The sequence below is a fragment of the Acinetobacter nosocomialis NIPH 2119 genome, assembly GCF_000368085.1.
In the GTDB taxonomy this organism is placed as follows: Bacteria; Pseudomonadota; Gammaproteobacteria; order Pseudomonadales; family Moraxellaceae; genus Acinetobacter; species Acinetobacter nosocomialis.
Genome location: NZ_KB849239.1, coordinates 1,366,296 through 1,423,966, shown reverse-complemented (window position 1 = coordinate 1,423,966; position 57,671 = coordinate 1,366,296). Strand labels below are relative to the sequence as shown.

Annotated in this window: 57 protein-coding genes and 1 tRNA gene (2 of these 58 cut by a window edge); 21 read left to right on the top strand and 37 right to left on the bottom strand. The window is 36.4% G+C overall.

Features of this window, described 5'->3' with window-relative positions; genetic code table 11:
- The 6 genes in view from F984_RS10700 to F984_RS10675 are tightly spaced (at most 14 nt apart) and all read right to left on the bottom strand, a layout consistent with a single transcriptional unit that may run on beyond the window.
- Positions 1–444, bottom strand: the 5' end (the start) of a protein-coding gene (locus tag F984_RS10700) for a methionine ABC transporter ATP-binding protein (RefSeq protein WP_080631552.1). 633 nt of this gene lie to the left of the window's left edge; only the first 444 of its 1,077 coding nucleotides appear in the window; the start codon lies at positions 442–444; the stop codon falls past the left edge of the window.
- A 5-nt stretch (positions 445–449) separates the two neighbouring features.
- Positions 450–1,283: a MetQ/NlpA family ABC transporter substrate-binding protein gene (locus tag F984_RS10695; RefSeq protein WP_004709220.1), complete on the bottom strand. Its 834-nt coding sequence runs from the start codon at positions 1,281–1,283 to the stop codon at positions 450–452.
- Positions 1,284–1,296: 13 nt separating this feature from the next.
- The gene (locus tag F984_RS10690) at positions 1,297–2,127 is read right to left on the bottom strand and encodes a MetQ/NlpA family ABC transporter substrate-binding protein (RefSeq protein ID WP_004709218.1); all 831 of its coding nucleotides are present in this window, start codon (positions 2,125–2,127) and stop codon (positions 1,297–1,299) included.
- A 14-nt stretch (positions 2,128–2,141) separates the two neighbouring features.
- Complete coding sequence (locus F984_RS10685; RefSeq protein ID WP_004709216.1) at positions 2,142–3,554, bottom strand: LLM class flavin-dependent oxidoreductase; 1,413 nt, start codon at positions 3,552–3,554, stop codon at positions 2,142–2,144.
- Positions 3,554–4,777: an SfnB family sulfur acquisition oxidoreductase gene (locus tag F984_RS10680; protein ID WP_004709214.1), complete on the bottom strand. Its 1,224-nt coding sequence runs from the start codon at positions 4,775–4,777 to the stop codon at positions 3,554–3,556. The genes F984_RS10685 and F984_RS10680 overlap by 1 nt, the downstream gene beginning before the upstream one ends.
- A gap of 12 nt (positions 4,778–4,789) precedes the next feature.
- Positions 4,790–6,025, bottom strand: a complete 1,236-nt coding sequence (locus F984_RS10675) for an SfnB family sulfur acquisition oxidoreductase (protein WP_080631551.1) — start codon at positions 6,023–6,025, stop codon at positions 4,790–4,792.
- A gap of 345 nt (positions 6,026–6,370) precedes the next feature.
- On the opposite strand from F984_RS10675, the gene F984_RS10670 reads away from it, so the two are divergent.
- The 5 genes from F984_RS10670 to F984_RS10650 all read left to right on the top strand — a co-directional run bounded on the left by F984_RS10670 (position 6,371) and on the right by F984_RS10650 (position 10,943).
- Positions 6,371–7,135 carry a glutathione S-transferase family protein gene (locus tag F984_RS10670; protein WP_004709210.1) on the top strand — a complete coding sequence of 255 codons (765 nt, stop codon included), beginning with the start codon at positions 6,371–6,373 and terminating at the stop codon, positions 7,133–7,135.
- 541 nt (positions 7,136–7,676) lie between these two features.
- Positions 7,677–8,570, top strand: a complete 894-nt coding sequence (locus F984_RS10665; protein ID WP_004709208.1) for an amino acid ABC transporter substrate-binding protein — start codon at positions 7,677–7,679, stop codon at positions 8,568–8,570.
- A 93-nt stretch (positions 8,571–8,663) separates the two neighbouring features.
- Complete coding sequence (locus F984_RS10660; protein ID WP_004709206.1) at positions 8,664–9,506, top strand: amino acid ABC transporter permease; 843 nt, start codon at positions 8,664–8,666, stop codon at positions 9,504–9,506.
- A 2-nt stretch (positions 9,507–9,508) separates the two neighbouring features.
- Positions 9,509–10,186: an amino acid ABC transporter permease gene (locus F984_RS10655; RefSeq protein ID WP_002049960.1), complete on the top strand. Its 678-nt coding sequence runs from the start codon at positions 9,509–9,511 to the stop codon at positions 10,184–10,186.
- A gap of 13 nt (positions 10,187–10,199) precedes the next feature.
- Positions 10,200–10,943 (top strand): amino acid ABC transporter ATP-binding protein, encoded by a 744-nt coding sequence (locus F984_RS10650; RefSeq protein WP_002049786.1) that lies wholly within the window; start codon positions 10,200–10,202, stop codon positions 10,941–10,943.
- A gap of 50 nt (positions 10,944–10,993) precedes the next feature.
- Here F984_RS10650 and F984_RS10645 read toward each other — a convergent pair whose 3' ends face one another.
- Positions 10,994–12,310 (bottom strand): DcaP family trimeric outer membrane transporter, encoded by a 1,317-nt coding sequence (locus tag F984_RS10645; protein ID WP_212749793.1) that lies wholly within the window; start codon positions 12,308–12,310, stop codon positions 10,994–10,996.
- 344 nt (positions 12,311–12,654) lie between these two features.
- Here F984_RS10645 and F984_RS10640 point away from each other — a divergent pair, with 344 nt between their 5' ends.
- Positions 12,655–13,125 carry an Lrp/AsnC family transcriptional regulator gene (locus F984_RS10640; RefSeq protein ID WP_002050132.1) on the top strand — a complete coding sequence of 157 codons (471 nt, stop codon included), beginning with the start codon at positions 12,655–12,657 and terminating at the stop codon, positions 13,123–13,125.
- A 42-nt stretch (positions 13,126–13,167) separates the two neighbouring features.
- Here the strand turns inward: F984_RS10640 and F984_RS10635 are convergent, their stop codons facing one another.
- The 3 genes from F984_RS10635 to F984_RS10625 all read right to left on the bottom strand — a co-directional run bounded on the left by F984_RS10635 (position 13,168) and on the right by F984_RS10625 (position 15,394).
- The gene (locus F984_RS10635) at positions 13,168–13,917 is read right to left on the bottom strand and encodes a YebC/PmpR family DNA-binding transcriptional regulator (protein ID WP_002050219.1); all 750 of its coding nucleotides are present in this window, start codon (positions 13,915–13,917) and stop codon (positions 13,168–13,170) included.
- 162 nt (positions 13,918–14,079) lie between these two features.
- Positions 14,080–14,625, bottom strand: a complete 546-nt coding sequence (locus F984_RS10630) for a 1-acyl-sn-glycerol-3-phosphate acyltransferase (protein ID WP_004709202.1) — start codon at positions 14,623–14,625, stop codon at positions 14,080–14,082.
- Between the two features lie 208 nt (positions 14,626–14,833).
- Positions 14,834–15,394 carry a TetR/AcrR family transcriptional regulator gene (locus F984_RS10625; RefSeq protein WP_004709201.1) on the bottom strand — a complete coding sequence of 187 codons (561 nt, stop codon included), beginning with the start codon at positions 15,392–15,394 and terminating at the stop codon, positions 14,834–14,836.
- Between the two features lie 277 nt (positions 15,395–15,671).
- Between F984_RS10625 and F984_RS10620 the strand changes: the two genes are divergently transcribed.
- Positions 15,672–16,535, top strand: a complete 864-nt coding sequence (locus tag F984_RS10620) for a heme oxygenase-like domain-containing protein (protein ID WP_004709200.1) — start codon at positions 15,672–15,674, stop codon at positions 16,533–16,535.
- 188 nt (positions 16,536–16,723) lie between these two features.
- On the opposite strand, the gene F984_RS10615 is transcribed toward F984_RS10620, so the two are convergent.
- Positions 16,724–16,800, bottom strand: a tRNA-Ile gene (locus F984_RS10615).
- Positions 16,801–16,960: 160 nt separating this feature from the next.
- Here F984_RS10615 and F984_RS10610 point away from each other — a divergent pair.
- On the top strand, positions 16,961–18,193 hold the full coding sequence (locus tag F984_RS10610) for an integrase family protein (RefSeq protein ID WP_004709199.1): 1,233 nt from the start codon (positions 16,961–16,963) through the stop codon (positions 18,191–18,193).
- 590 nt (positions 18,194–18,783) lie between these two features.
- Here F984_RS10610 and F984_RS10605 read toward each other — a convergent pair.
- Positions 18,784–19,683: a LysR family transcriptional regulator gene (locus F984_RS10605; RefSeq protein WP_004709197.1), complete on the bottom strand. Its 900-nt coding sequence runs from the start codon at positions 19,681–19,683 to the stop codon at positions 18,784–18,786.
- Positions 19,684–19,772: 89 nt separating this feature from the next.
- Between F984_RS10605 and F984_RS10600 the strand changes: the two genes are divergently transcribed.
- On the top strand, positions 19,773–20,210 hold the full coding sequence (locus F984_RS10600; protein ID WP_002050023.1) for a PACE efflux transporter: 438 nt from the start codon (positions 19,773–19,775) through the stop codon (positions 20,208–20,210).
- A gap of 60 nt (positions 20,211–20,270) precedes the next feature.
- Here the strand turns inward: F984_RS10600 and F984_RS10595 are convergent, their stop codons facing one another.
- The 3 genes from F984_RS10595 to F984_RS10585 all read right to left on the bottom strand — a co-directional run bounded on the left by F984_RS10595 (position 20,271) and on the right by F984_RS10585 (position 23,448).
- On the bottom strand, positions 20,271–21,686 hold the full coding sequence (locus F984_RS10595; protein ID WP_004709196.1) for a purine-cytosine permease family protein: 1,416 nt from the start codon (positions 21,684–21,686) through the stop codon (positions 20,271–20,273).
- 250 nt (positions 21,687–21,936) lie between these two features.
- Positions 21,937–22,401: a hypothetical protein gene (locus F984_RS10590; RefSeq protein ID WP_002049801.1), complete on the bottom strand. Its 465-nt coding sequence runs from the start codon at positions 22,399–22,401 to the stop codon at positions 21,937–21,939.
- A 114-nt stretch (positions 22,402–22,515) separates the two neighbouring features.
- On the bottom strand, positions 22,516–23,448 hold the full coding sequence (locus F984_RS10585) for a DMT family transporter (protein ID WP_004709195.1): 933 nt from the start codon (positions 23,446–23,448) through the stop codon (positions 22,516–22,518).
- Positions 23,449–23,542: 94 nt separating this feature from the next.
- Here F984_RS10585 and F984_RS10580 point away from each other — a divergent pair, with 94 nt between their 5' ends.
- Complete coding sequence (locus F984_RS10580) at positions 23,543–24,394, top strand: LysR family transcriptional regulator (RefSeq protein ID WP_004709194.1); 852 nt, start codon at positions 23,543–23,545, stop codon at positions 24,392–24,394.
- 58 nt (positions 24,395–24,452) lie between these two features.
- On the opposite strand, the gene F984_RS10575 is transcribed toward F984_RS10580, so the two are convergent.
- The 5 genes from F984_RS10575 to F984_RS10555 all read right to left on the bottom strand — a co-directional run bounded on the left by F984_RS10575 (position 24,453) and on the right by F984_RS10555 (position 30,195).
- Entirely contained in the window at positions 24,453–24,632 is a 180-nt protein-coding gene (locus F984_RS10575) for a hypothetical protein (RefSeq protein ID WP_002049890.1), read from the bottom strand.
- Positions 24,633–25,238: 606 nt separating this feature from the next.
- Positions 25,239–26,258 (bottom strand): fimbrial protein, encoded by a 1,020-nt coding sequence (locus tag F984_RS10570; protein WP_004709192.1) that lies wholly within the window; start codon positions 26,256–26,258, stop codon positions 25,239–25,241.
- Positions 26,255–28,792, bottom strand: a complete 2,538-nt coding sequence (locus tag F984_RS10565; protein WP_004709190.1) for a fimbria/pilus outer membrane usher protein — start codon at positions 28,790–28,792, stop codon at positions 26,255–26,257. The genes F984_RS10570 and F984_RS10565 overlap by 4 nt, the downstream gene beginning before the upstream one ends.
- 55 nt (positions 28,793–28,847) lie before the next feature.
- Positions 28,848–29,588, bottom strand: a complete 741-nt coding sequence (locus F984_RS10560) for a fimbrial biogenesis chaperone (RefSeq protein ID WP_004709188.1) — start codon at positions 29,586–29,588, stop codon at positions 28,848–28,850.
- A gap of 70 nt (positions 29,589–29,658) precedes the next feature.
- Positions 29,659–30,195: a fimbrial protein gene (locus F984_RS10555; protein ID WP_004709186.1), complete on the bottom strand. Its 537-nt coding sequence runs from the start codon at positions 30,193–30,195 to the stop codon at positions 29,659–29,661.
- A 434-nt stretch (positions 30,196–30,629) separates the two neighbouring features.
- On the opposite strand from F984_RS10555, the gene F984_RS10550 reads away from it, so the two are divergent.
- Together F984_RS10550 and F984_RS10545 are read left to right on the top strand one after the other, a co-directional pair.
- On the top strand, positions 30,630–30,980 hold the full coding sequence (locus F984_RS10550) for a hypothetical protein (protein ID WP_002049957.1): 351 nt from the start codon (positions 30,630–30,632) through the stop codon (positions 30,978–30,980).
- A 66-nt stretch (positions 30,981–31,046) separates the two neighbouring features.
- A complete protein-coding gene (locus tag F984_RS10545; protein ID WP_002050123.1) occupies positions 31,047–31,259 on the top strand; it encodes a hypothetical protein in 213 nt (70 codons plus the stop codon).
- A gap of 46 nt (positions 31,260–31,305) precedes the next feature.
- Here F984_RS10545 and bioB read toward each other — a convergent pair whose 3' ends face one another.
- Positions 31,306–32,295: a biotin synthase BioB gene (bioB, locus tag F984_RS10540; protein ID WP_002049782.1), complete on the bottom strand. Its 990-nt coding sequence runs from the start codon at positions 32,293–32,295 to the stop codon at positions 31,306–31,308.
- Between the two features lie 87 nt (positions 32,296–32,382).
- On the bottom strand, positions 32,383–33,483 hold the full coding sequence (queG, locus tag F984_RS10535; RefSeq protein WP_004709184.1) for a tRNA epoxyqueuosine(34) reductase QueG: 1,101 nt from the start codon (positions 33,481–33,483) through the stop codon (positions 32,383–32,385).
- Between the two features lie 29 nt (positions 33,484–33,512).
- Here queG and F984_RS10530 point away from each other — a divergent pair, with 29 nt between their 5' ends.
- Positions 33,513–34,976 carry a bifunctional ADP-dependent NAD(P)H-hydrate dehydratase/NAD(P)H-hydrate epimerase gene (locus F984_RS10530; protein WP_004709182.1) on the top strand — a complete coding sequence of 488 codons (1,464 nt, stop codon included), beginning with the start codon at positions 33,513–33,515 and terminating at the stop codon, positions 34,974–34,976.
- 4 nt (positions 34,977–34,980) lie between these two features.
- On the opposite strand, the gene ruvC is transcribed toward F984_RS10530, so the two are convergent.
- On the bottom strand, positions 34,981–35,526 hold the full coding sequence (ruvC, locus tag F984_RS10525; RefSeq protein ID WP_002050094.1) for a crossover junction endodeoxyribonuclease RuvC: 546 nt from the start codon (positions 35,524–35,526) through the stop codon (positions 34,981–34,983).
- Positions 35,527–35,755: 229 nt separating this feature from the next.
- Between ruvC and F984_RS10520 the strand changes: the two genes are divergently transcribed.
- From F984_RS10520 to F984_RS10510, 3 genes are all read left to right on the top strand, one after another.
- Positions 35,756–36,349: a helix-turn-helix domain-containing protein gene (locus F984_RS10520; RefSeq protein WP_004709180.1), complete on the top strand. Its 594-nt coding sequence runs from the start codon at positions 35,756–35,758 to the stop codon at positions 36,347–36,349.
- Positions 36,346–36,891, top strand: a complete 546-nt coding sequence (locus F984_RS10515) for a GNAT family N-acetyltransferase (protein WP_004709178.1) — start codon at positions 36,346–36,348, stop codon at positions 36,889–36,891. Before F984_RS10520 ends, F984_RS10515 begins: the two co-directional genes overlap by 4 nt.
- Positions 36,892–37,303: 412 nt before the next feature.
- On the top strand, positions 37,304–37,864 hold the full coding sequence (locus tag F984_RS10510) for an FxsA family protein (RefSeq protein ID WP_002049974.1): 561 nt from the start codon (positions 37,304–37,306) through the stop codon (positions 37,862–37,864).
- Positions 37,865–37,935: 71 nt separating this feature from the next.
- Here the strand turns inward: F984_RS10510 and F984_RS10505 are convergent, their stop codons facing one another.
- The gene (locus F984_RS10505; RefSeq protein ID WP_002050045.1) at positions 37,936–38,124 is read right to left on the bottom strand and encodes a hypothetical protein; all 189 of its coding nucleotides are present in this window, start codon (positions 38,122–38,124) and stop codon (positions 37,936–37,938) included.
- A gap of 258 nt (positions 38,125–38,382) precedes the next feature.
- Here F984_RS10505 and F984_RS22935 point away from each other — a divergent pair, with 258 nt between their 5' ends.
- On the top strand, positions 38,383–38,631 hold the full coding sequence (locus F984_RS22935) for a hypothetical protein (RefSeq protein ID WP_004702072.1): 249 nt from the start codon (positions 38,383–38,385) through the stop codon (positions 38,629–38,631).
- A 122-nt stretch (positions 38,632–38,753) separates the two neighbouring features.
- Here F984_RS22935 and metK read toward each other — a convergent pair whose 3' ends face one another.
- A complete protein-coding gene (gene metK / locus F984_RS10495; protein WP_002049844.1) occupies positions 38,754–39,920 on the bottom strand; it encodes a methionine adenosyltransferase in 1,167 nt (388 codons plus the stop codon).
- Between the two features lie 524 nt (positions 39,921–40,444).
- Here metK and tkt point away from each other — a divergent pair.
- Complete coding sequence (tkt, locus tag F984_RS10490) at positions 40,445–42,433, top strand: transketolase (protein ID WP_002050084.1); 1,989 nt, start codon at positions 40,445–40,447, stop codon at positions 42,431–42,433.
- A 57-nt stretch (positions 42,434–42,490) separates the two neighbouring features.
- Here tkt and F984_RS10485 read toward each other — a convergent pair whose 3' ends face one another.
- Positions 42,491–42,898, bottom strand: coding sequence for an OsmC family protein (locus tag F984_RS10485; RefSeq protein WP_004709172.1), 408 nt, complete (start codon positions 42,896–42,898; stop codon positions 42,491–42,493).
- A gap of 214 nt (positions 42,899–43,112) precedes the next feature.
- On the opposite strand from F984_RS10485, the gene F984_RS10480 reads away from it, so the two are divergent.
- A complete protein-coding gene (locus F984_RS10480; protein ID WP_004709169.1) occupies positions 43,113–43,703 on the top strand; it encodes a YceI family protein in 591 nt (196 codons plus the stop codon).
- Positions 43,704–43,751: 48 nt separating this feature from the next.
- Here the strand turns inward: F984_RS10480 and F984_RS10475 are convergent, their stop codons facing one another.
- On the bottom strand, positions 43,752–44,342 hold the full coding sequence (locus tag F984_RS10475) for a lecithin retinol acyltransferase family protein (protein ID WP_002050195.1): 591 nt from the start codon (positions 44,340–44,342) through the stop codon (positions 43,752–43,754).
- Between the two features lie 187 nt (positions 44,343–44,529).
- Between F984_RS10475 and F984_RS10470 the strand changes: the two genes are divergently transcribed.
- Positions 44,530–45,276 (top strand): phosphodiester glycosidase family protein, encoded by a 747-nt coding sequence (locus tag F984_RS10470; RefSeq protein WP_004709166.1) that lies wholly within the window; start codon positions 44,530–44,532, stop codon positions 45,274–45,276.
- Positions 45,277–45,311: 35 nt separating this feature from the next.
- Here F984_RS10470 and F984_RS10465 read toward each other — a convergent pair whose 3' ends face one another.
- The 4 genes from F984_RS10465 to putA form a co-directional block, all read right to left on the bottom strand.
- Positions 45,312–45,542, bottom strand: coding sequence for a hypothetical protein (locus F984_RS10465; RefSeq protein WP_002050077.1), 231 nt, complete (start codon positions 45,540–45,542; stop codon positions 45,312–45,314).
- A gap of 248 nt (positions 45,543–45,790) precedes the next feature.
- Positions 45,791–46,876, bottom strand: a complete 1,086-nt coding sequence (gene trmA, locus F984_RS10460) for a tRNA (uridine(54)-C5)-methyltransferase TrmA (protein ID WP_004709164.1) — start codon at positions 46,874–46,876, stop codon at positions 45,791–45,793.
- 106 nt (positions 46,877–46,982) lie between these two features.
- Positions 46,983–47,456: a GrpB family protein gene (locus F984_RS10455; protein WP_004709162.1), complete on the bottom strand. Its 474-nt coding sequence runs from the start codon at positions 47,454–47,456 to the stop codon at positions 46,983–46,985.
- Positions 47,457–47,562: 106 nt separating this feature from the next.
- Complete coding sequence (putA, locus tag F984_RS10450; protein ID WP_004709159.1) at positions 47,563–51,315, bottom strand: trifunctional transcriptional regulator/proline dehydrogenase/L-glutamate gamma-semialdehyde dehydrogenase; 3,753 nt, start codon at positions 51,313–51,315, stop codon at positions 47,563–47,565.
- A 124-nt stretch (positions 51,316–51,439) separates the two neighbouring features.
- Between putA and F984_RS10445 the strand changes: the two genes are divergently transcribed.
- Positions 51,440–51,928 carry an Lrp/AsnC ligand binding domain-containing protein gene (locus tag F984_RS10445; RefSeq protein ID WP_001014235.1) on the top strand — a complete coding sequence of 163 codons (489 nt, stop codon included), beginning with the start codon at positions 51,440–51,442 and terminating at the stop codon, positions 51,926–51,928.
- A 35-nt stretch (positions 51,929–51,963) separates the two neighbouring features.
- Here the strand turns inward: F984_RS10445 and putP are convergent, their stop codons facing one another.
- The 6 genes from putP to F984_RS10415 form a co-directional block, all read right to left on the bottom strand.
- Complete coding sequence (putP, locus tag F984_RS10440) at positions 51,964–53,454, bottom strand: sodium/proline symporter PutP (protein WP_004709158.1); 1,491 nt, start codon at positions 53,452–53,454, stop codon at positions 51,964–51,966.
- 409 nt (positions 53,455–53,863) lie between these two features.
- Positions 53,864–54,571, bottom strand: coding sequence for an SIR2 family NAD-dependent protein deacylase (locus F984_RS10435; protein ID WP_080631628.1), 708 nt, complete (start codon positions 54,569–54,571; stop codon positions 53,864–53,866).
- Positions 54,572–54,668: 97 nt separating this feature from the next.
- On the bottom strand, positions 54,669–55,043 hold the full coding sequence (gene gcvH / locus F984_RS10430; protein ID WP_004709154.1) for a glycine cleavage system protein GcvH: 375 nt from the start codon (positions 55,041–55,043) through the stop codon (positions 54,669–54,671).
- A gap of 38 nt (positions 55,044–55,081) precedes the next feature.
- Positions 55,082–56,107: an AraC family transcriptional regulator gene (locus tag F984_RS10425; protein ID WP_000705529.1), complete on the bottom strand. Its 1,026-nt coding sequence runs from the start codon at positions 56,105–56,107 to the stop codon at positions 55,082–55,084.
- Positions 56,108–56,215: 108 nt separating this feature from the next.
- Positions 56,216–56,656 (bottom strand): MaoC family dehydratase, encoded by a 441-nt coding sequence (locus tag F984_RS10420; RefSeq protein WP_002050041.1) that lies wholly within the window; start codon positions 56,654–56,656, stop codon positions 56,216–56,218.
- Positions 56,656–57,671 carry the 3' portion of an ABC transporter ATP-binding protein gene (locus tag F984_RS10415; RefSeq protein ID WP_004709151.1) on the bottom strand. 832 nt of this gene lie beyond the right edge of the window, so 1,016 of the gene's 1,848 nt are visible here — the last part of the coding sequence; its start codon lies beyond the right edge, outside the window; it ends in the stop codon at positions 56,656–56,658. Before F984_RS10415 ends, F984_RS10420 begins: the two co-directional genes overlap by 1 nt.

Here is a 57,671-nt window from a genome sequence, read left to right as displayed (position 1 = left end):
TTTATCAGCAAGACCTACGAGTGCTAGAACTTCATTTACACGTTGGTCGATATCTGCTTTGTTATAATTGGAAACTTTCAAGGGCAATGCCACATTTTCCCAAACTGTTTTTGCAGACATTAAATTGAAATGTTGGAAAATCATTCCAATTCGTTGGCGAGTTTGAATAAGCTCGGCATGACTCAATTCAGCAATGTTTTGTTGATGAATATGAATGCTGCCAGTATTTACTTGTTCTAAGCCATTTAATGTGCGAAGTAAGGAAGATTTTCCCGCACCACTTTTACCAATAATGCCTAAAATCTTACCTTGTGGGATATCAAGGTTAATCTCTTTTAACGCATGCAGTTTTTGACCTTGAGATTGGTAAAACTTATTTAAACCACGAATTTTGATATGAGGTAGAGAAAAATCAACTTGTGATCCAAAACTCACCATTACCATTCTCCTTATTTCCAGCCTTGAAACCACAAACCTTTACCAAAGTCTTTATCCAGAATGTCTTGTGCTTGTTTTGAGTTCTGGAATGCTTTAACAAAGGTTGCAAGTTTTTGGTTTTTGTCTTGGTAATCGCGACGGGTCACAAACAAAATTGCATATTTTTTATCGATTGGATCTAAAAATAATGCGCTATGTGGGTCGGTTACCTTTGCCATTTTTAAGTAGTGAGGGAAGCCGAAAATTAAATCGACATCATTATATGCATGTGCGGTTTGAGGACCATCAACTTCAACAAAGCTCAGCTGTTTAGGATTAGTAATAATGTCTTGGGTTGTTGAGAGCTCATTATTTATATCTTTAAGCTGAATTAAACCTGCACGGTGCAATAAAATTAAAGCACGAGCTAAATTGACGGGATCATTTGGAATAGCCACACGTGCTTTTGAAGGTAATTCTTCAAGTGATTTATATTTTTTTGAATATAAACCGACATGACTTCCTGAGCCTACACCAAATGCATGTAAGTCATAGCCCGTTTCTTTAACAGCATTACGTAGAAATACGCTTTGCTGGAAAAAATTTGCATCAATATCACCGTTTTGTACGGCAACGTTTGGTGCCCGCCAATCAGAAAATTCAACAAGCTTGACATGAACGCCTTGCTTTTCTACTTCATTGACAACGCTTTGTAATAGCTCAGCATAAGGCGGGCTAATGCCAATCGTTAAAACATCGTCGACTTGTTTATTTTTAATATAACGGTAACCGACGAGGCCCAGAACTACGATTAAAATCGTAATTCCGAGTAACCAAGGCTTATGCTGTTTGAACTGAATCGCCATAATCTTTCCGTTATTACTTCCAGCCAGGGAACCAAAGTTTTGGCCCAATCTCAGCGTCTAAAACAGCTTTAACTTTTGGCGAGTTTTGATAGATCTCAACAAATTTCTTTAATTTGTCGCCCTTATCTTGATAGTCATCACGCACTACAAACAAAATGGCATAACGCTTATTGGTATTGTCATCAAGTAAAAGTGCACTATTAGGATCAGCTGTTTTTGCTAAGCGTAAGTAATGTGGATAGCCAAAAGCCAAGTCAACATCATCAATCGCACGGGCAGTCTGTGGCCCTTCAACCTCAATGAATTGCAAGTTTTTAGGGTTTGAAACAACATCTTTGAGTGCAGATAAATGATTGTTTGAATCTTTAAGCGTAATTAATTTAGCTTGCTGTAAAAGTAGTAGAGCACGACCTTGATTCACTGGATCATTTGGAATGACTACACGTGCGTTTTGTGGCAATTCATCAAGGCTTTTATATTTCTTTGAATAAAGTCCCACATGTGACGCTGCACCCACTGCAAATGCCTTTAATTTAAAGCCAGTTTCTTTAATTGCATTGTCTAAGAAAGGTTGATGCTGGAAAAAGTTCGCATCAATATCCCCATGATTTAAGGTAATGTTTGGGGTATTCCAGTCAGAAAATTCGACCAGTTTTACATTTAAACCCTGTTTCTTTGCTTCATTGGCAGCAGCTTGTAAAGGTTTTGCAAATGGTGGACTAATACCAATCACAAGTTCATTTGAGCCACTTTGACGATGTTTATTCCATAAGAATAAAGCAACAAAAAGGACTACAACGACTAGGCCTACGCCTAGCCATTTTTTAGAGGCTGTTTGAGCCATGTCTATCTCCAAATTTAAGCAGTTATTTCTTCAATTGTTGTTAAGTTTTTGCTGTTGTTATAGGGACTACATCGGAACGCTTGAACAGGGTGGTGTTCTGGTAATTGATCACCCCGATTAAAAATTTTGTTCCGTAGTGAACCCGCTTTATATGCAGTTTTATAGCGACCACGTTGTTGTAGCTCTGGAATGACCAAGCGAATAAAGTCATGGTGAGACTCAGGCGCAACTGTACGTGTCAAATTAAAGCCATCAATATCAGTCTCATCTAAAAGATGAATTAAGTATTCAGCAACCTCTTCGCCACTACCTACGATAAGGGGATAACGACCACCTAAAACATGCTGAGCTTTTAAGTCATTTTTTGTGATTTGCTGTTCTTTAAACTTTTCGGTAATCGAAACAATGCTGTTACTTTTTTGGTAAGGGATCGCTTCATCGTCAGCAAATTTACTTAAGTCAATGCCTGTTGAACTCGCATAATGCGCTAAGCCTGCCTCAGGGCTGGCATACTGACGATATTCATTAAGTTTTTGTACAGCCAGATCATGTGTGTCGGCAACAACAACGGTTATACCGACAAAGACTTTAATGTCATCTGCTGCACGTCCTTGCTGTTCGGCAAGAGCACGAATCTTTTTCACTTGTTCGCGTATTTTTTCGGGTTTGTCGCCGCCAATAAATACACACTCAGCATGACGAGTCGCAAACTGCATACCTTTAGGTGAAGCACCTGCTTGAAATAGGGTTGGAGTGCGTTGCACAGAAGGAGACACCTGAAACACACCTTCACTCTGGTAATACTTTCCATGGTGGTGAATGGTATGCACCTTAGATGGGTCTGTAAAAACACGCCGTGCTTTATCTTTTTTAACTGCGTCGTTTTCCCATGACCCTTCCCAATATTTATAACAGAGCTCTAAAAATTCTTCGGCTTGTTCATAGCGAGCATCATGGTCTTTTAAACCTTTTTGACCAATTAAGCGTTCAGCACTATCTAAATAACCTGTCACGATATTCCAGCCAATACGACCTTGAGTTAAATGGTCGAGACTCGCAAAGCGGCGGGCAAATTGATATGGATGCTCATAGCTTAAGTTCACAGTGACCCCAAAACTTAAGTTTTGAGTGACTGCCGCCATAGCAGAAATGAGTGTAGATGGGTCATGGCTCGGAAGCTGAATGGACTCTTTTAAAGTCAAATCAATACCATTTTGATAGACGTCATAGACACCTGTAATGTCCGCAATAAATAAACCATCAAATAAACCACTTTCTAGAGTTTTGGCTTGTTCTGTCCAGTAGCTCAATTCGTTAAAACGATGTGATTCATCACGTGGATGTGTCCATAAGCCATGATTGATATGACCAACACAGTTCATGTCAAAGGCATTTAGTAGAATTTCTTTTGCTTTAAAGTCTGCCATTACAATGTCCCCCGACGAGGTGGTAGAACACCGTTAAGAACATAGTTCCCAATAAAGTAATATTTCCATCGTGCAGCATCATGTAAGGTATGTACACGTGCATTTCGCCAAAAGCGATCTAGACCATCTTGCGACTGACTACCACGGCTTCCTGCAAGTTCAATCAGCTTAGACGATGCTTTGAGTGCGATATCGGTACTATGAGCACGTACTTTGGCAACATCGATGGATGCTTTAGCAATGCTTTCTGGTGTGGTTTCAATTTTTGCGGCATCAATTGATTGAGCTGCCTGTTTTAATAACACTTCACTTGCTCGTACATCGACAGCAATGCGTCCTAGCTCATAAATTGTCAAAGGATCTTGATTTGCAGTTTCTACATTTGAATCAATCCATGGGCGCGCTTGATGCACTCTTTGCAAACTTTCTTCAAAGGCTGCACGTGCAATGCCTACCTCAATTGATGCATGCATAATTTGCGCAAAAGGGCCCACTAAGGTTGGTTGTAAAAATGCAGTATCAAAAGGAATAACATCATCTGCATCGACGAAAACCTGATCAAATTTAACCGTGCCGCTACCTGTGGTTTTCTGACCAAAGCCAGACCAGTCATCTACAAGTTTTAATCCCTGTGAACCACTTTTTACAAACGCTAGATATTCTCGACCTGCATCATCTAAAACTAAGGTTGGAATACGGTGAGCAAATAAACTTCCTGTGCAGTAAAACTTTTCTCCTTGAATCAGGTAGCCATTTTCATGGGGACGGATATTGGTTTGTTTATGGGTTGAAGTTTTGGTTTTAAACTCAGCAAGTGCATTACCAAAGCGAGTGCCATTTAGCACTTCGCCATATAAACGTTGTTTCTGAGCTTCTGTGCCCGTATTACGTAATACTTCTAATGCATAGAAATGGTTTTGTGGAATTTGTCCGATTGAACCATCGGCACCACTTAAAAGCGCAATTACTTTGGCAACGGTATGACTTGAAACTTCCGCACCTCCATATTGCTTGGGTACTGTAATTGCCCAAAGTCCAGACTGGCTCAATGCATCAATTTCGGTATACGGTAAAATTCGTTTAGCGTCTCGCTCAACTGCGGTTTTTTTAAATTGTTCGGCAAACTGTTTTGCAATTTCTAATGCTTCCGCATCAGTTTGAATAATATGTGCTTGACCAGATGCCGATGTTTGTTTGGTTTGAACCGATTGATATGAAGTCATGACAATTACTCCTTAAATCCAGGCATGGCGGGCAGGGAAATGACCATTAAGGTAATAATTGCCAATGGCATGTAATTTCCAGCGAACAGGGTCGTGTAAGGTATGTACACGGGCATTTCGCCAATGTTGATCTAAATTGTGTTGGCTTAAGCTTGAACGGCTACCACCTAGCTCTAGTAGTTTTTCAGAGATTTGTAGAGCCGCATCATTGGCGTAGACTTTTGCTTCCGCAACCAAAATTGAAGCTTTAGCTACTTGTTCATCAGTCACAGTTTGAAGTTGGTCAAGTTCATCTAAATATTCAGCAGCTTCATCAAGCAGTAAAATTGCAGCATCGAGTAGAATATTTAACTTACCCACTTCTTGCAGTGTGTAATGTTCAAAGCTGGCTTTTTCAACATTTGCATCAATAATTGGGCGTGCTTTGTGTATAGTCGATAAAGTATCTTCAAAAGCAGCTTCCGCAATACCGACATCAATAGCTACTTGTAATAGCTGTGAATAAGCACCTCGATAGGTAGGAACTTGTGTTAATAAACGTTCATCAAAAATAAGATCAGGATTAACTTCAACTTGATTTAATTTAACTGTACCACTCGCTGTAGTACGCTGACCAAACCCATTCCAGTCATTAATGACTTCAATGCCTTGAGCATCTCGGTTAACAATCACTAAAACAACATGACCTTCAGGATGAACCGCTTTAATTGCGAGCCAATGCGCAAAGCTTGTTCCTGTCGAATAAAACTTTTCGCCGTTTAAAATATATTTTCCATTTTCAATGGTAAGGGTAGTTTTTAGTGTTTTTGAGTCATGTGTATTACGCTCTGGACCACCGTTGGCAAGACGTTTGCCAGCTAATATTTCTGAAAAGATAAATTGTTTTTGTTGTTCTGTACCCATGATTTCAATCAGGTTCAACAGGCTAATCTGATTTTGTGGAATTTGACCAACATTTGCATCGCCTTTACTTAAAATACGGAAAACTTGTGCCAGTGTTTTATTGGAAACAAATGCACCGCCATATTTTTTTGCAATGCGAATTCCACCTAAACCTTTTTGGCTAAAACTTTCAATTTGCTCATAAGGAAGTTGGCGTTGTTGATCACGTGTATTACGACCCTCTAAAGCAAAATCAGCCACTTGATAAGCAGCATTAATCGCTTGTTGATCATTTTGAATGACTTGGACGTATGCCGTCGTTTTAGATAGAGAATTAGACATAATGACACCTTGTATTGCTGTCATTACCTTACAAAAGAAATATTTTTCCACTAAACGAAGACTTATGCTCAGCTTATGAATAAAAATGCAAAGCACTTTTTTTGATTTTTAATAGATAAATAGAGATATAGAAACATATTAAAAATCAAAGAATTATAATTTTTATTTGCAAAATGAATTACTAAAGCCTTTTTAATATGAAAAAGAGCTATAAGTACGGTAAAAAAAGATATAAAAAATATAGACCTAACTGTCAGTGAAAAATGAGCACAATATCCATTGTTTTCATTAAAAATAGCTTCTAAAGTATCTATTTACCGAAGACGATTTTTGTACGAATAGTCAAATAAAAATAAACGTGGAGATTTTATGCGGGTTTTGTATCAGTTTCCTTTATCTCATTATTGTGAAAAAGCTCGCTGGTTGTTAGACCATAAAGAACTTGATTACGTTGCACATAATTTGATTCCTGGCTTTCATCGTGCTTTTGCACAACTCAAAACAGGGCAAAACTTATTGCCGATTTTGAAAGATGACCATCGCTGGATTGCTGAATCAACTAAAATTGCGCTTTATCTGGATGATACTTATCCAGAACATGCACTTTTACGCCGTGATGAGCAACTTAGGCAGCAAACACTTAAGATTGATAGTTTGGCAGATGAACTGGGTGTGCATGTACGTCGTTGGGCACTAGCGCATACTTTAGCCCATGGCGACCATGCTCTCGAGATTATGATGGGCGAACAAGGTTACTTGCGTCAGTTTGAAAAAATATCAAAACCTTTCCTCAAAACTTTAGTAAAAAAGAACTATAAGCTTGAAGAAGAGGTTGTGAGTCAGTCAAAAGAGCGTATGGATGAACTCATCAGTGAGCTGAATCAGTACCTTATTGAAAACCAAGGACGTTATATGGTGGGAGACCGCTTAAGCCTCGCTGATATTTCAGTATGTTCTATGCTTGCACCTTTATTAGAAATAAAAGGTACGCCATGGGAACCCGAAGAGGATGAAGAGGTGTCTCCAGAGTGGAGCAATTATCAAAAAAGTTTACTTGATTTGCCACTTGGACAATATGTTTTAAGAATCTATCAAACTGAAAGAAATGCCCGCGTTGATTGGCGAGGCATTTAATTTATAGGTTTTATAAAAAGGCTCGAAATAAATCGGGCTTTTTTTCATATTTCTAAAAGCATTTTAATTGTAAAAAATATTACTATCAATTTTATAAATGGATTTTATTAAAACATTTATAAATATTATTTTGATGTTTTATCTTCTTTTTGAGAAAATTAATCCACATTGTTCTAACTATTTAATAAGTTTGCTTTTTCTTTTTATTAAAAATTAATCTTTTTCTAAAAACAGTTTTTAGAAAAATTTAAGCGACTTTATTGTGCATATGTTTACATTGTAATCAATATTTGCCACATTTAAGTGTAAATAGATGAGCTTAATAATAGACAGAAGATTAAAACATAGATTAAAGTAGAAACATGTGAGCAGTTTTAAAGGTATTAATTCTGCGAAACAGATGAATAATAAGTGAAGCAAATGGATGGAGTCCTGCTTGGAAAAGTTGGCTCGATAATTGCAATTTAATAATAAATCGCTCTATTTCTCTATAAGAATGATTCTGTAGACAAATAGAGAGAATGATCATCAAGGAGTTCTTATGAAACGTTCTGCAACCTCTCTCATTGTTTCAACAATTATGCTTTGTACGGTTGGTGCTACTTCTCAAATTCAGGCAGCAGATACATTAGCTAAAATTAAAAGTACTGGAAAAATCGTTATTGGTCACCGAGAATCATCCGACCCGATTTCATACGTTGTTGGAGGTAAACCGGTAGGTTATGCAGTCGACATTTGTAACCAGTTCGCAAATGATATTAAAAAAGAATTGAAAATGCCTGGTTTAAAAGTTGAATACAAGGCAGTAACTTCATCAACACGTATTCCTGAGCTTTTAGCCGGCAATATTGATATGGAATGTGGTACCACCACAAACTCTAAACAACGTCAGCAGCAAGTTGGTTTTTCAACAAACTACTATGCAACAGAAGTGCGTATGGCTGTTAAAGCCAATTCTGGTATTAAGAGTCTAGCTGATTTAAATGGTAAAGCGGTCGTTACGACTCAAGGTACAACATCAGACAAGTACATTAAAATGAATGAAAAAGGTCAGTCACTTAATGTACAAAACATTTATGGTAAAGACCATTCTGACTCGTTTGCCATGATGGCATCTGGTCGTGCCGCAGCATTTGTTATGGATGACAATATCTTAGCTGGACTAATTGCTAAGTCATCTACACCAAAAGCGTTCGCAATTGTAGGGCCAGTACTTTCATCAGAACCTTATGGCATCATGATTGCAAAAGATGATCCAAAATTTAAAGCAATTGCCGACCGTACCGTAAATAATTTATGGAAAACTGGTCAAATGGACGCTTTATATAAGAAATGGTTCTTATCGCCAATCCCACCAAAAAATACTAATTTGAACATGCAACCAAGTTCATCTTACAAAAAACTTAAAGCTCACCCAACAGATGCAGGAATCTAACCAGATCCTTTTGTCCTAAATTTACTTGTGCAAGTGTAAAACTTCATTTGCACAAGTGGTCTATTTTCTAAGATATTCATTTAAGGGGCAAACATGTCAGTCGGCTCGCTAAACTGGACTATATTCTGTGCGGAGTCTAATGAATATGGTGTCGATAAAGCCGCATGGGCAGAATCAGTTTGTAAAGTCATTGGTAGCTCTAGCTACAATGCCTATTCTGAGGCGCCCACATGGTTACAAATGTTAGGTTCTGGTGTCTTTACTATGGTATGGACTGCCGTTGTAGCCTTTCTTATCGCATTTTTATTAGGTTCTCTCCTCGGGGTGATTCGTACTTTACCCAATAAACCGCTTGCTTTTATCGGCAACTGTTATGTCGAAATATTCCGTAATATTCCTTTAATTGTACAGTTATTCTTCTGGGCTTTTGTATTCCCAGAGTTCTTACCAGATAGTTTAAGTGCCGGAAGTGGGGACGTCGTAGCAGGTGGCTGGTGGAAAAATATTTTAAATCATCATCCTGCTGTTATTGGTGTTTTTGCTTTGGGTCTATATACCGCAGCACGTGTTTCTGAGCATGTAAGAGCGGGAATTAACACGGTTTCTCGTGGACAAAAATTTGCAGCTTCGGCAATGGGTTTTACAACAGCGCAAAGTTATCGTTATGTGATTTTACCAGTTGCATACCGTACGGTATGGCCAACCATTACTTCAGAAGCAATGAACGTCTTCAAGAACTCGGCAGTTCTATATGCATTAAGTGTTTTGAACTTCTTCGCTTATACCAAAACCATGCGAGAAGAAACTTCTCAGGACATTATCATTCTTATTCTGTCTACGCCGGTTTATTTAATCATTACCTACACAATTAAATTTGTGATGGCATGGATTGAAAAACGTATGGCTGTACCAGGTTTAGGTTCGGGAGGAAAATAATTATGGATTTTTCTCTATTACATAATCCTGATGTTATTGCTGCATTAAAAGAAGGTTTTATCTTCACGCTTACGGTAACGGTACTTGCGATGATGGGGGGGATTTTGATTGGAACTCCATTAGCAATGATGCGTTTATCTAACAGCACCATTGCAAGTAACTTTGCCAAGTTCTATGTAGATCTATTTCGTGGTATTCCATTAATTCAGGTCATCTTTATTTTCTATTTTTTGTTACCAAAAATATTTGAGTTTCAATCAGATACTTATTGGGGGCCGTTATTTTCGAGTGTTGTAACCTTTGCTATTTTTGAAGCTGCATTTTTCTCGGAAATTGTACGTTCCGGTATTCAGTCTATTTCAAAAGGTCAGGTCAATGCAGGCTACGCTTTAGGGTTTACCTATGGGCAATCTATGCGTTATGTAGTGTTACCGCAGGCCTTCCGTAATATGCTCCCAGTATTACTCACTCAAACTATTATTCTGTTTCAGGACGTGTCATTAGTTTATGTCATTAGTGCACCAGACTTCTTAGGTCGTGCAGATACATTAGCTAATACATATGGCCCTGAAACGAAAGCAACATTCTACTTAATCGTCGCTGTGGTGTATTTCTGTAGCTCGTTTGTGCTATCGCAATTAGTCAAACGTTTACAGAAAAAAATTGCCATCATTCGCTAATTGGAGATTTTAAATGCCAATGATAGACATCCAACATATCTCTAAATGGTATGGTGATTTTCAGGTTTTAACAGATTGCACGACGAGTATTGAAAAAGGTGATGTCGTTGTTGTTTGTGGGCCATCTGGTTCAGGAAAATCAACGCTCATTAAAACTGTAAATGCTTTAGAACCATTTCAGCAAGGTGACATTATTGTTGATGGGGTTTCCTTAAAAGATCCAAAAACTGATCTGGCGAAATTCCGTTCTCGTGTAGGAATGGTGTTCCAGCATTTTGAACTTTTTCCGCACATGACTGTTTTGGAAAATTTAACCATTGCTCAAGTGAAGGTATTAAAACGTTCAGTTGCCGAAGCGCGTGAAAAGGGGCTTAAGTATTTAGAACGAGTTGGGTTACTTGCTCATAAAGATAAATTTCCAGGACAACTCTCTGGTGGCCAGCAGCAACGTGTTGCAATTGCTCGCGGTTTATCGATGGACCCAGTCTGTATGTTGTTTGATGAGCCTACTTCCGCACTAGACCCGGAAATGGTAGGTGAAGTGCTTGAAGTTATGGTGCAACTTGCTCATGAAGGTATGACCATGATGTGTGTTACCCATGAAATGGGCTTTGCTAAACGCGTATCTAACCGTTTAATTTTCATGGATGAAGGTAAAATTCTTGAAGATTGTCCAACCAATGAATTTTTTGATAATTTAGAAGCTCGTCATGAGCGTGCTAAACTTTTCTTGCAGAAAATTCAGGCAATGCATTAAATACAACAATAAAAAAGAGCCTATAAAGACTCTTTTTTATTTCTAAGTTTTTAGAAATTATATTTTGCTAATAAATTTATGCGTGAGTAATCGCCTTTATCATCTGCAAATGTTTTGCGCTGGCCATAAGTATATTCTGCACCTAAGTCAATATTCTTAACAGGGTTCCAGATTAGGTTTACCAGTGCATTATAAATTTCCTTGTTATAACTGGTATTATTCAAATTACTATTTGCGTATGTGTTGTCATCTTTATATTGGACTCCGCCAATTGCGAAAGTAGAGCGTAATATTGGATTCCATTTACGTTGATAGCCGATCACTGCGCTATCAAATTCACCTAATTGGATGTCTTGAGCCGCCGTGTCATATGCATAGGCAGAGTTGCTATAAGACAAATAGCGTCCATCACCTTTAACATGATAATAGTTGGCAACTACGCTATCTTGAGGGGTAATATCATATTTTCCGCCTATGCCGACACCCCAACCAAATTTTTCTTCAGATAAACTATCTTTAGGTGCTACTCGGTTTTCATGAACAAGTCCATGAAGTTGTAATAAGCCTTTATTATCGGCAGTTTTAAAATCATATCGAGTGGTTAGAGCGGGGAAGCGGCTTCCACCCGCCACATTTCCTACTTTTTCAACATCACCACCTTCTAAAGCAAATAATATTTTTTGTTGTGCATCAATAGGCTGTGTATAACGAACTTGTACTGTACGTGTTGTTCCTGTACCGACTGCGCCAGTAAAGTCTAATGTTTCTGGGGATGTGTCCGTATTTACAAAGGGTGAAGTGGTTTGACCTGCTAACCATTTACCTAAAGACATATAGGCATGGCGTACCCGGAAAGTTCCACTACCATTGTCGCCATTACCGCCCATAAAGTCGGCTTCAATTTTTCCGGTTAAATCGCCATATTGCGTAGGTCGGGTGATATCTAAACCAATACGTGTAGTTGCAGCAGATACATTTAGCGAGTCCTGTCTTGGATCATCTTTGTTTAAAGGATAGTTGGCAGCATTTGAAATACTTCCATTTGAACCTTTAAAGTCATAAGTGGCATCTACTCGTACATTTCCATAAAGCTTAACTTGAGTTTGTCCATCAGGCATTTGCATCCAACCTAGTTTGCTCTGAGGAGCTGGTGAGCTAGCTACGGTTGTCGTTTGTGAAACTGTTGGAGTATTTACTGCTGATGCTGTTTTTTGCTGATTTGATAATTGCTGCACAAGTTGTTTTAACTCACCAACCTCTTTGCGTAAAGCATCTACTTCTGAGTCAGTAGCTGCATGGGCTGGCATAACTACACCTGTTAGGCTAATAGTAGTCATTGCTAGAACTAAAGTTTTGATATTTTTCACAAGCATTCCCCACATCGGATAAAGTTTTCCCGTATGTGCATAACAAAAACAGTGCCAACTTTTTAAAAAATTTTAAAACTATTGATTTTATTAAATAAAGCTTGAGATTTTTGAAATAAGATATACTTTTGCTGATGTGCTAAGTGAAACATTGAAAAAATATAACGCTATAGCGATTTCAAATGCGCTATAAATGCCATGCTACTGCACAGTTAACAGGCACAGACTTGATTCAAGATATTAAAGTAAAGCTTATTCCTACTTTTAATCGGGTTTGATTTTTAAAGTGGGCTTGGCTTTAGGATATACTGTTAAGTTATATAAAATGCTATTTGGAGAAAAGGATGGAGCTTGACCGTTTTGATAAACAAATTCTGGAAATTTTGTCTCATGAAGACCTGAATTTGAATGAGCTCTCAGAACGGATTAATCTTTCAGTTAGCTCTGTCCATCGCCGTATTAAGCATTTGATTGAAGCTAATATCATGGGGCAGCTTAAAAGAGAAATTAACTTTAGCAAACTAGGGTTTACTTTGCATATTTTGCTACAAGTCTCTTTAAGTAAACATGATAGTGAAACCTTCGATAAATTTCTTTCTGAAATTGAAGCCATTCCTGAAGTTACAAATGCATTTTTAGTTACGGGTCAAAGTGCTGACTTCATTCTTGAATTAGTGGCGCGCAATATGGATGACTATAGCGAAATTTTATTAAGACGTATTGGTAAAATTGACAATGTAGTCGCTCTACATTCGAGCTTTGTCATCAAAGAGTACAATGTATTTAACTGTTATAACTTATTAAATAAATTATAAAAAAACGCACCAATTGGTGCGTTTTTAATTTCAATGTTTGGTTTAAGCATCTAATTGAGCTAAAACTTCTTCCGAGAATTCAACGTTTGTATAAACGTTTTGTACATCATCAAGATCTTCAAACATATCAATCATTTTAAGAATTTGTTTTGCTTGGTCAATATCTGTAATCTCAGCTTTTGTTGATGGACTCATCACAACTTCTGCATTATCAGATTTTAAACCTGCGGCAGCAAGAGCATCTTGAACTTCACCAAAAGTCTCTGGTGAAGTAATTACTAAAATTTCATCTTCTGAAACTTCAATATCTTCTGCACCTGCTTCTAAAGCTACTTCCATGATTTTGTCTTCTAAAGAAACATCTTCAAAAGTAATTTCACCACGTTTAGTAAATAGATAAGATACAGAACCCGCAGTTCCTAAGTTACCATTTGTTTTACTGAAACAGTGACGTACATCTGGAACTGTACGGTTGAGGTTATCTGTCATTGTTTCAATAAGGACAGCAACACCACCAACGCCATAACCTTCGTAAGTTACTTCTTTTAAATCGTCATTGTCTTCACCACCCACACCGCGTTGGATTGCACGGTTAATGGTGTCACGTGTCATGTTGACTGAAAGTGCTTTTTCGACAACAGCACGAAGGCGAGGGTTGCTAGCAGCATCTCCACCACCAAGTCTGGCAGCAGTCACAATTTCACGAATATATTTAGTAAAAACTTTACCGCGACTTGCATCTTGTTTAGCTTTACGATGCTTAATATTGGCCCATTTAGAATGACCCGCCATGGAAGTGAACTCCAAAAATTAAAAAATGCAAAAGTGACAGAATATTATCATAGGCATGGTTTTCTTGAAAACTGTTGTCCTATGTTTTGTTAACCAATTAGCAACGCTTAGAAGGCCTAAATTTAAGTAAAAAATTAGTCTTAAAAGCGCTTACAGAACAAATTAGTTAATCTTCACATCAATATCATATTGCGCATAAAGTTCTTTAATTGTTTCAAGATCTTTTTGCAAATCTGAAGGGTAAATTTTACCTAAAATGCCACCTTTCTTTGTTCTTGCATTTGCATACATCAGTACAATTGGAACATTCGCAGCTTTTGCAATATGCCAGAAACCTGTACGAATAGGTTTACGCTCAGATCCATCTTTTGCACGAGTTGCTTCAGGAGCAATCACTAGGTTGAATGAATCATTACTTTGAAATTTCTCGACCATTTGAGAAACAATATCTTTACTTGCTTTACGGTCTACCGGAATACCGCCTAGTCTTTCAAGTATAGGTTTCATTGGACCTTTAAAAAGCTCTTTTTTAATTAGTGTATGAATTTTTAAATCTAATATTTGAAACATAGCGATTGATAAGATCGCATCTAGGTTAGAAGTATGCTCGAACCCAATAATAACTTGTTTTTTCTCAAGAATTGTAGGATCTACATCATAGGTCCAACCAACTGCTTTGAAGATAGAATTGCCTAAAAACTTTTTCATAGAGACGTGGGAGACAAAAAGGTTGCGGAATTCTAATATGAGTTGGTCTAAAAGGGTAGAAAATTATCAACATGTTAAATTTTATTTATTTTAATTTTTAAATTGAAATATTTAATAAAATTTATATTTATTAATATTATATTTTAAATCCGTAATAGAAAAATATATAATAAATCAGTTTAAAGTAATTTTTTATAGATTAAAAATACTATGAATTCTCAGTTTTAATTAAATACTCGATATATCTCCATTTTTTTACAGGATCAATCAATTCTTTATCAATGGTTCCATCAATAATAATCCCATCAATAATCGAGATGATGATATGAGTAAGTGGAGTAGGGTCTTTAATATCTAACTCTACTAATAAACTATTGAGTAAATTGATAAGCCAATTTGTATATTCTTGAAATGGTTCACGAATTGAAGTGTATTGTTTAGATACTTCAATAAATGCCTTCTTAAACAAGCAACCGTTAAAGTTTTCGCTATTAATCCAGTCAATATACCAGTTAAAAATAAGATGTATTCTTTCAAGCGGCTCAGCATCTGGATGTAAATTTAATTTTTCATAAATTGAATTTTGTATATTAATATTTCGATGATGCAGACACTCCATAATTAAACTTTCTTTAGAGGGAAAGTATTTATAGAAAGTCATCTTGGCTACATTCGACTCAGCAATAATTTTATCTACGCCTGTAGCGTTATAACCAATTTGGTTAAAAAGATCCAAAGCAGTATTTATAATATCTTCTTTTTTTGACATTACTATTCCATTTAGTTAAAACTAATTATTACTTTACATAGATTTTAAATTTTTAATCAATTTGATCATAATCAAAAACATAATTTGATTCAAGTTAATATTATAAAAATAATAGACATTATTTTTAACTTTTTTTAAATATTCTATTTGATTTCGTATGATTTTAATTCTAATATGGATTTTTGATAAAAGGAGTTTTATTTTTGGTATAACTCTTTGTTTTTAAAATAAAATGTGGAAAACCAAAAAACTTTAATAAGTTTAACGAGAGTGGATTATGCCTAAAAAATTTGAGAACTTTAATAATCCTAGGAAAAAGGCACTCGCAGGGATGAAACAAAGCATTTCAGCTGAACTTTGGGATAAAAATCTTAACTTTTTAACTCAATTAAGAGCGAAGATTGCGCAGCATCCAGTATCTCATCATCCTGCAATTGAAACTTTAAATAACGGAGAAATTAATAAAGAAAATTTAAAGCGTATTCATTTAGAGTATCGTCATGCAATCGTACAAACATTTACAGATGCTTTATTAATGGCTCAGTATCAAACTAAGCAGTTAGAGCCGAGATTGCATGCCGGTGCAAAGATGTTCCCGCGTTTTCTTTTAAGCCTGAATATATTTGATGAGTTTGGATTCCGTCCTGGAGCCGATCGAGATGGTTACTATCAGGGAAACCCTGAATATGCCCATTACCCATTATTCGAAGATGTGCTTAATGATTTTGGCGTAACAGAGGAAGAGCGCCGAAGTTATAAACCGACCAGCATTGCACATCAAGTGAGAGAATTTTTAGAAAACTCTTATTACGACTATAAAGCTGTTTCAGCTTTATTGGCAGTAGCTGAAGAAGAAGTCATTTTATATAGTCCACCTTTACGTAGCGCAACAAGTGCTGTTGGTATAGAGGTTGAGGGTGGTGGATATTACCATGTTCATGGCGTCTCTGAAGACAAAACTGCTGAGGCAGCAGATGATGACCATGAAGAAGACCTTTGGTTTATTTTGATGCAAGCTTGTACAGAAGAAGACTATATTCGTTTAGAAAACTTATGTCTCGAATACTGTGATTTATGGAAAAAGTTTTGGGATGTTCAAATGGAAAACTCGAAATCAATGCCTCAACAAAATTTAGCCTAAAAATAGATCAAATAATTAAGTTAATAATTAATAATAATCAAAATATTAAAAGGAACGTTTAAAAATATGGAAATAGGAAAAAGATTTTTTTAAGTTTAATCGAACAATTTTTGAATAATGTAGTGATATTCGACTGTATGTCTAAAATTAAAGAACCCCAAAAACTTATAGTTTTTGGGGTTTGTATTTGGTGGGCCCACACAGACTTGAACTGTGGACCAACGGATTATGAGTCCGCTGCTCTAACCAACTGAGCTATAGGCCCTATAAATAAGAAAAGCTTTTAATCTCAAGGCTTTTCAGTGCCTGCAATACTAATCAATTTTTTTATTAAACACAAGTATTTTTCAAAAGTAGGTGTGCAGTAGACCTGAAAAATATTTTGCTATATTGTTAATTATCACAAGCGCTAGGGATTCTAGCTTATGAGCACTTCACGAGTAAAGCTAACTAAGTCATTTATCGATCAACTTAAACTCATTCCAGCAATTTATAGAGACAGTGAGATTATTGGTTTTGCTATTCGTGTAAATAATTCATATAAAACCTATATTGTAGAAAAGAAAGTAAAAGGTAGAGCAATACGTTGTAAATTAGGAGATTACGAAAAAATTACTCTTGAAGAAGCTCGTATACTTGCTCAGCAGAAGTTAAAAGATTTAACTGAAAACAATTATTTAATTAGCAAAAATAATAAAATATTAAAAAATAATTTAGATAAGAAAATTAACCAGCCTAGTCTCGATGAAGCTTTTCAAACATATATCAATCAACACAAACTAAAAGACAGAACACTAGTTGATTATAGAGATGTCATAGAAAAATACTTAATGGATTGGAGGGAGCTTAAACTTACTGATATTACTGAACAGATGGTTGAAGATAAGTATATTCAATTATCTAAAATTAGTTATGCCAAAGCGAACTTATCTATGCGAGTACTTCGAGCTATTTATCGTTTTTCGGTTAAGTATTATCAAGACAGAAGTAAAGAGCTCATCATATCTGCGATGAACCCAGTTAATTTTTTAAATTCAAAACAACGTTGGCGAGCAGTTTCAAGTCGAAGTAACTATATTCATAGAGAAAATTTAGAAAAATGGGTACACGCAATTATTGAATATGAGGGTCGGGGCCAAGAAAATGAAACAAATAAGGACTTTTTATTAACACTTGTTTTAACAGGGCTTTTTAGAAATGAATGTGAATGCTTACGTTGGGAAGATCTAGACTTAGATGAAGGAAGTCTTTCTTTTATAAATACTTATAATAATGAGTGCTATAAACTTTATATGGGTGATTTTCTTTGGCATCTAATGAAAAACCGTAAAATGAAAATTAATGAAGAATGGGTGTTCCCATCTGTGAAGTCTAAAACTGGCCATATTGTTAATATTTCAAAATTCCGAAAAAAAATAGAAGGGCAGTGTAATATCTCTTTTACTTTTCAAGATTTACGGAGAACATTTAAATTTTTTGAAGATAATTTAAGTGATAAACCACTATTTATTAGAAAGGCAGACGAGAAAGAGAAAATATTAGAATCTAACAATGTGGTTCACTTTCAAGATATGCGTAATAGAATGAATAGACTAGAACAAGTTATTCTGGGTTCATATAGAGATAAATTTATTAAATCTATTACTATCAATCTATAAAAATTTTGAAGTTCGCAAATTAAAAATAAGACTACGACCGGTTCTAAAATTAGTATAACTTTACAGTAAGTTTTATCAGTAAAACACAGAATGAATATTCTTTCACACTTCCTACAACTATTTGTAATTGATGAATTTTATACTTGACTAAAACACTTGGAATTTATACAGTAGTGGAGTATTTTTGATAATTATTATTATTGCTTAGTCCTGAAATACAGTAAGAAGCCTATTCGCTATGAATAGGCTTTTTGCTTTGTTTTTAAAGGATAACTAAAACCTAAATCTCTTAAAAAATTAATCTAATAGAATCAAATAAATAGTTTTTTTTGTGTTTTTTAATAAATTGAAAAAGATTGACACGTAAATTTTCATTATGAACAAAACTGATTTAAATAGTAGTCAAAGTGAAACACACCTAAATGCTAAGTTTAATTTTCACTAAACGAGGCATAGGAGTGTCATCATGTTAAAAGCAATGTTTTTCTTCAGCGCAGGTGCAATGTTTGGCTATTGTTATAAGCATAAGAATGATAAAGCTGAAGCTGATAAATCTAAATAAGCACTAAAAACCGCCTATAGGGCGGTTTTTAATAAGCAGCATGAGATAAATTTGCTCGAATCATTTGAACAAGTTCTCTTGCTGCTTTTGATAATGGTTTATCTTGGAGCCAGATGAGATAGATAGATAGAGGTAAATGATTTTTTGTATTTTTAAAATCTAGTTGAACTAAATGTCCTTGTTCAATTTTTTCTTTTACCAAAGATAAAGGAAAATTTCCCCATCCTAAACCAGCCTCAACCATATTAATCGCGGTCTGTAAACTATTGGTTTTCCAGTACATTGCTCCAACAATTGAACGTGAATCCTGTATGTTTAATTCACTACTTGCAACTACAATTTGTCGAACATTAATTAATTCTTCAATAGAGATTAACTTATCATTTTGTTTTAAAAGGGGGTGGTGAACAGAAATTGTAGCAACTAGAGTTTCATTCATCACTAATTGTAAGCTTTCACGCATTTTTATATTGAGATCAGAACCTGCCAGACAAAGGTTAATATTTTCTGTATAGAGCAAATTTAGAATATCGTCTTGGGGGGCTGTAATAATCTCTACATTAAGTAAGGGAAATTTATCAGCCAGTTTTTTTATCGCTTTAAAAAGTAAATTGGTATTTGCATCTGAAACAACACCAATTTTTAATTTACTTTCAAGTCCTAGCGAAAGCTCATAGGCATGGGTACTTAATAACCTAAGCTGCTCAGCAATAATACGTGCTTGGGGCTCTAATGCTAAAGCCGCTGAAGTAGGAATGACTTTACGGTGAGTACGTTCAAACAAAAGGTAACCAAGTTCTGCCTCAATATTGGCAACAGCCATGCTCACGGCGGAGGGTACTCGATTTAACTTACGTGCCGCTGCCGAGAAAGATCCAGTATCAAGTACACTTAAGAAAAGCTCTATATTTTCGCTATTAAAATTCATTTTGATATCAGTGAAACTGAAAGCTGTTAACTTTATATGTGATTTTAACTGAAACTAAAATAAAAAGAAGTAAGAAAAGATGATTGGTTATGCAAGGTTTAAAGCGTCGTATTGTTTATGTGTCCTCATATGAAATTATTGGAATGGTGATTTCATCAGTAGGTTTAGCTCTTTTGGCAGGAGATAGTGTAGAGCACACGGGACCGCTCTCAGTCATGATTACGACAATTGCGGTAACATGGAATTTTATTTACAACATTCTTTACGAGAAATGGGAAGCACGACAAGAGAATAAGTCACGCACTGTTAAACGTAGAATCGCGCATGCGATCGGTTTTCAAATCACTTTAGTAATGTTCTTAATTCCGCTGATTGCATGGTGGATGGATATTTCTCTTGTTGCGGCATTTTGGTTAGATGTTGCCTTTATTATTATCATTCCAATTTATACATTTATATTTAACTGGACATTCGATAAATTATTCGGATTACCTGCTTCTGCACAAGTAAATACTGTTCAAGAATAGAAGAAAATTTTAAAGAGATATCAAAGTATTGTTGAGTTAACTTTGATATCTCTTGCAAAACTATTTGATTTGTTCAAGCTCAAGATTTTTTGAAGCCTTTGTTTGAGCTCTTTTTGCGAGCATATAATATAAAAGTGCAGTCGATAACAATCCAACTAACCAGGATAAATCAATTCCACCTAACATTTCGGCAATTTGGCCTTTGTAAAATTTGCTATCGATAAAGGGCAGTTGAAGTAATATGCCAATAAAATAACAAGCTATACCAATGGTGTTCCAGCGCCCATATCTACCATTTGGGTCATATAGTGCGTCTACATCACATTCTTCTTTAGAAATAAAATAATAATCAACTAAATTAATTGCACTCCAAGGAATGAAAAATGTCAGAAGAAATAAAATAAAAGCTTTGAATGCACTTAAGAAGGTGTGTTCACCTACAACTGCAATAAATGTCGAGATCAGAACCATTGCAAGAACAATGACAAGTCGGGTCAGTTTTGAAATCTGTCCAGTTGGTTTAAAGCTATTCCAAATGGTTGCTATACACATAAAACTGCCATAAGCATTGAGTGTGGATAAAGTGACCTTTCCAAATGCAATACTAAAATATAAGAAAGTAATCACAAGAGCGATTGGATTCATACCTACAACATACTGAACTTCATTACCGACAAAACCACCATTTGATACTTGAGCAATCAATACACCAAGTGTCATAGAAATTTGTGAGCCAACTAAAGACCCAAGGCCAACTGCCCAAAACACCCGATTTGAAGAGGTCTTTGTAGGTAAATAACGAGAATAATCTGCTACATAAGGTCCGAATGAAATTTGCCAAGAAGCAGAAAGAGAAACTGCCAATAAAAAAGATGGCCAGCTAAAATGGCGTACAGCAAGCAATTCTGAAATATTCGAGAGAGCTAAAATTTGAGTAAGGATAATAATAAAAGCTATTAATCCTATGACACTTGCGACTTTTCCTACCCAGTGAATTAAGCGATAGCCAATAGTTGCAAATAAAATAATAAAACAAGCATAGATTAAAATACCTGTTGTATTACTCACCTGTGCAAGGTGTGCAATTGCTTTACCAGCGAGTACTTCACCAGTTGCGGTAAAGCCAATATACATCAGGCAAACCAGAATAATGGGAATACATGCACCATACACTCCAAATTGAACCCGACTGGAAATCATTTGGGGAAGGCCAAGTTTGGGGCCCTGAGCTGCATGCAAAGCCATGACAGCAGCACCAAAGCATTGTCCAATAAATAAGCCAATGATTGACCAAAATACATCACCACCTAATACGACAGCTAATGCACCCGTGACAATAGCTGTAATCTGTAAATTGGCGCCAAACCAAAGTGTAAATTGGGCGAATATACTGCCATGCCTTTCATTTTCAGGAATAAAGTCAATACTTCGGTTTTCAACAAACCCACTTTTCGATGTTCCAGTTGATGAGTCCATAACACTCTCCTTATCCTTTAAGAGCTTTTCTTTTATTAGAATCCATTTTGTACAAACAAATATAAACATGTATATACAAGTTATTTCAAAAAGAAGCAATGGTTTCGGTAAATCATTGCTTTAATTTTTTGTACTCATAAATTTAGATGTGGTGAGAACAGTAGATTGGTGAGGTGAGTGTTTTTATAAAGATGAGAAAGTGAGCGGTAAATAAAATCTATAAAAAAAGCCCTCTAATGAGGGCAGATAATTAGACTTCAGCATCAAGAATGGCTTGAAAAAATACGGGTAATTCCGAAAATTGAACTAATTGGGTTTTATCATCGTGCTTATAGTAGTACTGATAATGCGGTGTTTGAAATGCACTATCTAGATATTGCGTCGCATCGGAAAATTGAGCTTTGGCAACTGGTTTATCTTTCTTAAATTTAACGATAATTGGGTTCACAGAGTTTAATTTAACGGGCACACCATTTTCAAATTTGGCTGTTTCAATCAATAAAGAAATTTTAAAATCACCAAATATGACACAAAATTGACCTCCTTTTTCTGTTTTAATTTCTCGATCGTGAAACAGTTCTTTAAATAAGTCTTTTAATGCTTCTCGGTGCTTGTCTAAAGCTAACTGAAAATCATGATCTTTCTGTTCTAATTTCTCTTGCTCTTCTTTGAGCAATTGGGCTTGTTTTTCGATTGTTGTAAAATCCAAATTCATCTTAATTTCTCCTTGTTGTGTTTTTAAAACTATATATGGCAGCCATTTGTTAAGTTTTAAAGAAACATACATTGTTTGTTACAACGCAATAATTAAGATGAATTTGTGTGATCACTATTTAGTACCAGGCTTGGTTATAAATGCAGGACGGCGCTTAATTTGAATAAAGCCGCTACTACTTAGCACGCCTAGCATAACTAAAGCAGTACCTATAATTTGCCAGATATTAAGTGTTTGACCAGCTAACATTGCAACTAACATACTAAAAACTGGAACAAAGTTAAAAAAGATTGATGCTCTACCTGCGCCTAGTTTTTGAATGCCATTAAACCAAAATAAATAAGCAATCATAGTAGAGCAAATAATGACGTATCCCATAGCGAAGTGTGCAGTAATAGGCGCCATAACAACTGCTTTAAATGGGTGCTCGAAAATTAGACTTAATATGATTAGAGTCAAAGCACCGAACAGCATAGAGAACGTTGTAGTTTCTAGAGGCGTAGCATTTTTTACATACCGGCGTGATAACACATTGGCTAAACAAAAACTGATACCACCAAGTAAGATATAAAAGTCACCAATTGCTATTTTTAAATGAAGTAACGTGGAAATATGCCCATGGCTAATAACGAAAAGCACACCACTTAAACCAAATACAACTCCGATAAATTTAGGAAGTGTTAATTTTTCTCCATCAAGTAAAATTGCTAGCAGTAGAGTGATCAATGGTGTGGTTGCCATGATTAAGGCACCATTGACTGCCGATGTTGTTTGCAAGCCATAGAAACAACCTATATTAAAACCAGCAATCCCTATAATTCCAATAATAAGATAGATAAATAAATTCTGCTGAAAAGTAGCCCAACGTAATTTTCCCATGGCCGCAAAAATAATAAATAGAGCAAGGCTTGCAAGCGTAAAACGCTCAGCTGCTGCCGAAAGAGGAGGCATCGATTGGATAATATAAGACATCGCATTAAATGCTGAGCCCCAAAAAAGCATCGTTATTACAACACCTGTGTAGGCATAAACCACCGTTTTATTCATGATAGGGCTCCGAAAAAGAATGTCTCTATTCTGAGTAATCACTTAAAGGTGTACAATTCCATATTAATTCATCTCTAATGTGAAAATTTGCACAATGATAGATTGGGAAAATTTACATTACTTTTCAGTTTTTTCTGAAGAAAAATCACTTTCAGCTGCAGCAAGAAAGTTAAGGGTTGACCATGCCACTGTTGCAAGAAGAATTGCTCAGTTAGAACAGAACTTAAAATTAAAATTAGTTGATCGTAGACCCCGCACTTACGTTTTAACATCTGAAGGCGAGCAGCTTGCCCAAGTAGTGGCACGTATGATGGAAGAGACGTTTTCTATTGAGCGACTTGCTCTGGCTGGACAGCAGGAGGTTACGGGGACTGTTTCTATTAGTATGCCTCCGTTAACTGCTGCTCATCTAATCATGCCTCATCTCGGAAAGTTTTATCATCATTATCCACAACTAAAACTACGAGTACTTGGAGATGTTCATTATGTATCTTTGCAGCATAGAGAGGCTGACATTGCTGTAAGGTTTGGGCGACCTAAAGATGAATATTTAGTTGCTCGTAAAGTCGGAGAAATCCCTTTTGGAATATATGCTACTCCAAGTTATTTGGCTTCAACGAATCAAGAAAATTATGAGTGGATTAGTGTGGAGGTCGGTGGTGTACATGGACAGAAACAACAAAAATTAAAAGAAAAATTGAATAATAAAGACCCGCTCATGGTTACTAATCATCCTGAGTTGCAATGGAGAGCTGCATGTGGAGGAGTAGGTTTAGCTGTACTACCTGACTTTTTAGGCCAACAAGGCAATTTGATAAAATTACCAGATAATGACCCGATGAGCGCTGAAATTTGGTTGGTCACCCATGAAGATCTAAGAAGTAGTACCGTGGTAAGAGTAGTGATGGATTTTCTTTTAAATTGTTTTGAACCATTTAGAGTTTAATTTTAAATTTTGTTTAACTCTGTTTTTTTCTTATCTACCTATTAAATTAAAGAGATTTTTATTCATCGGGAAAAATCCCTGCATCTTCACGCGCTTGCTTTAAGGCTAGAAAAAAACACAATAGAAAAAGTATCCCAATAAAAAATAAGAAAAAATCTAAATGACTAATACCTAAACCAACTCCGAAAGCCCCTAAACTTAATAATAAAATACAAAAGATTTTCCAAAAAATAAGCATGCTGTTTTGTAATAAAAACTGGGATTTAGGCTGTAATTGAAGAATATTTCCCGATTTATTTATGTTTTTTTTCTTATAGGTTATGTAAAGCTTTATAGTTCAAAGAATTACATAATTTGAAGTTAGGGCTTTAACTCAAACATTCTACCTAAACGACTTTTTAATTTTACTGCACATTAATCTCTATAAAATTCATATTTTCTTAATTAATCGAATGATAATTCTTTAGAAAGTCTGTAGAATAGGGATTCTAAATTTTATTTTTAATTAATTTTTGTTTAAAATTAACTGGTTAAATAGTTTTATCAAACTTTTGTTAAAAAAAAGACTTGATATTTAAGCTAAATTTTGAAATTATAGTCATGCAAATTGTGATCTATTTCCCACAATTTGTATTTCAGGTTAAGTGGTTATCACTAATGCTCATTGGCTTTATTCGCTTATGAGCATTTTTTTAATTTATTTGTTAGTAAAATTTAAAAAATAATTTATATCAAAAAAATAATTCTTTTAGTATTAGTTAAAAATTAGTCAAATAACTTTATTCTTCAACGTATCTAACTACCTCTTCTTAAGATTCAGTAGTCAGAAAGAATGAAATTGCCTCTAATCATATTGAATCGTGACGGTGGCATTAGCTTTGACTTCTCCTGCCGTTACATTGGCAGCAGTTTGGTAGTAACGTGCAGTTAATGGCACATCATATTGAACTGTTTGGTTGGAGCCTATAGTACCAATACCTAGTTTATTTCCTTTTTGAATCGTACTATTTGTACCATTCATATTCCATAGAAGTTCTACACCAACACCGTTCGCTTTAGTTGATTCAGCAGCACTATTACTAATAACCTGACTGTTTGCAGCATCGGAATTGTAGTCAAAGCTTAAACTCAATGTGTTACTTGTAGGTATACCGGAGTTATTCTCGCCACCATTACAAAGAATGGATAGGTTAAAGTTTTTCTCACCTTGAGTTGTTCCGATAGCTCGAAAGCCTGATTTTGTCACAGTCGGAAGTTCAACAACCGTATCTACGCCATTTTGAATTTCACAAGATGATGATGCAATGAGAATAGGTGAACTACCTAATACTGTAGTCGTTAAGAAGGGGCGATTTTGTTGACCTGTTACATAGTAAGTACTATAACGGCCAGCCACTAATGCACCAGAACCAGTAGTGGTAGCAGTTTTAATCACTTCCAAAACAATATAGCCTGGCGAAAGTGTATATGCTGTATGAGGCGTCAATGTAAGCTTATAAGGGTAATAACCAGAAGAGTTCGAAGAGTCAGTTGCCTCACGGTAAATTCGAATGCCTATACCCGGTATATTTGTGGCGTAAACATTATTGCCTATTGGACTAATTGGATAATTTAGAGGTAGAGCCGCTATAATTTGGTCACCAGGGCGGTTACACGTTGCTGTAGAATTATTGGGTGAAATGGTAAAAGTATTCTTTTGTAAAACTGTGCCTACAGGATCATTTGGACGAACCACAATGGTGCCAATCGTTATTGGAATATCAACTGTAGTGAAACCTTTACTTAAAGTACAGTTTGCATTTGCTTGGTTGTAAATAAAGAAATTAGTGATTAATAAACCACTCTGAATAAGTATTTTTTTCATTTGCAGATTGCCTCTGTCATAATAATTGATTGTTTTTCCTGTGAGATTTTTGATTGAATGTCATATTCAAGTTGACATTCTTCGGTATTACTTTCTCCCCACTTCACATAAAGATGATCATGAGACAGGGGCGTACGTAAATAAATACGGCTACCTTGGGCTACCATTCCAACTACTTCGTTATTCTGGTTAAACACTTGTGCAGCAAATGGTAGGTAACCACCATTAGGAGTTTGAGTACTAATAAAAAGTGCATAGCCCGTTTTTGTGGAAAAATTGACTCTGGTTATTGATCCTGCATAAGGTGCAATACGGTGACTTGTTTCTGAAAGTTCAACATTTGATGGCATCCCTTGAGGGTCAAGGCTAATGTCATTTAAACGATAGGGCGTAACATAAGGGATTACAGCATAACCATGTTTATTAATGTTTAGTCCAGATGTATTGCCGACTCGGGCACCTGTGGCTTCGGGGGCATAGACCAATACCATGGTTTGCACTTGATCTGGTCCAAATAAAAGCCCTTGAGAATGAGCAACCACACTTCCATTTAAATTGATCATTTCCTGCTGATATGCATCGGATTGGCTAAATGACGCACCTATAGTTGTGTAATTACTACGGTATGTGCCATTAATATTTACACTGCTTTGTCCTTGATCTAGGTATGAAACGGACGTGCCATAATCAAAGCGGTTTCCGATATAACCACTCATCCCTTGAGTTTTGCTATCTTCAGAAATAGAGCTATTAAAATTAATTGTGTTTTTCTTAAATTTGAGTGGAAAAGACAAAGACAATAAATACTGCGTTTCGTGACTAGTCTGTTGATCTTCGAGATCAAGCTCATGAGTAATTGCAGAAATGCTGTAAGTCAAATCTTTAAATTGATTACTATAACCAAATTGAAATTGTTGATTGCGATTAGGCTGATTCCAGTAATTAATCCATGAACCCACTAAATAAAAATTGCCCCATTGATTTGGAAGACTTTGATTTAATGTGATCTGAAATTCACTTTTTTGTTTTCCTACAGAAAAACTATCAATATTTCGTTGTTGTAAATCTTGAATTAAAATTGAATCTCTTAATTTCAAATAATTTTCGGTTGAGTATCGGTAGGTTGCTAAAGTTAAATTTGTATTCGTTGGCGTAAATAGTCGATTATAACTTAAACGGTAACTTTGCCCTTTTAGTGTTGGTTTTTGATCAAAATTAGCTTTCGATTGAGTTGCATCAACTGCAATTGCACCAATTGGAGTTGCAAATGCGCTACCTATCAGAAAAGACTGGTAGTGTTCGGTTGCCTGAAACCCAGTATAACTTGTTAAATAGTTATTAATGCCTCGTTGATATTTACCTTGTACTAGCCATGGATTTAAATTGATATTAGCATCTCTAAATTGTCCTAGAGTAAAAGAATAACGACTCATCTTTGGGCGAAGCATCTCTACTACAGAAGCATAGGGAATAGAGAACTTTTGAATCTCTCCATTCGTCTCGTATATAGAAACTTGTAGTTCACCACCAAAACCTGTCGGATAAAGATCATTAATTTCAAAACTTCCAGGAGTAACAGTAGTTTGATAAATTAAATTTCCCTGTTGGCGCACTTCAACTTTTGCATTAGTCTTTGCATAACCCCGAATTTGTGGCGCATATCCAAGCATGCTGTTAGGCAGCATGCGATCATCACTTGCTACGTTAATTCCGCGATAAGGTAAGGCATCAAAAAAATTACTATTGGTAAAGTAATCACCTAAAGTAACGACACTATTAAACTTAGGAAATGCTTTTTGGGCATATGTATTGTTTGATGTGTAGGAAGAAGTCTTTTTTGGAATTTCGTTATGATCTTGCCATTTCCACTGCCCACTATGGCGTAATTGCCAGTCATAGAGATTTATCCCGACGTTTGTACCCATAAAAGCATGATTTGTTTCATGGTCATTACTTACAATACGATATGCAGAAGCATTATATGCAAAAAAAGCAGCGTTTATACCCCGATCCCATAAACGTGGGTCGACGTATCCTTGAGCATTTTTTTGCAAAGCAACCTGAGGGATCGAAATATCAAGTCTCAGATGGGAGGTATCAAATTGATAAAAAGCATCATTAACCCATTTTTCTAGATCATTACAGGTAGGTAAATTATTGGCTTCCCGATGAAGAATTTCTGTTTTAACGCCATATTCTAAAAGCATATCTGCTGTAAAACAGGTTTTTGCATTTTCATTCGAATTTGTAGTTTTAAAAAGAAACTTTCGTTTACCTAGCCATTGGCCATTAATATATACATCCAGACTATATTCACCAGGTAAAATAGGGTTGCCGTATTTAAATCGACCAATGTCAATCTTCTGTGCATTTCCTACTAAAAAGTTAGTATCAAAGTCAGCTTTTAGTATATTTTGCCCACTCATATTGTCTGATGCATATACAGTTAAGGGCACATTAATCGCTATGCTTAATGCTAGATAATAACTAGTGCGCTTTTTAAAGCATGTACTGGGTATGAACCATTCTGACATAGTCTTTGTGCCTATTCATAAATAGGTGTTTAAATTTCAAAAAAGGTAAATAAGCTTAGAACTTTATTGTTTGTTCAATTCGCCCACCGTAATCATTTATATAAACAAAGCTCATATTCGTTATATTGCTATTTTTAAGTTTTATCTGGTCTTCTGAAAAAGGAGAAAGCATTAAACCTTGTTTTAATAAATCTATTTTTTGATGATTTACTTCTTGAAAAATTGAGCTCATTGTAATGTAGAAGGGAGTAGGATTCTTAATAAGCAATGTTTCCCCATTTTTTACCCACTGAATTTTTTCACTAAATGTATCAATATTTTCTTTTAAGTTTGCTGGCCGGTAAAAGAATTTAATTCGTGATCGAATTGCTAATTGAAGAAAATTATTAGGTAGTGGTTCATTATTTACTTGTTTTTTCCCTTCTGGTTTTGGTGGAATATCTAATACATTAAGCCAGAAAATACTTTCTTTATTTTGATTTAATTGAGAAGCACTTGGTAGTGCAGTAATTCGTAAGGTTTGGCCTTTAGTGGGTTCGACTCTTGAAATAGGAGGTGTAATAATAAAGGGTACATTCGACTCATCGGGAGTCGATTTTGAATTTCCATCATCAATCCAAGCTTGAACAAGTGAGGGTGTTGTACCATTGTTGCTTAGTTGTAAGCTGACTTCTCGAGCATCCGATGGATATATTACGCGTGTACCATGCAGTATTATTTCAGCATGTCCTATACTAGCAAGTACTGCTTGAAGACAAGCCATTCCCCAAAAAAATTTACGACCACGAAAAAGCATGAGTCATATTCTCAATAATAAATAATAGATGAAATAGAGCTTCTATTTAATAATAGAAGCTGGCTTTAAATTATTGATAAATAATCGTGTATTTTACTTGCGAAGTTACAGTACCCGCAGTAGATACACCAGTCGCATAATATTCAGCATAATAATTAAGATCGGCATTACCACCAGCAGAAACATTTACCCATTGAGAGTTATCTTGTGCACCGGAAGCCCCTTTAGCAAGTACAGGAATTACTGCGTTATTGCTTCCTAATAGTTGAATATTGACATTAGCAGCTGCACCAGAAGTGGCTTGGTTTAATAAACGTCCAGTATTAAAATCAACCGTTGCTCCTGGTTCAAAATAAGTCGCAACTTTTCCAGCAGAAGCGCAATTTGTTAGATTAATTTGAAAAGGTGTACGACCAGCAACATCTCCTACATTTTTTAAAGATTGAGATGATACTGTTGGTAAATTCACTATAAGGTTTTTATCACCTGTATCAATCGTACAAGTATTATCAGTTACTAGACCATTAATAGTAATCGTACCATCAGCTGCTTGTGCTGTTGTAATATTAAAAAGTGAAGCTACTGCTATAAAAATAAATTTTTTCATGAATTCCCCGAAATATCCTATAAATATAGATTAATTACTTTTCAGTGCTTTTATTCTGATCAAGTAACGCGGTGGAAATATAGCACCTTTAAATTAAAAAACAAGAATTACATTATATTTTTATGTATTTTGTTTGGTTGTTTTTTAATGAATAATCGATTTGTAATTTTAATTTATACCACATGGTAAAATATATTAAATTTATTTTATTTAAAATAAATTGATAATAAGTTTAATTTAAGTTATTGAATTTAATTGAGTTAAGTTTTTCTTTATGAAATATGTATATATTGTTTGATTAACTTGTTGTTTTTATTAATAAATTTATTTTGTGTATCTTATATAAACATAATTATTTTTTTAAGAATTTTTTAAGGTTTAATTCCTAGTGTTTTAGTTGTGATTCAATAAAAGATCTTCTGGAGTTTGTTTCCATGAACAGCATGAAATACAGTTATAAACCGAATTATTTTTTCTTTGCTCATAAATTAGTCTTATTCTTAAAGGACTATTTACTTAAACATCCTACAGAACAGAACACGACGTTTAACTTACAAACAATTTATGATGTCTTTAGTCATGACTTAGCATCTAGCACAACGAATTTGGAAGGTATTTTAAATATTGTTGATGAGTATGTTTTAGAAACTGAAGAAGGGCTTTTGCCATTGATTAGTAGACACTCGATTAATTTAAAGAGCCATGTACTTTCTTTAGAATTTTCACCTAAAGCGTTAAATAGCTTATTGTCAGGTCACTCATTAGTAAACCCTAAAGCGGCCTAAGGAAATTTCTTTTAAGCTTTGAATATCTCAGATAAAATTTGCTTGTTTTTTTTATTTGAGTTATTCATGAGCAAAGACTACAAAGCTTTGACTTATATCGCAGATGAAAATATTTCAGATACCATTCTATGGCTTTTAAACCATCAAGATGTTTTTGAATCTTTTCAGTTTGATGTATTGAGCCAAGAATTATCGGTTACACATGCAGCAGGTAGGGATATTATTCGAGTTGGAACTTTCCTGAATGCTACTTATGGAATATTAGTAACTTCTGTATGAATGAAAAAAGCCCTGAATGATCAGGGCTTTTTTATTCTTGGTGCTGTTAAGCACTCATTGCATCTACTGATAAATCAGAAACAGTTGGCTTTGGCTTTTCAGCAGTTAAACCAAGTTTGTTAAATAATGCTTGGTCTTTACCTTCACCTGCATTTGGAGTAGTAAGCAATTTATCACCCGAAAACAGTGAGTTCGCACCTGCCATAAATGCTAAAGCTTGATCTGAATCACTTAAAGATTCACGACCAGCAGATAAACGAATATAACTATGCGGCATAACAATACGTGCTACCGCAATGGTGCGGATCCATTCAATAACATCTAGTTTTTCAACATCAGCTAGAGGTGTACCTTCAATTGGTACAAGCATGTTAATTGGCACAGATTCTGGATGAATAGGTAAGGTTGCTAACTCGTGTAATAAACCGATTCGATCTTCACGGCTTTCACCCAAACCAACAATACCACCACTACATACTTTCATACCTGCTTGGCGTACATAATCCAAAGTATTCAAACGGTCATCAAAAGTACGTGTGCTAATAATGTGAGAATAGTACTCACGAGAAGTATCTAGGTTATGGTTGTAATAATCTAAACCAGCATCTTTTAGGCGTTCTGCTTGTGATTGGTTAAGCATACCTAATGTCATACAGGTTTCCATACCTAATGCTTTAACTTCACGTACCATTTCTAAAACATATGGCATATCGCGTTCATGTGGGTTACGCCAAGCAGCACCCATACAAAAACGAGATGAACCTGAATCTTTTGCAGCTTTTGCTTCGCTAATTACTTTTTCAACAGCAATACGTTTTTCTGCTTCTAATTTTGAATCGTAATGTGCAGATTGAGAGCAATATTTGCAATCTTCAGGACATTTACCCGTTTTAATCGATAAAAGGGTGCTGACCTGAATTGTATTGGCAGTGAAGTGCTCACGGTGTACTTGCTGAGCCTTAAAAACTAAATCCAAAAAAGGTTGTTCATATAGAGCTTGGATTTCTTCACGAGTCCAATCATTACGTAGAGTCATTGTCATATCCATGATGATGGCATTAATTCACTGTATATAATCATACAGAATTCGTATTAAAGCTATAGGGCAAAAAACATCATTTTTTTAATTTGATAGCTGAAGTTGATTAAGTTGCTGTTCAATTGCCCAATCAATATGCACATTGACGATTTCGTCATGTAAATTTTTGCCTTTGTGTAGCTGATCTACAATTTCTTTTGAGTACGGTGCATTGCCTAAACCGATAGCAATATTGCGCTTAAATGACTGATAACCTGTGCGTCGTATTGGACTACCTTCTGTATTGGCTAAAAAAGTAGCTTCATCCCACTGCCAGATATCAAGCAGACTAATATTATCTAAACCATGTCTAGGGTTAAAGTCAGTAATAGAAGCTGTCTTAGCAAAGCTATTCCACGGGCAAATTAATTGACAGTCATCACAACCAAATATTCTGTTACCAATACCTGCACGTAATTCTTCATCAATAATTCCCTTATATTCGATTGTTAAATAAGCAATACAGCGTCTAGCATCTAACATATAAGGTTCGACAATCGCTTGAGTTGGGCAAATATCAATACAAGCACTACAAGAACCACAGTGAGATGTTGCAGGTTCATCAAAAGGTAAGTCGAGTGATGTAAATAGTTCACCTAAGACAAAGAAAGAACCTGACTTTTTATGAATGAGCAAAGTATGTTTACCTGTCCAGCCCATTCCAGCACTTTCAGCTAATGATTTCTCAAATATAGGCGCGGAGTCTGCAAAAGGGCGAGATTCAAAATCTCCCACTTTTTCACGGATACGTGTAGCTAATGTTTTTAATCTGCCTCGCATCACCTTATGGTAATCACGACCACGAGCATAACGGGCGATAATCGCAGAGTTGGGTTCAAAAGGTACATATCTTGGCTTTGGTGATTCCACCAAATAATTCATACGCACGCAAATAATACTTTTTGTGCCGGGAACTAATAGTGTCGGATCAGCCCGCTTTTCCAAATTTTCTTGTAGGTATGTCATATCTGCATGATAACCACGTTCAAGGTACTCTAAAAAACGTGGCATTTGCTCTTGAGCATCTGGTTTTGCAATGACACAATCAGCAAAACCCAAGTCTAATGCTTGAGCTTTGATCCATGCTTTTAATTCATGTGGATCAATTTGTTGCACTGCAATGCGTGATGTGTTGGAAGATGTCATAAAACCGAAAAATGCAAGAGGATAAGAATATGCAGGCAGTAGTTTACCATAGCCAAGATATCCAGGCATGGGAGCAACGTTGGTTTGCTGCACAAAACTCATCATTAGGCTTAATGCAACAAGTAGCTTGGTCAATCACTCAACAACTCATTGTACTTTTTCAAAACCAAGATATTAAGAATATTGCTGTTTGGTGTGGACAAGGTAATAACGCTGGTGATGGCTACTTTATAGCAAGTTATCTCAAGGAAGCAGGGTTATATGTTGAAATATTTGCGGCCGAACTGGGCGAGTCAGCCGATTTACACCATGCTGTCCATTTTGCTAAGGCAAATCATGTCCAAATACATCAAGGTTTTGATGTGCATAGAACATTTGATTGTCATATTGATGCGTTATTTGGGATTGGTTTAAATCGAGAGTTAAATGATTATTGGCAACATTCTATTCAACAATTTAACGAGCAAGCTGGGTTAAAAATTTCAATTGATATACCAAGTGGCTTACATGCAAATACAGGACGAGTCTTACCTTGTGCCGTAAGGGGTGATCATACATTTACTGTTTTAGGACTTAAAGCAGGATTATTTACAGGCCAAGGCAAAGAGTATGCGGGGCAAATTCATTTAATTAATTTAATTCCAGTAGACCAAGACCTGAAACCTCTTGCTTACTTGACGCCAACACATATCAGACTTCCTAAACGTTTGGCTTTTGGTCATAAGGGAAGTTATGGACATGTTTTGGTGATAGGTGGTCATGAGCAAATGGGCGGGGCTGTCATTATGGCTGCTGAAGCTGCCTTTCATGCAGGAGCAGGCAAAGTTACGGTAGTTTGTCACCGAAACCATCATCAGGCTATTTTGTCGAGAGCTCCTAATATTATGCTTCGTGACATTAATAATTTCGATGAAAACAGTATTAAAGAGATTTTATCTCAGGTTGATGCAGTATGTTTTGGCATGGGCTTAGGGCGTGATGAATGGGCACAGCAAATCTATCAACAGTGGTTCGATTATTTAAATCATGACTCACATTTGGAAGTTGTATTAGATGCAGATGCACTATGGTTTCTTGCCAAACAACCTAAAAAATTGGGTGCACATATTTATGCAACTCCACATCCCGGAGAAGCCGCTACTTTATTGGATTGTTCTACAGCGAAAATTGAAAATGACCGAATTGCTGCTATTTATGCGTTGCAACAAAAATATGCGGCTCAATGGGTGCTGAAAGGTGCGGGCAGCTTAATTTTAGAGAATAAGTTATATATTTGTACCCAAGGTAATGCTGGTATGGGAACTGGCGGCATGGGAGACATATTAGCGGGTATGATCGCAAGCTTAAAAGCCCAGTTCCACAAAGGTATTGCATTACATGAGATTGTAACTCTTCATGCTCAGGCAGGGGACCAACTGGCAAAAAACGGAATGCGTGGTTTACAAGCTTATGAAATGAATCAGGCAATTACTCGAGTAGTAAATAATCAATAAAGCTTTAACGTCTACGGCTACTCGAACGGCTGCGTCCACGTGCCATACCACCTAAAGCATTCAAGACAGAAAGTTTACTCATACTTCCTGAAGCATGGGCATGGCAAATCGCAGCAGCAAGAGCATCGGCTGCATCGGCTTGAGGTTTAATAGTTAGGTTGAGTAAACGCATGACCATCATTTGTACTTGCTCTTTATCGGCAGCACCATAACCCACTACGGATTGTTTTATTTGTCGGGCTGTATATTCTGCAACTTGTAAATCTAAATTAACTAAGGCGGCTATTGCAGCTCCTCGGGCTTGCCCTAGTTTTAAAGCAGAGTCCGGATTTTGTGCCATAAAAACTTGTTCAACCGCAGCTTCAGTTGGGCCATGAAATTTTACAATTCGCTCGACACCAGCAAAGATACGTTTTAAGCGCTCAGGCATTTCTTGAGTTTCTGTTCGGATTGTACCAGCATCGACAAAACGTAGTTTACTACCATCTTTTTCAATGATTCCGTAACCTGTTAAGCGTGAACCTGGGTCAATTCCAATAATCAATGCCATGTGTAGACTTACATAAATAGTTTAGAGAGTATTGTTGCATAGCCAAAAAGGTTCTGCATAAGTAATTTAACCAATGCTGATATAAATGGTTATTTTTCGATTTCTAACCCTACTGATGTATATTTTGTTAGGTACTTTTTGGACCTTAATCGTAATTGGTCTAAGATCACTTGATACAATTCTAGTTTAATGGAATACTTATCTATAAATATGGAATTGAGTCTGGTCGATGGATGATATCAACATCAGGATTGCACATCGAATACGAGAGCTGCGTTTAGCACGTGGATATACTTTGGATGTGCTAGCTGCCCGATGCCAAGTTAGCCGTTCAGCTATTTCTTTAATTGAAAGAGGGGAAACGAGTCCAACGGCAGTTGTTCTTGAAAAACTAGCCAATGGTCTAGAAGTACCTTTAACTAAAATTTTTACGAACGAAACAACTAGTCCATCTCCTCAACCATTTATTCGCCGAAATGAACAAGCTGAGTGGCAAGATCCGGAAACTGGATATGTTCGCCGTACTGTCTCACCACCAAATTTAAAACTACCATTTCAAATTGTTGAAATTGAATTCCCTCCTCATGCTCGAATTACGTATGAAATTAGTGAAAGCTCTAAAGTAGTACAACAGCAACTTTGGGTAGTTGAAGGGCAAATTGATATTCAACTGGGCAAAAACTCTTATGCATTGGGCGAAGGGGATTGCTTAGCTATGCAATTAGATCAGCCTGTCATATATAGCAATAATTCATCACAAGTCGCTCGCTATATTTTAGTCGTCTCTAATCAACTCGTGTCTGCTCTTAAGGAATCTTCATGAACTATTCCCTCGATTCTAATTTTCGTTTAATTGATTGTAATGAAGCAGAACATGCGGCAGCTATATTAGAGATTTTAAATGAGGCAATTGTTAATTCTACAGCATTGTATGACTATGTACCGCGTTCGCTTGATTCAATGAAAACTTGGTTTTCGGTAAAAACCGGAAATAGTTTTCCTGTAATCGGGGCTGTAGATGAGTCAGGTAAGTTATTAGGATTTGCTAGTTGGGGAGCTTTCAGAGCTTTTCCGGCTTATAAGTATACGGTTGAGCATAGTATCTATATTCATCATGAACATCGGGGCTGTGGTTTAAGTAAAGTTTTAATGCAAGCGTTAATTCAGCGGGCTCAAGAGGCTCAGATTCATGTATTGATTGGTTGTATTGATGCGACAAATCAAGCCAGTATTGGACTCCACGAAAAACTCGGGTTCACACATGCAGGTACTTTTAAACAGGTAGGCTTTAAATTTGGACAATGGTTAGATGCTGCATTTTATCAGCTAATTTTAAATACACCATTTGAACCAGTGGATGGATAAATTATTGAATTTTTGGGTAGACAACGGCTCAGTTCAAAGTAAGAAAATTTGAACTGAGTCATAGCATGGATTTATAAAATACCTAATAGTTCTAATCTCTTTTCATGTAAAACCACTTATTTCATATAATAAAAGAGCTCAATTTATGAAAAAATTACAATCTTGTAGAAAAAACACTTGATAAAGTTGTTATAGCACTCATTAATAATAAAGTATGGCTATTTTATTAATTTAAATCAGTCTTATTAATAGTATTGCAGCATTTGGGTTTAGCCATGTTTTTAGGTTAAAAGAAAACATTGCCTAAGCTTCACTACAAGCTCTTTAATCCGTATTTTCAACTGAAAATGGTTCATGGATTAGATAGCTAAAACTGCAATGAATTTTCTTTTTGAGATAGATAAAGTTTTACATGAATTTACTTCTTATTGTGGTTCTGGGCGCGATTGTTGAAATTGCCGTATGGATTGGCGTAGCACAGTTCATCAGTGGATGGTATGTGTTTTTCTGGTTCATTATTGCTTTCTTTATTGGTCTTACGCTTATTCGCAAAAGTACGGCTGGTATTATGCCGCAATTACAACAAATGCAGATGACCGGGCAATTAGGCAGTGATCCGACAGTAACTAAAAAACTAGCATATGCTTTTGCAGGTTTTTTATTGATGGTGCCTGGTCTGGTATCTGATGTGTTAGCGCTTTTAATTCTAATTCCAGGCGTGCAAACTGCGTTTCGTAATATCGCAATGAGAACACTTGCAAAGCGTCAGCAAGCAATGATGGAAAAAATGATGGGTGGCATGGGCGGAGCAGGTGCTGGTCAAAACCCATTTGCTGATTTAATGCGTCAAATGCAGGATATGCAGAACTCACAAGGTGGCAATCAATACCGTGGTGACTCCAGCATTATCGATGGCGAAGCGAGAGAAGTTACCCCAGACCATAAGAAAATTGAACATAAAAATAAGGATTGATTAATTCCTTATATAAAAATAAAAGGCCTAAATCTTAAATGATTAGGCCTTTTTTAATATTCTATCGATTATTAATTTGAACAATCAGCATTATCTGTTCCAGCTTGAGCTATTACAGTTGAATTTTCTTCTGACTTCGTCTGAGGTTGATACTTGTTTGAAGGTAGAGCTGTCTGCTTGTTTTCAGATTGTTGATATTTCCGGCTTCTATTGGCTCTTTCACGAAAGCCACCTTTATTAATGAGCTGGGTGTGTGACATGGATTGGCCTAGAAAATGAACTATTCATGTATTTTAACAAATTCAGCAAAATATCAAAATAAGAAAAATAGTACAGAAAAAATAATATTTAATTTATCTCCTTGTATAAACTAAATTTTTTAAAAATGAACGCATTGTTCATTCAGATTGAATTCTCTTTTCATTTCACATAGGATAAATATAAAGGATGTATAAATTAAAAATTGTAGCAAACCTATTAAAACAACAACGGTTGAAGTGAGGGAAGGAGGGTTACCTATGCTATATCAATATCATTGTGCGTGTTGTGACAAAGTTGTGGCATCAACTGACAAATCATGTCCATATTGTGGTTCACATCATATTCGTAGTCCTTATGGGTTATGGATGTTTTGTGTGATGGCTTGTTTGGCAGTAGTTGTTGTATTCAAAGTTGTCCATATTTATATTCAAAATCATCAGGATACACCTACTCAATCGACTTTATTAGATGTACTAAATGAAGGTGATAAAACTACGAAACAGTAGTAGTGCTTAATTTGCTACATACTTTTAAATAATGTGTGTTGGAAAGTTTATTGCTTAATTTTAACAAAATATAAAAAATAATAAAAAAAGCCCGCATTAAGCGGGCTTTTAATATATAGGGCTTAAAGGCCCGCCGCATCTTTAAGTACTTCAACTTTGTCAGTTTTTTCCCATGTGAATGCAGAATCTGAACCTTCACGACCAAAATGACCGTAAGCAGCTGTCTGTTTATACATTGGTTGAATTAAGTTAAGCATACGAGTAATACCAAATGGACGTAAATCAAAATGCTCACGTACTAATTGGATAATTAACTCATCAGAAACTTTTGCAGTACCAAAAGTATTGATTGAAATAGAAGTTGGTTCTGCAACACCAATTGCATAACTCACCTGAATTTCACATTTGTCAGCAAGTCCAGCCGCAACAATATTTTTAGCAACATAACGACCAGCGTATGCAGCTGAACGGTCTACTTTAGATGGATCTTTACCAGAGAATGCACCACCGCCGTGACGAGCCATACCACCGTAAGTATCAACAATGATTTTACGACCTGTTAAACCACAGTCACCTACAGGGCCACCGATAACAAACATACCTGTCGGGTTAATATGGAATTTAGTGGCTGCATGGAACATTTCAGCAGGGATGATCGGTTTGATAATTTCTTCAATTACAGCTTCTTTAAGCTGAGTTTGAGTAATTTCAGGATCATGTTGAGTAGAAAGTACTACTGCGTCTAAACGTACAGGCTTGCCATTTTCATACGCAAAAGTAACCTGACTTTTTGCATCTGGACGTAACCATGGTAATGCACCTGAACGACGAAGCTCAGCTTGACGCTCCATTAAACGGTGAGCATAAGAAATAGGAGCTGGCATAAGCACGTCAGTTTCGCGACTTGCATAACCAAACATTAAACCTTGGTCACCAGCACCTTGATCTTCAGGTTTTTGGCGATCCACACCTTGTGCAATCTCAGGTGATTGTTTACCAATCATATTGATTACGGCACAAGTTGATCCATCAAAGCCTAAATCTGAATGGTGATAGCCAATACCGTTAACAGTTTGGCGAACTACAGCTTCTACATCAATATTCGCAGTTGTTGTGATTTCACCTGCAAGTACAACAGCGCCTGTTTTTACCAGTGTTTCACAAGCAACACGTGCGTATGGGTCTTCTTTTAAGATTGCATCCAAAATAGCGTCGCTAATTTGGTCGGCCATTTTATCGGGATGACCTTCGCTTACAGATTCCGAGGTAAAAACAGCGTACTCGCGCATGAAAGTCCTATCTTGGTTATTTCAAAAAGACATAATATGTTACATCGACTTGAGCTTGAGGACCAGTTCATACTGACTAAAAAGCATGAATTTCTTTCATTTCTACTATGTTTTAATTGATAAGTGTATCAGGGAAATTGATATAGCTAGATGAAAATTAATTATTTTTATATAAAAAATTTAAAAAAATGTCTAAATTTTAAACATTTGATTTTATTAAATATTAACCAAAAAATTTAGACTATGAAGCGAAAGACTATAATTAAACAGAATAAATATAACTTTATATGCTGATCAAAGGGGGATATTTCGACAAAGGTTGAGGATAGAAGTACCCATAAATAGTATTGTTTTACACAGCTTAAGAATCTAAATGTTTTTTGAGTAACCAAGAAAAGGTTAAAAATAAAGAAATATACCGTGTTGGGGTTTACCCCTAGGCGTTTTTTTAAGACAATATAGCGGCATTGAATGGTTATTCATCATCTTCTTTTCATCAATCTATTAAAATTGGATTCTGATCTATGACGACCCCTTTAAACGAACGTCGTATTGCAAACGCAATTCGTGTATTGGCAATGGATGCTGTGCAACAGGCAAACTCAGGGCATCCAGGTGCTCCAATGGGGATGGCAGATATTGCTGATGTCGTCTGGCGCGAGTTTTTAAATCACAACCCAACTAATCCACAATGGGCAAACCGTGACCGTTTTGTTTTGTCAAATGGTCATGGTTCAATGTTGCAATATGCTTTGCTTCATTTAACAGGTTATGATCTTTCAATTGAAGATTTAAAACAATTCCGTCAATTGCACTCAAAAACTCCTGGTCATCCTGAATATGGTTATGCTCCAGGGATTGAAACAACGACTGGTCCTTTAGGACAAGGTATTGCAAATGCCGTTGGTTTTGCATTGGCTGAAAAAACTTTAGCTGCTCAATTCAATAAAGATGATTTAAAAGTAGTTGATCACTTCACTTATTGTTTCTTGGGTGACGGCTGTTTAATGGAAGGTATTTCTCACGAAGTATGTTCATTGGCAGGTACTTTACAGCTTGGTAAATTGATTGCTTATTATGATGACAACGGCATTTCGATTGATGGTGAAGTAGAAGGCTGGTTTAGTGATGATACTGAAGAGCGTTTCAAAGCTTATGGCTGGCAAGTTCTTCGTGTAGATGGCCATGATGCTGATGCTATTCGTCAAGCAACAGTTGAAGCTAAAGCTGAAACTCAAAAACCAACGATTATTATTTGTAAAACAATTATTGGTTTAGGTTCTCCAAACAAACAAGGTAAAGAAGATTGTCACGGTGCGCCGTTAGGTAAAGATGAAATTACCTTAACTCGTGAAGCTTTAGGTTGGACTGAAGAAGCATTTGTTATTCCTGCTGATGTATATGCTGCATGGGATGCTAAAGCAAAAGGTAATGAAGCTGAAGCAGCTTGGAATGAAGTATTTGCTCAATACCAAGCAAAATATCCTACAGAAGCAGCTGAGTTACTTCGTCGTATTAACGGTGATTTACCAGCAGAGTTTTCAGCTCAAGCAGATGCGTTTATTCGTGAGACAAATGCTAAAGCTGAAACTGTAGCAACTCGTAAAGCAAGTCAAAATACATTACAAGCATTTGGTCCTTTATTACCTGAATTATTAGGTGGTTCTGCGGACTTGGCTGGTTCTAACTTAACACTTTGGAAAGGTTGCCAAGGTGTTCAAGAAAACCCAGCTGGTAACTACGTGTACTATGGTGTACGTGAGTTTGGTATGACTGCAATTGCAAATGGTGTTGCATTACATGGCGGTTTCATTCCTTACGTGGCAACATTCTTAATGTTTATGGAATATGCACGTAACGCAGTGCGTATGTCTGCATTGATGAAACAACGTGTAATTCATGTTTATACACATGACTCAATTGGTTTAGGTGAAGATGGTCCAACACACCAACCAATTGAACAAATTGCTTCTTTACGTGGTACACCAAACTTAAATACTTGGCGTCCTGCTGATACTGTTGAAACAGCAATTGCATGGAAATCTGCTTTAGAGCGTAAAGATGGCCCTACAGCACTTATTTTCTCTCGTCAAAACTTGCCATTCCAAACGCGTACTGAAGAACAAATTCAGAATGCAGCAAAAGGTGGTTATGTTCTTGCTCAAGAGAAAGGCGAGTTGAAAGCAATTATTATTGCTACTGGTTCTGAAGTTTCTTTAGCAATGGAAGCTTATGCTCAGCTTGAAGGTGTGCGTGTAGTTTCTATGCCATGTGCAGAAGAGTTTATGAAACAAGATGCTGCATATCGTGAAGCTGTATTACCAGCTCATATCCGTGCACGTGTTGCGGTTGAAGCAGCTCATGTTGACTACTGGTGGAAGTTTGTTGGTCTTGATGGCAAAGTAATTGGTATGTCAACTTATGGTGAGTCAGCACCAGCGAAAGACTTGTTCCAATTCTTTGGTATTACAACTGAAGCTGTAGTAGCTGCAGTAAAAGAATTGACTGCTTAATGAATTAACTAAGCAGAAGAAAAAAGCGTCCCGATTGGGGCGCTTTTTTTATAAATTTTAAATATTAAGTTCAGTTTGAATCGAAATATTCGAAGTCAATAACTTATGAATTGGGCAGCTTTCAGCAACTTTTAAGAGTCGTTTATGTTGATCTTCAGTAAATTCACCCTTTAGCGTAATTTTACGCTCAATGTTATTTGTGCCTGCTTCCGGATCACCATTTGGATTTAAGGCTAAATCGACTTGTACATGCTCAAGCTTAATCCCTTTGTGATTTGCATACATTTCTAGTGTAATTGTAGTGCACGCGCCTAAAGCCGATAGTAAAAGCTGAACTGGATTTGGAGCTGTATCTTGTCCACCTTTATCAGTTGGTTCGTCTGCAAACCATTGATGACCTGACGAATCGGTAAGTGTTACTCGGTACGGAGTAGAAGTGCTTTGTGCTTGAACAGTGTTAGCCATGTTTTACCTTGTTATTTATCAATACAATTGAAGTAAAAATCAATAAATCAGAAAGCTTCGGATAGAAAAATATCTATACTTTATAATATGGGTTTTGAATAACAACTGTAACGCTTTTATTGTTGCATGGATGAAACATATCGTTTTATAAAGAATAGTGAATTAAATTACTTGATGTATACACTAACGACTATATCAATAAAGGATACGAAAAATGCATCTTAAAACATTAAGCTTCGGTTTAGCAGTAGCGTTGGCAAGTACAGTTACATTAGCTGCACCAGTGGATTATAAAATTGACCCAACACATACAGCGACTGTTTTCTCATGGAACCACTTTGGTTTTTCAACTCCAAGCGCTAACTTCTCGGACATCCAAGGTGTAATTAAAGTTGATAATGCTAAACCAGCAAATTCTTCTGTAAATGTGACAATTCCTTTAAGCAGTGTAAATACAAACGTACCTGCTTTAGATAAAGAATTCCAACAAGAAGCTTGGTTTAATGCAGCTAAATACCCAAATATCACTTTCAAAAGTACGAAAGTAGAAACTAAAGATAAAAAACACTTCAAAATTACTGGTGACCTAACTGTTAAAGGCGTCACTAAGCCAGTTGTACTTGATGCTGTTTTAAACAAACAGGGTGAACACCCAATGGCAAAAGTTCCAGCGATTGGTTTCAATGCGACAACTTCATTCAATCGTTCTGATTTCGGTCTAGGCAACTATGTGCCTAATGTAGGTGATAAGATCACTGTAAACATTACGACTGAAGCAACGGCAGCTAGTGCAGCTAAAAAATAAGTTGTAAGTCTTCTAAAAAGTCCTCAATCATGAGGACTTTTTTAATTATTAGATTGGTTCTTTTTTATCGGGTTCTATAAAAACTAAGGGTTGAGAAGGATCTACATTTCTTTTTTCGGCTTTTTCTCTTAAAAATTGATAAGTTGGAACTTTCATTTTTGCCTGATCACGTAATTTTTTTTTAATATAAAGAACAAGAGCGAAGCAGGTGGTTGCTACGGTCAGCATCATGCCATTCATATAACTCATGATCGAACTTACGTAACCAATGGTGGTTAAGCGATGCATCATACGCTCAACTTGAGTACTAGTTTCAATACCAGTGATTGCCCAACTGCATAAATGTTCACAATTATTAATAATTAAATGATAGTGGTTTTCGTGCATGCGTGAGCGCATACGTCGAACAACCACTTTTCCTTTGTAGCGTGGCGCATCATAAGAACGCACATGAATTTTTTTGCCATGAGAAAAGGCATCTAATGAAGTAATTTCAATGGGTCGTTTTTTGATGAAATGTGCTAGGCCTGAATAATGAATAACTCGACCTCTCCCAGCGTAAATACCATGATGGCTATAGCCGAGATGTTTTACAATAAGATGAGCCCCTAAAGGGTAGCGTTTATTTGTTTGTTGCATTTTCACGCTGATCCAATAAAGTTTTGATCACTTTTATTAAAAGCTGTTCACTATTATAACGAATATAGTTGTGCTCTAGTGTATTGTTTAGGTGGAATAAGCGCCTTTCGGGTATATATCACATCAAAGCATTTTATTTAATAAAGTATTGCTATGAACAGAAAATGACATATGAGGTTTGCCATTAATGAAAATACTCATGCTGTGTATTATTAATTTTATGGTCTTTGGGCAATCTGCTTTAGCAGAAGAGTATAGCCAAATGCAAAATGCTACCGATGATCAATTTGAAGTCATTGAAATTTCAAATTTAAATCAATTGCGCTTATTTTTGCAAAATCCAGAAACGAATCAATATTATAAAAGTTTCGATAATATTCAGCGCCAACTCAAATCATGCGAACAGCTTACTTTTGCAATGAATGCGGGTATGTTCCATTCTGGTTTTTCTCCAGTAGGGCTATATATTGAACAAGAAAGACAGATCCAGCCCTTAAATGAAGATAATGGATGGGGTAACTTCTTTTTGCAGCCTAATGGAGTTTTAGCATGGAATAAAAGACGAGCTGTTGTATTGGCAACTGAACAATATAAAGCAAAAGCTTTTCAATCCGATTATGCTACGCAGTCCGGCCCCATGTTGGTGATTAATGGCAAAATAAATCCCTTATTTCTAGCAAATAGCGATTCAAAGAAAATACGTAATGGGGTAGGTATAAAAAATAATAAACTTTATTTTGTGATCTCTAAAAATAGAGTGAATTTTTATAATTTTGCTGAATTTTTCCAAAAAGGTCTTAACGTAGAGCAGGCATTATACTTAGATGGTTCTATCTCTAGTTTGTATTTGCCTAAGAATAACCGTAATGATAGAAAATTTTATATGGGACCTATTATTGGTTTAGTCAGCCATACAAATTGTGAAATCAAATAAAATACAAAAAAGCCAGTACATGACTGGCTTTATAATTAATGAATAGATGGTTTTTGAATGAGTTCATTTAACTCTTTACGGCTATACCCACGGGAAATAAGAACTTTTTTTATTCCCATAATGACATCTTCATCTGTTGCTTGTGCAAGAGCACTTAGAAGTTGTTCATTAGTTTTACATGAGCAGTCATTTTCAACACAAGCAGTTTGATTCTTATGCTCGTTATGCTGTTGATCTGCTAAGAACAGCTTTTGCCAAAAACTCATAGAGCCTTCATATACAACCTAACATAGATCGAAATATAGCCAAATTAAATTAAAATACAAGTCTCTATAAGTGATAAATCCACCAGTTGAACTAGAGAATTTTCGATAGTAATGGTTGAGTTAAACGAAATTATGACGAATAGATGACTTGATATTTTTTTAAAATTTAAATACTTAATGAAAAGATATTGAAAAATAAGGAGATATTTAATCTCCTTATAAAATAGAGTTACATTGAAAAATTTTGTTTAAATCTTCTCGAGTAATACACCTGACTCAACATGATGTGTATAAGGGAACTGATCGAACAAAGCAAACTTAGTCACTCGATGAGTTTTTGTGAGTGCTTTTAAATTTTCATATAAAGTGTCGGGATTACATGAAATGTAGATAATACGCTCAAAACCTTGCAAAAGTTTTAAAGTTTCATCATCAATTCCCGCACGCGGAGGATCTACAAATACGGTATCAAAATCATAACTTCGAATATCAATATTTGCTTCTTGTAGACGGCGGAACTCGCGCTCACCTTGATAAGCTTGAGTAAACTCTTCAGCTGATAGGCGTGCTACCTGAATATTATCAATCTGGTTTTGTTCAATATTCCATTGAGCAGCATAAACTGATGATTTTGCAAGTTCGGTAGCAAGTACGCGTTCGAATTTTAGTGATAATGGAAGGGTAAAGTTACCGTTACCACAATAAAGTTCTAGTAAGTGTTTTTTCGAACCCTCAGCTGCATCACATGCCCATTGCAGCATTTTTTTGCAAACTTGTGCATTCGGCTGCGTAAAGCTACTTTCAATTTGTTTGTATTTGAATGTACGGTTTGAAAGTTCAAATTCTTCTACAACAAAGTCATCGCCAATAACAACTTTCTGACCTCGGCTACGACCCATAATTTTAATATTTAATTTTTCAGCAAGTGCTTTAGCTGATTGTTCCCACTCCTGATTAAGTTTACGGTGATAAATCAGGGTAACTAGCATTTCTCCACTAAGTGTTGCGAGAAAATCAACTTCAAATAAACGCTGTGAAAGTAAAGGCTCAGCTTTGAGTTCTGCTAAAAGGCGAGGCATTAAATCGTTAATGCTTTTGTCTGCAATAGGAAACTCATCTATGCGGACAACTGTTTTTTGCTTATCTTCATCGTTACGTTCAAACATGGCATAGAACATATCATTTTCTGTATGCCAGATCCGAAATTCAGCACGCATACGGAAATGTTGTTCAGGTGATTCAAACACTTCTAATGTAGGCGGTGTAAATTCAGAAAATTGAGTAGTAATGCGATCAATTTTAGCTTGAAGTTGTTGACGATAAGAAGAGGTCATAGACAAAGAAAATTTAGACAGAATCAAATAGTGAATGGTATCAAAAAAATCGAGCTTGCAGGAGTCAATTTTAGTCAGATATTCATAAAGAAATAGGGTACTTAAATTAGAGATGATTTAAGACGCGGTTAATAAAATCTGATTTTATTGCTCTATATTGATCGGGATCTAAATGGCTACACTGTAATTTTAATTGATTATATTCATGCACCAACAGCGGTGAATCTATAAGCTTATTTCTAAATGTTAAGAAAAACGTAAATACTGAATCGGCTACTACAATTTGAAATGCAACTTCATCATCGTTCATTGATTCAAGCATGCAAAGCTCATGTGTCCTAAGGGTATTTTGTTTTTCTATAAAATTAAGTGTTTTTAATTGTTCTATTGCGAATTCAAATTGATCAGACATCACTTCAATATAAATGTCTAAATCACCTTTTGAAATCGCATTTGGGATTGCAGACGAACCAATATGTTCAATTTTGGCAAATGGTAAAAGGGAGGAGATATTCTTTTTATATGAGTTGAAAAGATGAACACAATTTTGTTGATATTGTTCTGGTTCTAAAAAGATCATTATGAAATTCGCTAATAGATAACATTTATATATTTAAAAAGAGATTACTCGATTAAACAAAAAAGCCCAAATACTGAAATTTGGGCTTTTTAGATAAATTTATGTGTTAGTCAGACATAGTCATTAAGCTTGCATTGCCACCAGCAGCAGCTGTATTCACACTAATTGCACGCTCAATTACTAAACGTTCAAGTGGAATTGTCTCGTTTGATTCAACATGTGTAATGCCTACAATTGCACCAGAGCGGCTTGCAATTTCTTGCTGTAATGAGAGAACCTCTTCACGGCTACCATGGTGCAAAACAGCATCAAAATCATCTGTAGTGATGTTTTTGATAGTCGTAATTGCATCAAGTACATCTTTTGGCAACGTTTGTTTATGTTTTGCCAACAATGGACTATTTGGCATTACAGCAGCTTGACTACTCACTGCAAAAATTGCGAGCAATTGATGTAATTGATTTTGTTCAGTGTCGGCAATTGAAAGTACACGGTGACGCGGCAAAATAATATATTGGTTACTTTCCCCAGTAGGGCCTTGTAACTCATAAAACTTGCCTACACCAAATGGTTCAATTTCACGACTTGCTTGTGGTAAATGTTGTTTCGCCCAGTTTTGTAAGCTTTGATAAACTTCACGGTTAAAGCCTTCAAAAATGGTTTGCTCATTTTTTACCGCAAATGGAGTTGCTAATACTTTGTTTGAACAATCCTGCATTAAGCGATACATGTAAAGAGGGCCACCCGCTTTAGGACCTGTACCAGATAAACCTTCACCACCGAATGGTTGAACGCCAACAACGGCCCCAACAATATTACGGTTGATATAAAGGTTACCAACTTCAGCATGTTGAATTACGGTTTGGATGGTTTCATCAATACGAGTATGTAGACCCATTGTTAAGCCATAACCTTTAGCATTAATGCGTGAGATGAGTTGTTCAAGCTCACCATACTTATAGGTAATGATATGTAAAACCGGACCAAAAACTTCACGCTGTAAGTCATCGAGGTTAGGTAACTCAATTGCTGTTGGTACAACAAAAGTTCCTTTATCTAATTCAGTTTGGCTTGTCGCTCCAAACATCAATTGATGTACTGGATAGCCCTTAGACTTCATTTTTTGGATGTGCTGGTCAATCGTGTGTTTTGCTTCGTCATCAATAACTGGACCAATGTCAGTTTTTAAAATGGCAGGGTTGCCTACAATTAACTGTTGCATTGCACCTTTAAGCATTTTAATAACGGTTGCAGCACTATCTTCTTGTACACATAAAATACGCAAAGCAGAGCAACGTTGACCTGCGCTATCAAATGCAGAACTTACAACATCAAGTACAACTTGTTCAGTTAATGCAGATGAGTCCACAATCATTGCATTTTGGCCACCAGTTTCTGCAATGAGAGGAATAGATTGACCATTAGCAGCTAAACGCTTTGCAACTGTCTTCTGCAAAATTTTTGCAACTTCAGTTGAACCGGTAAACATGATGCCATCAATACGTCGATCTTGGCTAAGCTGAGCACCTACTGTTTCACCACGACCTGGTAATAACTGTACAGCACCATGTGGAATACCCGCTTCCCATAAAATTTGCACTGCTTGAGCTGCGATTAAAGGTGTTTGCTCGGCAGGTTTTGCAATAACGCAGTTACCACTAACTAGTGCTGCAGCAATTTGGCCAGAGAAAATCGCAAGAGGGAAGTTCCAAGGGCTAATACAAAGTACAGTACCAAGTGGCTGAATGGTTGTATTCTTAGGGAGATTTTCAACCTGAGTTGCATAGTAACGTAAGAAATCTACAGCCTCACGAACCTCTGCAATGGCATTCGCATAAGTTTTACCGCTTTCACGGCAAAGTAATACCATTAACTCTTGGATACGGCTTTCCATAAGGTCAGCTGCACGTTTTAAATATTGAGCGCGCTGATCTTTAGGTGTATTTGCCCACTCAATTTGTATTTGTTCAGCTGCATTAAGTGCAATTTCTACATCATTAAGATCAGCTTCTTGTACATAACCAACAATTTCATCATTTTGTGCTGGGTTTGTAATTGCAATAGAATGACCTTGTTTCGATAAATCGCTATTTCCTAATAATGGATGGCTCTGCCAAATACGGTTACGTAACTGTTGAGCTGTGCTATCTAAAGCTGCAAGTGGGGTGTCATTTGCTAAGTCATAACCTTTAGAGTTTTTACGAAGCGTTCCGTACATATCTAAAGGTAGTGGAATTGATGGATGTTTTAACCCAACTGAACCTTCAAGCTTAGCTGCATTACGAATATCATAAATTGGAGACTGGATAAGATCTTCAACTTTAAGTGTTTTATCGGCAATACGGTTAACAAATGAAGTATTCGCACCATTTTCGAGTAAACGACGAACCAGATAAGCTAACAAAGTTTCATGGTTACCAACCGGAGCATAAATACGGCATGGCACGCCTAATTTATTTTGCTCACGTGGACCAACAACTTGTTCATAAAGTGGTTCACCCATGCCATGTAAGCATTGGAATTCATATTGACCAGCATAATACTTGCTTGGATCAGCTAAATGATAAATTGTTGCTAGTGTTTGAGCATTGTGAGTCGCAAATTGTGGATAGATGAACTCAGGCGCTGCAAGTAATTTTTTAGCACAAGCAATATAAGACAGATCTGTATGCACTTTACGTGTGAAGACAGGGTAGTCATCCATACCTTCGATTTGCGCTTTCTTGATTTCGCTATCCCAATATGCACCTTTTACAAGGCGAATCATGAGACGCTTTTGGCTGCGTTTAGCAAGATCAATAATATAATCAACTACGAAGAAACAGCGTTTTTGGTAAGCTTGAATAACGAATCCAATACCTTTCCAGTTCTCAAGTTCTGGCTCAAAACAAAGACGCTCAAGTAACTCAAGAGAAATTTCTAAACGTTCAGATTCTTCTGCATCGATATTTAAACCAATGTTGTACTGTTTAGCTAAACGAGCGAGCTCAAATACTTTGCCGTAGAGTTCTTTGTGAACACGTTCAATTTGCGCACGTTGGTAACGTGGATGTAAAGCAGAAAGCTTAATTGAGATACCAGGGCCATCATAAACGCCTTTACCATTAGACGCTTTACCAATTGCATGAATGGCTTGTGTGTAATCGTTAAAGTAGCGTTCAGCATCATGTTCGGTTAAGGCAGCTTCACCTAACATGTCATAAGAATAGCGGAAACCTTTATCTTCAAGTACTTTTGCGTGGTCGACAGCTTCTTCGATGGTTTCACCAGTTACAAACTGTTCACCCATCATGCGCATTGCTACATCAACTGCTTTACGAATAATGCCACGACCACTACGGGCTAACAGGCCAGTAAGTACACTTGAAAGACTGGTTTGCTTTGGTGTCTCCATAAGCTTACCGGTTAACATGAGGCCCCATGCTGCAGCATTTACAAACATTAAGCTACTTTGGCCAACGTGTTCTTTCCAGTTACCTTGATTGATTTTATCGCGAATGAGCAAGTCACGTGTTGCTGTGTCTGGTATACGAAGCAAAGCTTCAGCAAGACACATCAAAGCCACGCCTTCTTGTGAAGACAGAGAGAATTCTTGTAATAACCCTTGAACAATACCCGCTTTACCCGAAGAGGTCTTACGTTCACGTAAATTATGGGCAAGGTTAAATGCAAGGTCATAAATTTTATGATCTAAATCATCAGATACCGCAGCAGCTTGTAATAGCTCTTCTACAGCTTCAGGTTCGGCACGACGCCAAGCTGTATTAATGCGTTGTTCAAACTCACTTTTATCGTTGAATTCGGTGATATAGCCTTGGTGAGATTTATCCATTTGATGAAAAGTATCCATTGTGTTCATATCTATTTCCGCCAACCAGCTCTCGTAAACTCATCTTGAGTAGAGAGGTTTAGATAATTTATCATTACAGAAGAAACACCGAATAACTCACTATATTTTGCCCATTTTTTAGAGGAAAATTCAGATGAATGGCCCCTTATTAAGCCTTGATCGTACAGATTTAAAAATTTTGGATATTCTTCAAACAGATGGGCGTATTTCTAACAGTAGATTGGCTGAACTTGTAAACCTATCTCCAACTGCGGTTATGGCCCGGGTGCAGAAGCTGACGAAGGATGAATTTATCTTGGGTTATGAAGCTAAATTAAATCCAGTTAAGTTAAATGCAAATTTTTTGGTTTTTGTTGAAGTGTTACTCGATAAAACAACACCCAATGTTTTAGATGAGTTTATTGACGCAGTAGTGCATTATCCAGAGATCGTTGAATGCCATATGGTTAGTGGCGGATTTGATTTTTTAATTAAATTACGAAGTGGCAGTATGGAAGAGTTTAGACGTATTGCTGGACAGGTACTATGGCAATTACCAGGTGTGAAAGAAACGCGTAGCTACCCTGTGATGCAAGTGGTAAAAGATAGTTCAAAAATTAAAATCAAAACTAAAAATAAATAAAAAGGGGCCAGAGCCCCTTTTTATTTTATTCATTTTTATACACTTTCTTTATAGAGTTTATCAGCTTGTTCGAAGCGATCAGTTACATCAGTATTTGGAGTTTTGCTAATCAAGCTCACTACGATGATGCTGATAAATGCACAGATAAAGCCAGGAATAATTTCGTAAACACCGGTGCTTGCGAAAAGATTTTTCCAACCAATTACAACAACTGCACCTACGATCATACCTGCTAAAGCACCTTCTAAAGTCATACGCTTCCAGAACAATGACAAGATGATGAGTGGTCCAAATGCGGCACCAAAACCAGCCCACGCATAAGCAACAAGACCAAGAACTTTACTGTCAGGATTACCAGCGAGCACAATTGCCAGAACAGCAATTGCAAGTACCATGATACGGCCAACCCATACAAGCTCTTTTTGAGAAGCATTTTTACGGATGAAGCCTTTGTATAAATCTTCAGTTAGCGCACTTGAACATACCAACAGTTGACAGCTTAATGTACTCATAACCGCAGCTAAAATAGCAGCTAGGATGATACCGACAATCCATGGATTGAATAAAATTTTAGTCAATTCCATAAATACAGTTTCAGGGTTTTTACTTACAACACCTGCAAGTTCAGGATGTTGCTGGAAATACGCAATACCAAAGAAACCGGCACCGACTGCACCAACTAAACATAAAATCATCCAAGTCATACCAATACGGCGAGCAGCAGGAATTGATTTTACAGAGTCAGCAGCCATGAAACGTACAAGAATATGCGGTTGGCCAAAATAGCCTAAACCCCAAGCCATTGAAGATAAAACGGCCACCACACTTAAATCTGAAACGATGTTAAATGCATGTGGACGAGCAGTTTCAATAAGCGTTACAAACTGAGTTGTGTCGCCAATTGCAAGGTAAGTTACGATTGGGGTGAGCAAAAGGGCAAAAATCATTAAGCCCGCTTGGAAAGTATCAGTCCAGCTAATTGCCAAAAATCCACCAATACAAACATAACTGATTGTTGCAATAGCGCTTAACCAGATTGCGGTGGTATATGACATACCAAATAAATTTTCAAATAAACGAGCGCCAGCTACCATACCTGAGGCACAGTAAATTGCGAAGAAAACCAAGATAATAACGGCAGAGAAAATACGAAGAATCTTTTTCTTGTCATCAAATCGACTTGTAAAATAGTCGGGCAGAGTGAGTGCATTATTTTGGATTTCAGTATGAACGCGTAATCGACCAGCAACCAGTAACCAGTTAAGCCAAGCACCGATAATTAGACCAATTGCAATCCACGCTTCAGATAAACCAGAAAGATAAATAGCTCCTGGTAAGCCCATGAGTAACCAACCACTCATGTCTGATGCGCCTGCGGATAATGCAGTAACGAAACTGCCTAAACTACGACCACCAAGAATATAATCAGAGAAGTCGCTTGTAGCACGGTAGGCAAATAAGCCGATAAGTACCATTGCTACGATGTACACCATAAACATGATGAGGGTGGGATCAAAATAACTCATAATGGATGTGTGTCCTTATATCCATAATCCGTGATTGTAACCTAATCCAGGTCGCTGTTTTCTTGTACGGCATTTCAAGAGGTTGAGATTCAACCACAAAAGAAATTTTTTGCTCTGTTATCTTTGTGATGTGTTTTATGTATTTTTATGTAAACCAATGTAATTTCAATTACAATAAAAATTAAATTTAATTTAATCAATAGATTAGGTAGTGTAAATAATTCATTTATTGTTTAGAAAATTATAAAAATAGTATATTTAGAAAATAGATCAGCATGTTTGGTTACAAAATTAGCAATGACAATATATGTCTCAAGAAAAAATTTGACATGAGTTGAGTGTTTTCGCATCAATTTCATGTGAAGAGACAACTTTAGAGGTGAAATTTGCAATAAAAATGAAAGAAATATTAGCTCGTCAATTGATGAAATAGCTCTTTCATACCTTCTGTGGCTGTCATATTTAATAGTTTATATTGAGATGGAACACGAGAATGATCTGCTTGGGGATCTATATAGTAGGCTTCAGTGTAGTTAGGAATTTCATGAACTAAAGCAGCAACAGGGTAAACACTTAAGGTTGAACCAATAACAATGAAAATATCTGCTTCATGCACTTGCTTTATGGCTTCTTCAAATGCTGGAACTGCTTCACCAAACCAAACCACATGAGGGCGAAGTGGATAGCCATTTGGACAAAGGTCATGCTCTAGATCTAATTTCCAACCATTAATTTCATAAAATTCATTTGTATATTGGGCATTTGGTCCAGAGCTTTTCGCTAATCGAATATTACCATGTAGATGCAACACATTCTGGCTACCAGCACGCTCATGTAAATCATCAATATTTTGTGTAATGACTTGTACATCGAAATGGTTTTGTAATTTAGCAATATATTGATGAGCTTCATTTGGCTGAGCTTCTAAAATATTTTTACGGCGTTCGTTATAAAACCGTTGGACTAACGCAGGGTCTTTATCCCAAGCTTCCGGAGTAGCAACTTGCTGTATATCATAATTTTCCCATAGGCCATTACTGTCACGAAAAGTACTAATTCCACTTTCTGCACTCATACCTGCACCAGAAAATACAACAAGTCTTGTCATGTTATTGATCCTACGCATCCAGTTTTATAACTATTTTATACATATATAAAAAAACCAGTTTAAAAGTAAACTGGTTTTTATCGAATATTGAAAGCAATGCTAAATTTTATAAGCCAGCTTCATATTCTTCATTTGTTAAAAGTTTTTCAACGTCTGCCATGTTGTCTGGCTTAATTTTATAAATCCAGCCTTTCCCGTATGGATCTTCATTTACAAAATCCGGATCATCTTCAAGGTTTGTATTTACTTCTACTACTGTACCAGAAACAGGAGCGTGGATGTCAGAAGCAGTTTTAACTGATTCAACTACTCCAGCTTGTTCGCCAGCTGTTACTTGGCTGCCCACTTCTGGAGTTTCAACATAGACCAAGTCTCCAAGCTCATCTTGTGCATGGTCGGTAATCCCAGTAATAACAAGATCACCTTCAACTTTTACCCACTCATGTGTACGTGCATACTTCAATTCTGAAGGGTGATTCATGACAACTCCTTAAGCTTGTGTCCAATATTTTAATAACATTATAAATAGGGGTCTTTACGCCAGTTACTAGGACTACGACCACTCCAGCGTTTAAATGCTCGGCTGAAATTTGCGACATCGGAATAACCTAGTTCATCCGCAATTTGTTCAAGACTATAATCTGTACGTGAAAGTAAAGAAGTCGCATGACGATAGCGGACTTCATCTACTAATGTTGAAAATGAAGTTCCTTCCGCTGCCAACTGTCGCTTTAATGTGCGATCTGACATGTGTAAGTATTCTGCTACATTTTCTATGCTTAAGTAATGTTGTTCCGAATTACTTAAAATATCACGTACACGCATTGCTAAACGGCGGCGTTCACCTAAAGCAGAGAGTTCAGCCTCACATTGGTTAATAGCAATTTGACTAGCGATTGGATCTGAATTAATTAATTTAAGGCCTAAATATTTTTTATCAAAACTAGAAATTAAATGAGGCTGATTAAACCGAATAGTACTGCTTAGTTTGCTCTTATATTTATCAAAGCCTGCTGGTTCTGGAAAATCTAGGTCGACATCACCCGCTAAATCTTCAATACCTGTCATGGCTTTTGCCATTGTCATGATGCCAATAGTTAAGCCTAAAACAATTTCGGTGCGAAGTGGTTCTAACTCAATATCACATTGTAGTTGTAATGTGGCTTTTGGGCCGAAGGTAGAAAAATAGAGTTGTAAAAAAGGTAAGCGTAACTGGATAAAACGAGCAGCGAGAGCAATTGCTTCAGTAATATCTTTTGCTGTCATTATTGCGTAGCCAATAAATCCATGAATTGAAATACGCATTTGGGTACCAATATGGTAACCCAATGTACTTTCTCCAGTGAGATTTAAGGCATGTTTAACCAGCTCATTTGCTACAGGTGTTGAAATACGATATTCAGGGTCAGCCAATTGTTCACTTGTAAGATGAAAAGGGGCAAATAATGTCTCATCGTTGTATCCCCAACGTGAAACAACATCTAATAGCAATAAGCCATAGACTCCTGGAATACCTTGATCTTGACGAGCTGAGGTAATTTTCATATGCGTTCCGTTGCTCTCATCAATTTTCTACGTGCATTTCTTACACATCTTGTCATGAAATATAATTTGAGTTTATAAAAACTGTTAGACAATCATATCAAGGATTCGTTAAATATTCTTTTTAAAGACAACGATTTTTGTCGTTGAAATAAGTAAAACATCTCCATGTTGATTTAAAGCTTGCGTAACGTAGCTTACAATACCACGATCCAATTTTGTTTTGGATGGTGTAATTGCTGAAATCTCAGCTTCAACATGTATACGGTCACCAGGTCGAGTCGGGCGAGGCCAACGTAAACTAGACTCTGAACCCACGAGCCCCCCATGAATAGGCATACATTCTGTCCATAAGCGCATAGTAATTGCCGAGGTATGCCATCCACTGGCAGCAATACCTTTAAAGATTGGATCTTCTTTAGCTAATTCTTCATCTGTATGGAAAGGCTGAGGGTCGTAGTGGCTTGCAAATTGTTTAATCTCATCTAGTGTAATTTCATATTCACGACTGATAAAACGATCACCAATTTTTAAATCTTCTAAATAAAGCATTAATCCTGACCCTGTACTACTTTTTGCTCAATAAGAAAGCCGCCAGTTTGGCGTTTCCATAATTGTGCATATATACCATTTTTAGCAATTAATTCTTCATGGGTACCTTGCTCTGCAATTCTACCTTCATCAAGAACAATTAAACGGTCCATTTGAGCAATGGTAGACAAACGGTGAGCAATTGCAATAACTGTTTTATCTACCATCAGGTCATTTAAACTAGACTGAATAGCTGCCTCAACTTCCGAGTCTAATGCGCTTGTTGCTTCATCTAATATTAAAATTGGTGCATCTTTTAAGAAAACACGTGCAATAGCGATACGTTGTCTTTGACCGCCTGAAAGTTTAACACCGCGTTCACCAACCTGAGCTTCATAGCCAGAACGGCCTTTTAAATCGACAAGTTGAGGAATAAATTCAGCTGCTTTTGCCTTATGCACTGCACTTTGCATGTCCAGATCGGTTGCATCCGGACGACCATATTTAATATTTTCGGCAACTGAACGATGTAGTAGAGACGTATCTTGAGTAACTAAAGCAATATTTGCTCTCAAACTATCTTGTGTAACATCTTCAATATTTTGCCCATCAATTAAAATTGCACCTTCTTTAAGATGGTAGAAGTGTAAAAGTAATTGGATGAGGGTAGATTTTCCTGCACCTGAACGGCCAACGATACCGATCTTTTCGCCCGCTTTAATGTGTAAATTAAAGTGATCGATGACATTTTTATTATTATAAGCAAAGGTAACATCTTTAAATACGATTTCACCTTGCTTTACTGTAAGCGGTTTTGCATCTGGTTTGTCTTGAATATTGATTTTCTTACCAAGAGTTTGCATACCATCTTGAATAGTCCCAACATTCTCAAATAAGGCTGACATATGCCACATCATAAACTCAGCCATGCTATTAAGTTTTAAAATCATGGCGGTCGTTGCTGCAATTACACCTAGTGCTGCTAGGCCTTGTGTCCATAGCCAGACTGCTGTTCCAATCACGCCTACAAATAAAA

Bases quoted from the DNA above. Each gene is read 5' to 3' on its own strand.
- F984_RS10690 (WP_004709218.1), bottom strand. From the start codon at position 2,127: ATGGCTCAAACAGCCTCTAAAAAATGGCTAGGCGTAGGCCTAGTCGTT.
- F984_RS10470 (WP_004709166.1), top strand. From the start codon at position 44,530: ATGAAAATACTCATGCTGTGTATTATTAATTTTATGGTCTTTGGGCAA.
- F984_RS10655 (WP_002049960.1), top strand. From the start codon at position 9,509: ATGGATTTTTCTCTATTACATAATCCTGATGTTATTGCTGCATTAAAA.
- F984_RS10420 (WP_002050041.1), bottom strand. From the start codon at position 56,656: ATGCTTTATTTAGAAGATTTAAAAATTGGTGATCGTTTTATCAGTCGT.
- F984_RS10675 (WP_080631551.1), bottom strand. From the start codon at position 6,025: ATGACAGCAATACAAGGTGTCATTATGTCTAATTCTCTATCTAAAACG.
- F984_RS10680 (WP_004709214.1), bottom strand. From the start codon at position 4,777: ATGACTTCATATCAATCGGTTCAAACCAAACAAACATCGGCATCTGGT.
- F984_RS10660 (WP_004709206.1), top strand. From the start codon at position 8,664: ATGTCAGTCGGCTCGCTAAACTGGACTATATTCTGTGCGGAGTCTAAT.
- F984_RS10610 (WP_004709199.1), top strand. From the start codon at position 16,961: ATGAGCACTTCACGAGTAAAGCTAACTAAGTCATTTATCGATCAACTT.
- metK (WP_002049844.1), bottom strand. From the start codon at position 39,920: ATGCGCGAGTACGCTGTTTTTACCTCGGAATCTGTAAGCGAAGGTCAT.
- tkt (WP_002050084.1), top strand. From the start codon at position 40,445: ATGACGACCCCTTTAAACGAACGTCGTATTGCAAACGCAATTCGTGTA.
- F984_RS10550 (WP_002049957.1), top strand. From the start codon at position 30,630: ATGAACAGCATGAAATACAGTTATAAACCGAATTATTTTTTCTTTGCT.
- F984_RS10475 (WP_002050195.1), bottom strand. From the start codon at position 44,342: ATGCAACAAACAAATAAACGCTACCCTTTAGGGGCTCATCTTATTGTA.
- F984_RS10515 (WP_004709178.1), top strand. From the start codon at position 36,346: ATGAACTATTCCCTCGATTCTAATTTTCGTTTAATTGATTGTAATGAA.
- F984_RS10555 (WP_004709186.1), bottom strand. From the start codon at position 30,195: ATGAAAAAATTTATTTTTATAGCAGTAGCTTCACTTTTTAATATTACA.
- F984_RS10625 (WP_004709201.1), bottom strand. From the start codon at position 15,394: ATGTCAAAAAAAGAAGATATTATAAATACTGCTTTGGATCTTTTTAAC.
- F984_RS10650 (WP_002049786.1), top strand. From the start codon at position 10,200: ATGCCAATGATAGACATCCAACATATCTCTAAATGGTATGGTGATTTT.
- F984_RS10670 (WP_004709210.1), top strand. From the start codon at position 6,371: ATGCGGGTTTTGTATCAGTTTCCTTTATCTCATTATTGTGAAAAAGCT.
- F984_RS10485 (WP_004709172.1), bottom strand. From the start codon at position 42,898: ATGGCTAACACTGTTCAAGCACAAAGCACTTCTACTCCGTACCGAGTA.
- F984_RS10520 (WP_004709180.1), top strand. From the start codon at position 35,756: ATGGATGATATCAACATCAGGATTGCACATCGAATACGAGAGCTGCGT.
- F984_RS10545 (WP_002050123.1), top strand. From the start codon at position 31,047: ATGAGCAAAGACTACAAAGCTTTGACTTATATCGCAGATGAAAATATT.
- F984_RS10595 (WP_004709196.1), bottom strand. From the start codon at position 21,686: ATGGACTCATCAACTGGAACATCGAAAAGTGGGTTTGTTGAAAACCGA.
- F984_RS10695 (WP_004709220.1), bottom strand. From the start codon at position 1,283: ATGGCGATTCAGTTCAAACAGCATAAGCCTTGGTTACTCGGAATTACG.
- F984_RS22935 (WP_004702072.1), top strand. From the start codon at position 38,383: ATGCTATATCAATATCATTGTGCGTGTTGTGACAAAGTTGTGGCATCA.
- F984_RS10510 (WP_002049974.1), top strand. From the start codon at position 37,304: ATGAATTTACTTCTTATTGTGGTTCTGGGCGCGATTGTTGAAATTGCC.
- F984_RS10505 (WP_002050045.1), bottom strand. From the start codon at position 38,124: ATGTCACACACCCAGCTCATTAATAAAGGTGGCTTTCGTGAAAGAGCC.
- F984_RS10630 (WP_004709202.1), bottom strand. From the start codon at position 14,625: ATGAAAAAGTTTTTAGGCAATTCTATCTTCAAAGCAGTTGGTTGGACC.
- F984_RS10530 (WP_004709182.1), top strand. From the start codon at position 33,513: ATGCAGGCAGTAGTTTACCATAGCCAAGATATCCAGGCATGGGAGCAA.
- ruvC (WP_002050094.1), bottom strand. From the start codon at position 35,526: ATGGCATTGATTATTGGAATTGACCCAGGTTCACGCTTAACAGGTTAC.
- gcvH (WP_004709154.1), bottom strand. From the start codon at position 55,043: ATGAATCACCCTTCAGAATTGAAGTATGCACGTACACATGAGTGGGTA.
- F984_RS10565 (WP_004709190.1), bottom strand. From the start codon at position 28,792: ATGTCAGAATGGTTCATACCCAGTACATGCTTTAAAAAGCGCACTAGT.
- F984_RS10640 (WP_002050132.1), top strand. From the start codon at position 12,655: ATGGAGCTTGACCGTTTTGATAAACAAATTCTGGAAATTTTGTCTCAT.
- F984_RS10575 (WP_002049890.1), bottom strand. From the start codon at position 24,632: ATGCTTATTTTTTGGAAAATCTTTTGTATTTTATTATTAAGTTTAGGG.
- trmA (WP_004709164.1), bottom strand. From the start codon at position 46,876: ATGACCTCTTCTTATCGTCAACAACTTCAAGCTAAAATTGATCGCATT.
- F984_RS10585 (WP_004709195.1), bottom strand. From the start codon at position 23,448: ATGAATAAAACGGTGGTTTATGCCTACACAGGTGTTGTAATAACGATG.
- F984_RS10590 (WP_002049801.1), bottom strand. From the start codon at position 22,401: ATGAATTTGGATTTTACAACAATCGAAAAACAAGCCCAATTGCTCAAA.
- F984_RS10570 (WP_004709192.1), bottom strand. From the start codon at position 26,258: ATGAAAAAAATACTTATTCAGAGTGGTTTATTAATCACTAATTTCTTT.
- F984_RS10560 (WP_004709188.1), bottom strand. From the start codon at position 29,588: ATGCTTTTTCGTGGTCGTAAATTTTTTTGGGGAATGGCTTGTCTTCAA.
- F984_RS10455 (WP_004709162.1), bottom strand. From the start codon at position 47,456: ATGATCTTTTTAGAACCAGAACAATATCAACAAAATTGTGTTCATCTT.
- F984_RS10620 (WP_004709200.1), top strand. From the start codon at position 15,672: ATGCCTAAAAAATTTGAGAACTTTAATAATCCTAGGAAAAAGGCACTC.
- F984_RS10605 (WP_004709197.1), bottom strand. From the start codon at position 19,683: ATGAATTTTAATAGCGAAAATATAGAGCTTTTCTTAAGTGTACTTGAT.
- bioB (WP_002049782.1), bottom strand. From the start codon at position 32,295: ATGACTCTACGTAATGATTGGACTCGTGAAGAAATCCAAGCTCTATAT.
- F984_RS10445 (WP_001014235.1), top strand. From the start codon at position 51,440: ATGAATGGCCCCTTATTAAGCCTTGATCGTACAGATTTAAAAATTTTG.
- putP (WP_004709158.1), bottom strand. From the start codon at position 53,454: ATGAGTTATTTTGATCCCACCCTCATCATGTTTATGGTGTACATCGTA.
- F984_RS10635 (WP_002050219.1), bottom strand. From the start codon at position 13,917: ATGGCGGGTCATTCTAAATGGGCCAATATTAAGCATCGTAAAGCTAAA.
- putA (WP_004709159.1), bottom strand. From the start codon at position 51,315: ATGAACACAATGGATACTTTTCATCAAATGGATAAATCTCACCAAGGC.
- F984_RS10600 (WP_002050023.1), top strand. From the start codon at position 19,773: ATGCAAGGTTTAAAGCGTCGTATTGTTTATGTGTCCTCATATGAAATT.
- F984_RS10580 (WP_004709194.1), top strand. From the start codon at position 23,543: ATGATAGATTGGGAAAATTTACATTACTTTTCAGTTTTTTCTGAAGAA.
- F984_RS10685 (WP_004709216.1), bottom strand. From the start codon at position 3,554: ATGGCAGACTTTAAAGCAAAAGAAATTCTACTAAATGCCTTTGACATG.
- F984_RS10465 (WP_002050077.1), bottom strand. From the start codon at position 45,542: ATGAGTTTTTGGCAAAAGCTGTTCTTAGCAGATCAACAGCATAACGAG.
- F984_RS10425 (WP_000705529.1), bottom strand. From the start codon at position 56,107: ATGAAAATTACCTCAGCTCGTCAAGATCAAGGTATTCCAGGAGTCTAT.
- F984_RS10480 (WP_004709169.1), top strand. From the start codon at position 43,113: ATGCATCTTAAAACATTAAGCTTCGGTTTAGCAGTAGCGTTGGCAAGT.
- F984_RS10665 (WP_004709208.1), top strand. From the start codon at position 7,677: ATGAAACGTTCTGCAACCTCTCTCATTGTTTCAACAATTATGCTTTGT.
- queG (WP_004709184.1), bottom strand. From the start codon at position 33,483: ATGACATCTTCCAACACATCACGCATTGCAGTGCAACAAATTGATCCA.